Below are 57,128 nucleotides of genomic sequence, written 5' to 3'. Positions count from 1 at the left end.
CGATCTTCGTGCTGTCCGTCGCCGCGCAGCGTGGGGTGCGGGCTGGGTACCGTGCCGCCTTCGGGGTCTTTGTCGGTGACACGGTTCTGATGGTGCTGGCCGCCGCCGGGGTGGCTTCACTGCTGCGGGCCTATCCGCCGATCTTCATGGTCATCAAGTACGCGGGTGGCGCCTATCTGGCCTGGGTCGGGCTGGGCATCATCCGGAGTGCCTGGCGCAAGCGGCGGGAGCGCGGAGGGGTGGTCGATCGCCGGCCGACCGGCGCGGCGGGCGCGGATGCCTCGGGGGCCATCGCCGTTCACGAAGTCGCTGCGGGTGATGATCTCGCTCCGAGCGCCGTTCCGTCGGCGGGGCAGTCCCCACCAGAGGGGACGCCCGTCGGGATGCGGCGGCCGTTCCGGCGGGCCCTCATCGTCAGCCTGCTCAACCCCAAGGCCATCCTGTTCATCGTGTCGTTCCTCATCCAGTTCGTCGAGCCGGGCTATGCGCATCCGGCGCTGTCGTTCCTGGTGCTCGGGGCGGTCCTTCAACTCTTCAGCGCGCTGTACCTCAGCGGTTTGATCTTCGGAGGACAGTTCCTGGCCGGGCAGTTCCGACGACGCCGGCGGCTGTCGGCTGCCGCCTCGACCGGCATCGGAGTGTTGTTCGTCGGATTCGGCATCAAGCTGGCGACCGCCAGCGCGGGATAGCCGCCCGGCCCCGCCACCACCTCCGCAGACGGGGACAGCACGAAACCCAGGTTCCCGAGGAAAGCACGGGAGGCGCCACCGACACTGCCTCATGGAAGGCGCGCAGGCACGGGGCAGCAGGAGAAGGCCCGCCACAGGCAGCGGCGGCACGACATCGGCTCAGGAAGCGTGGAGTCCACCCGCGCCCGGAAACTCCGGCGGCGGGTTCTCCTCCAGTGCCTCCCGGACGACCTTCTCCACCGCCGCTGTCCAGTCCCGCGGCCCGGCCTCCGCCTCCGCGTGCGTGAGCCGCAGTCGCGCGTACCTGTCCCGGGGCCGGCGCAGGAGTCCTCCGTGCTTCTCCATCTCCAGGATCACCTCCACTCCTTCGACATCCGCGACGAAGGTGACCTCCAGTTCGTCCATCTCCCGGGAGTACGCCATCGGCGGCGTGAACTGGATTTCCTGGTAGAACGGCAGGTCCTGACTCACCCCGTAGATCGCTCCTCGTTCGACGTCGGCGTGCCGGAACTGGAAGCCGAGCTGCACGACCGCCTCCAGCACCGCTTCCTGCGCCGGCAGGGGATGCACGGCGATGATGTCCACGTCGCCGTTGTCGACCGCCTCCTCCAGGGTCACCTCCGTGCGGAGGCCGAGGGACATTCCGCTGAGCTTCCTTCCGTACGCGTGGGTCAGCGGCGTCTCCCACGGCAACGTGATCGCGAACGGCAGGTCCTGGTGCTCCCCGGCCGCGAGGGTGAAGCCCGCCGCCACCCAGGCCCGGTGGAACTCGACGAGCGCGTCGCCGTCCTCCGCCTCCACCCGGCTCACCAACCCCACCGCGACGGTCGCCACGTCGACGTCGTAGTCGCCGCCGGTGAGGCGGACGGCCCCGACGAGTTCGCTTCCCGGGTGCGTGTCGGGGCTGGACAGGACGGTGTCGACGGCCGGGCCTCCCACGCCGAACGCCCGCAGTACCTTCTCGAAGACCATCCCGCACCCCTCTCAGCGCCGAGCGGGCCGCCACATCCCTCAGCGCATCCGCCGACCCACCGGTATGGGATCAGTCTCGTCGTCGAACTCGCCGATGACCTGCTCCAACAGGTCTTCCAGTGCCACGAAGCCCACTCTTTCCCCGGCTCGGGTGACCATCGCCAACTGGGCCCGGGCCGCGCGCATCTCGGTCACCGCGTCCGTGAGCGTCACCGCGCAGTCCAGGGTGAACGGACGGTCCATCAGGTCCTCGGCCGTCGCGGCCACCCCGGCGGTCGTCGCCCGCACCGCCTCCCGCACATGAACAACCCCGACGACCGTCCCGGCCGGCAAGGCCGCCGCCGGGACGGACAAGGCCGCCGAGGCCGGCGAGGAGGCGGCCGGAGAGACGGGCACAGCCGCCGAGACCGGCGAGGAAGCGGCCGAGACGGATGACGAAGCGCCCGGCGAAGAGGGGCCAGGCGGAGAGGCCACCACCGCGAGCCGCGAGCGCCCGCTCCGCAGCGAAGCCTCCTCCACGTCCCGGGCCGACGAACCCGCCGCCACCGTGACCAACTGATCGTCCGGGATGAGCAGGTCGCCCACCGTCATCTCCTGCAGCTTGAGCATGCTGGTCAGCAGCTCGGTCTGCTCGGCCCCGATCAGCCCTTCCGCCCGCGACCGCTCCAGCAGGATGTGCATCTCCTCCGGCCCGTGCGCCTGGGCGAGCTGATCCTGCGGGTGCACCCCGAACGGCTTCAGCGCCACGTTGGCCAGGCCGTTGAGGCCGACCAGCGCCGGCCGCGCCAGCCGGACGAAGCCTCGGAACGGCAGCGCCAGCAGGGTTGCCGAGCGTTCCGGGTCGGTGATCGCCCAGGATTTCGGCATCATCTCGCCGATCACCAGATGCAGGAACGTCACGATGACCAGCGCCACCAGCAGGGCGATGATCGAGCTGGGGACGTCCGGGAGGCCCGCCGCGTGCAGCAGCGGGTGGAGCAGGTGCTCGATGGCCGGCTCCGCGAGGGCGCCGAGGCCGAGCGAGCACAGGGTGATGCCGAGCTGGGCGCCCGCCAGCATCAGCGACAGCTCGCGGCTGCCCTCGAGCGCGGCGCGGGCGGCCCGGCTGCCGTCGGCGGCGGCGTGTTCGAGGCGGTAGCGCTTGCTCGCCACGAGAGCGAACTCCGCCGCGACGAAGAACCCGTTGCCGATGAGCAGCAGCACCGAGACGATGCCGGCCCAGGTGGGGCTCATCGGGAATCCTCCGGCGAGGAGGGCGATGAGGCGGAGACCCGGACCGATTCCGGCACGTGCCGGTCCACGGAGAGGACGGCCAGCTCCGCCCCGGACGCCAGCGACACCTCGTCGCCCACTTCCGGCACCCGGCCGAGATGGGCCATCACCAGGCCGGACACGGTGTCGTAGTCCTCGCCCTCGGGCAGTGGGACGCCCGTCGCGTCGGTCACCTCGTCGATGCGCCAGCGGGCCGGGACGATCCAGGAGCCGTCGGTCTGGCGGGCCGGGGCCGGCTCGGGCAGGTCGTCCTCGTCACGGATCGGGCCCACCAGCTCCTCGGCGATGTCCTCGAGGGTGATGATGCCGGCGAAGCCGCCGTACTCGTCGGCGACGCAGGCCAGTTGGCGGTGCCCGGCGCGGAGCCGGTCCAGCACGGCCGGCAGGCGCAGGGAGGCGGGCACGAACAGCGGTGCCACGGCGATCTCGGAGATCCGTACGGTGGCCCGCGAAGCCGGCGGCACGGCGAGCAGGTCCGCGATGCCGACGACGCCGACGATCTCGTCCACCCCGGTGCCCGAGCGGACCGGAAAGCGGGACCGGCCCGTCTCGAGCAGCTCGACCACCTGCGCGGCCGGGCCTGACGCCTGCACGGTGTGCACGTCCACCCGCGGCACCATGACCTCCGAGGCCGTCCGGCGACGGAAGTCGAGGCCGCGGTCGAGCAGGGCGGAGAGCTCCGGGTCGAGGTGACCCTCGGCGCGCGACTCCGCGATGATCTGCTCCAGGTCCTCCTCGGTGGCGCCCTCGGGCAGCTCCTCGATCGGCTCGATGCCGACGCGGCGCAGCAGCTTGGCGGCGGCCACGTCGAAGAGCTTGATGACCGGGCCGAAGACGGTCAGATAGATCAGCGTGGAGCGGCCCAGCGCCTTGGCGACCGGCTCGGCGCGGGCGATCGCGAGGTTCTTCGGGGCCAGCTCGCCGAGGACCATCTGCACCACGGTCGCGATGAGCAGGGCCAGCACGAGCGACACCGGCACGCTGACCGCGGCGGGTACGCCGGCGACGCCGAGCAGCTCCGCCAGCCCCTCGCCGAGGAAGGGCTCGGCGACGTACCCGACGATCAGTGCGGTGACGGTGATGCCGAGCTGCGCGCCGGAGAGCACGAACGAGAGGCGTTCGGTGACGGCGAGGGCGCGCTCGGCGGACTTGTCTCCCTGCTCCGCCTCCTGACGCAGGCGTTTGCGGTCGACCGCGACGTAGCCGAACTCCTGGGCGACGAAGTAGCCGGTCACCGCGGTGACCACGATGACGAGGAGAAGGCCTACCAAGATCAACACAGCCGGGCCAAGCCCGGCCGGATACTGCCACTCATCTCACGAAGGGTATCAGCGGGGCCGTACCCGGGGCGGAGCGGATTGTCCCGCCCGGGTCGCGGGCTCAGGACCTCGTGACGACGACGTCGTCCACGGCCGCCTCGACCAGGCTGGCCGTGCTCGCGTCGGCCGCCTCGACCTGCAGCCGGACGGTCTGACCGGCGTACGCGGAGAGGTTGACCGTGGCCTTCTGCCAGGAGGCCGCGCGATTGGTGGCCGCACCCGCCTGGTTGAACACCGTGGTGACGGTGGTGCCGGAGATCACGCGGACCCGGAAGTAGTCCGCGCTGCTGGAATTGTTCAGGTGCGACAGGTACCAGGAGAACGACAGCGAAAGCGTGCCGCTGGGCAGCGCGATCGCGGGCGACTGGATCGTCGTGGCGCCGCCGTCGACGTCGTACGTGCCCGCGCTGGTGCCCGCCGCGGCGCCCGTGACCAGGTCGTTGCTGCCGCTGACCGCGGTGCCGAGCTGGGTCGCGACGCCCGAGGAGGTCGCGGCCGGGTCACCGCGCTGCCACGCGCCGGCGGTGGCCGTGTCGCCGCCCGCCGCGTTCGCGGCCCAGCCCCTGGCCGTTTCGAAGTCGTCGCCGAACACCGTCTCGCCCGGCGTCCCGGTGTCGTCGGCCAGCGTCCAGACCGCGTACGCGATCGCGTCCGAGTTGCGGTCCAGCGCGGTGTCGCTGACGTTCGTGACGGTGTCGCAGGCGCGGTGGTAGCAGGGGTCGAACGCGCCCGTCGTGCCGCCCCAGAGCTCCACCTGCGCGGCGGTCTTGCGGCCCTCGGCGCCGGTGAAGATGCCGCCCGCGGGGATGCCGTTGGCGATGAACGGGCCGTAGTCGCTGCGGCCGTCGAAGTCGGTGCCGCGGGTCGGCACGTTGATCGACGTGAAGTAGGCCTCCAGCGTGTCCTCGATCTCGGCGGAGCCGGCCGGGCCGGGACCCGAGCCGGTGCCGTCGGAGTCGTCGCCGTCGTAGAGGAAATAGCCGGGGTTGGGCGAGCCGACCATGTCGAAGTTCAGGTAGCCGCCGATCGCCGCCTTCTGGGCCGCGCTCAGCGAGTTCACATAGAAGGTCGAGCCGCGCAGCCCCAGTTCCTCGGCGCCCCACCAGGCGAACCGTAGATGCCGGGTCGGCTGGAAGCCGGTGCGGGCCACGGCGAGCGCGACCTCCAGGCTCGCCGCCGAGCCGGTGCCGTTGTCGTTGATGCCGGGCCCCGCCGTGACGCTGTCCAGGTGCGCACCGACCATCAGGGTGTCGTTGGTGTTGCCGCCCGGCCAGTCCGCGATGAGGTTGTAACCGGTCGCTCCGCCGTACGTGAAGGACTGCTGCTGGGTCTGGAAGCCGGCGGCGTCGAGCAGGCCCTTCACATAGGTGACCGAGGCCAGGTAGCCGGGCCGGCCGTGCGCACGGTTGCCGCCGTTGGCGGTGGCGATCGACTGGAACTGGGAGAGGTGGTTCTTGACGTTGGCGAGCGGAATGTCGGGCGGCGCCACGGCGGCAGCCTGCGCCGGGGCCGCGGCGGCGACGCTGAGCAGCAGCGCCGTCGCTCCGATCAGGGGCATTGCTCTCACGGGAGTCCTCCGCGGGGCTCGGGTCCGCCGTCGCCGGGGGTATAGCGGCGGCCACGCCGAGCATTACAGAGTTAGACGTCCGTCTATCCATACCGACTGACCCATACCGCTAACCGTCGGTATAGAAGGTGCTGACGATCATTCCCCAGGTGGCGAAGTTCGCCGGCCAGTCCAGTTCCCGGGTCATCAAGCCGAACGCGTAGCCCTTGCCGCCGGAGGCGATCCAGCGGGTCATCGCGTGCATGCGGACGCCGGAAGGGCCGTCGTAGGCGTACTCCCAGTCCGCGGCCCGGGCCAGCGCGGGGATCCGGTTCATGGCGTACTGCTGGTAGCCCGGCAGGTTGCCCGCGACCCGCAGCCGGGCCGCCTCGTCCCGGCAGGCCTTCACCGGGTCGCCCTTGGCGTTGCGCGCCGGGTCGATGCTGAGCACCCGCAGGTTGCTCGGGTCGCGGAAGCAGAGCGTCGTACCGATCCGTTCGTACGTCCACCCGTCGGGCACCGCGATGTGGAAGCCGCGCTCGGTGTAATAGGACCAGCCCTCGTAGAGCGCCCAGCCGTCGCGCAGCTTCTCCGCCCCCGGCTGAGGGGTCCGGCGCTGCACCGACGAGGCGCCGCCGAGGCAGCCGACCGGGCTGAAACCGCCCGTACCGCCTGCGGTGCCGGACGTGGAGGTGGGCACCGGAGGCGGCGAGACCGTGCCGGACGCGCCGTTCGGTGCCGCGCCGTCATTGTCCCGCAACGCCAGGCCGGCGGCGACGCTCCCGGCACCGAGCAACGCCACCGCGGTCACTCCCGCGACCAAGCGCCGTGAGCGCGACCGCACCGGCGTGCCCCGCCGGGCCGGGACCGCCCGCGCCCGCGGGACGGCGGCGCCGCCGCCGCGGACCTGACGCTTCGGCATGTGCGGCGCGAGCTCGTCGTCCAGGGCTCTGCGCTGCGACGGTACGACCGGACGGGGACCACCGTCACCCCCGGCGAGGACCGCGCGCAGCCGCCGGGCCGCCTCCACGCCGGTGAGGCGCTCGGCCGGCTCGCGCCGCAGCAGTCCCAGCAGGACGGGCCTCAGCGGCCCGGCCCGGGTGGGCGGGTCGGGTTCTTCGGTCGCGAGCGCCAGCAGGGTCGCCATCGCGCTCTCCCGCGCGTACGGCGAGCGGCCCTCGACGGCGGCGTACAGGGTCGCGCCGAACGACCACAGGTCGGACTCCACGGTGGACGCGCCGTCGCGGGCGCGCTCGGGCGACACGTACTGCGGGGAGCCGACGACCATCCCCGGCCCGGTCACCGAGCCGTCGTCGACGAACGTGGCGAGGCCGAAGTCGGTGAGCACCACCCGGCCGTCGGTGCCGATGAGGACGTTGTGCGGCTTGACGTCGCGGTGCAGCACGCCCGCGCGGTGGGCGGCGGTGATGGCCTCCAGCACGTCGAGGCCGATGCGGGCGGCACCCCTGGGGGAATACGGGCCGTCCTCGCGGAGCACCTGGTGCAGCGAGCGCGACGGCACGTACTCCATGACGATCCACGGCTGGTCCACGGCGTGCACGACGTCGTAGATCTTCACCACGTGCGGATGGTTGAGCCGGGCCGCGCTGCGCGCCTCGCGCAGCGTCCGGTTGCGCAGCCGGGCCTTCTCGCCGTCGGTCATCCACTCCGGCAGGACGAACTCCTTGACCGCCACGTCACGGTCGAGCATCTCGTCGCGAGCCAGCCAGACGCGCCCCATCCCGCCGACGCCGACCGGTTCGCGCAGGCGATACCGACCGGCGATGAGCATCCGCCTGACCGCCATCGGCCCCCACCCGTCTCTTCCTACTAAGAGTAGTCGCGCCTGACGCGAGCGCACATCGACGTCACCCGGCCACCGCATAAACCACCAGGTTGTCCCGGTAGGACCGCAGACTCCGGTCGAAGACGCCGCCACAGGTGATCAGGCGAAGCTGGCGGTCCGGTGTGGGCCCGTAGACCCGCTCGGTCGGGAACGCGTTCTTCGGATACCAGGCCGTCGCGGTGACGGTGAAGGTGAGCGTCGCGCCGCCGCGGATCACCTCGATCCGGTCGCCGACGCCGACCTCGCGCAGCCGGTAGAAGACCGCCGGGCCGTTCTTCGAGTCGACGTGGCCGGCGAGGACGGCCGGGCCCACGTCGCCGGGTGCGGTGCCGTCCGCGTACCAGCCGGCGTGGTCGTCGCCCTCGGGCGGCACAAGCTCGCCGTCCGCGCCGAGCCGCAGAGCCTCCAGCACGGTGTCGATGCCGACGGCCTCGACCCGGAGGCGGGTCGGCGGCCCGCTCGCCGCCGGCTTCGCGGTGCCGAACGGGTCCGGCAGGCCGTCCGGCTCCGGCCAGTCCGACGGTACGGGCACAGCCGACCGGGCGGCATCAGGAGCGGCGCCGGGGCCCCGGCCCACCTGACCGGCGGGACGGGGCTCGCGCAGCACCAGGTAGCCGGTGGCGACGACGACGGCGGTCAGCAATGCGGCCGCGACCGGCAGGAACGCGCGCCGGGCGGTGTCGCGTACGGTCATCCGGCGGTCTGCGGACGCCGCCTGAGCGCGACCGCGACGCCCGCGCCGACGGCGGCCGCGAGCCCCGCCAGCAGCAGTGCCGCCGGTAACGGATCCGCCGGGGCGGTGCCTCCGCCGCCGGTGGCCACGCCACCCTGGGGTACGCCGCCCTGGCGGGCCGCGTCGATGTGCAGCTCCGGCTTGAGGCCACCGTCGCGATCGTCGAGCACGAGCAGCGAGTAGACGTTGCCGGCCCCGAGAGTGCACGGCAGATCACTGGTCCTGCCGCCGCCGGCCGGTTTCACCTTGACCGTCCACCTGCCCGGGTCGACCGCGCGGTAGTCGGTGGTGGTGGCGAACGCGACCCCGTCGGCGATGGTCTGGCCGTCGGCGCCGCCCACGTCGAGCACGGGTGCGCGTACGGAAGCCTGAATGATCCTGATCTTCGACTCGTCCCGGCCGGGAAGCCGCAGATCGTCCTTGAGCACGCGCAGGCCCAGGTCGGCGTAGCGGCCCACGCCCGCGACCGTGTAGGCGGCGCCGTCGTCGACGGTGACCTGCGTGGTCAGCACGGGCGGCGCGCTCGCGGCCGCGCCCGCCTTGCGCATGGCCACCGAGTAGGTGCCCGCGGGTAGACGCAGGTAGTCGGACATGGCGCCGTACGCGACGCCGTCGAACCTGTGGTCCTCGGCCGCGCCGCTGGTGGACTTGAGATAGACGTCGACGGCCGGGGTGTCGGGCGAGAGATGGGCGAGGCGGACGTAACCTGCGCCGACGGCTCGGGCCGGCGACGCGGTGAGCGTCAGGGCGGCCAGCACGGCGGCTGCCGCGGCGATACGAGTCAGCACGGTGCCTCCTGTTCGGCGAACATCGGTGGCAGGCCTCAATGTGCCCTACGTCACTACGCCGCGAAATGGCCCGTCCGGTTCGGCCTCGCCGCTGACCCGTCGTCCCGCCTGGGACCCGACGTCTGATTGATGCCTTCCTGGCAGGTCCCGGATTTCTGTCAGACCCCCGGGGCACCATGGTGACTGTGCCTGACGTCCTGGAGCAGTTCGGCCTCGCTACCCGTGAGTGGTTCAAGGCGGCCTTCGCTGCGCCCACGGCCGCCCAGGCCGGCGCCTGGCGTGCCATCGGCGCCGGGCGCCACGCGCTCGTGGTGGCGCCCACCGGCTCCGGCAAGACCCTGGCGGCGTTCCTGTGGTCCCTCGACCGGCTCGCCCACGAGCCCGTCCCCGAGGACCCGAAGCACCGCTGCCGGGTCCTCTACGTCAGCCCGCTGAAGGCGCTCGCGGTCGACGTCGAGCGCAACCTGCGTGCCCCGCTGACCGGCATCCGGCAGGCCTCGGGCCGCCTCGGCGTACCGCCACCCGACATCACGGTCGGCATGCGCACCGGCGACACCCCGGCCGACGAGCGCCGCGCCTTCGCGCGCACTCCGCCCGACATCCTCATCACCACGCCCGAGTCGCTCTTCCTCCTGCTGACCTCCGCCGCCCGCGAGTCTCTGCGCGGCGTGGAGACGGTCATCGTCGATGAGGTCCACGCCGTGGCGGCCACCAAGCGCGGCGCCCACCTGGCCCTCTCGCTGGAGCGCCTCGACGCCCTGCTCGGCCGTCCCGCCCAGCGGGTCGGCCTCTCCGCGACCGTGCGGCCGATCGAGGACACCGCCCGCTTCCTCGGCGGCGCGCAGGACGTCGAGATCGTCCAGCCGCGCAGCGCCAAGACCATCGAGGTCTCCGTCCAGGTGCCGGTCGAGGACATGACCCGCCTCGACGAGGTGCCCCACACCGATGCGGACGATCCGGGCGCGGGCCGCCACTCCCCCTCCATCTGGCCGGCGGTCGAGGAGCGGGTGCTCGACCTGATCCAGGCGCACCGGTCGACGATCGTCTTCACCAACTCCCGGCGCGGGGCCGAGCGGCTCTGCGCGCGCATCAACGAGCTGGCCCTCGAGCGCGCCGGCGGCGAGCTCACCCCGGCGCCGCGGCCGCCGGCGCAGATCATGGCCCAGTCCGGCGAGGCGGGCGGGGCGCCGCCGGTGGTCGCCCGGGCCCACCACGGCAGCGTGTCGCGCGAGGAGCGCAAGCAGATCGAGGAAGCGCTGAAATCGGGGCAGTTGCCCGCCGTGGTCGCCACCTCCAGCCTCGAGCTCGGCATCGACATGGGCGCCGTCGACCTCGTCGTGCAGATCGAGGCGCCGCCGTCGGTCTCCGCCGGCCTGCAGCGCATCGGCCGCGCCGGTCACCAGGTCGGCGCCGTCTCCCGCGGCGTCGTCTTCCCGAAGCATCGCGGCGACCTCGTCTCCTGCGCCGTCGTCGCCGAGCGCATGGGCGAGGGTGCCATCGAGGAGCTGCGTTATCCCCGCAACCCGCTCGATGTCCTGGCCCAGCAGATCGTGGCCATGGTCTCGCTCGACCCGTGGCACGCCGACGACCTCGCCGCCCTCGTGCGCCGGGCCGCGCCCTATGCGGAGCTGCCCGACTCGGCCCTGCACGCGGTGCTCGACATGCTCTCCGGCCGCTATCCCTCCACCGCGTTCGCCGAGCTGCGCCCGCGGCTGGTCTGGGACCGGACGACCGACCAGCTCACCGGCCGGCCCGGCGCCCAGCGGCTCGCCGTCACCAGCGGCGGCACCATCCCCGACCGGGGCATGTTCGGCGTCTTCCTGGCCGGGTCGGAGCGCGCCTCCCGGGTCGGCGAGCTCGACGAGGAGATGGTCTACGAGTCGCGCGTCGGCGACGTCTTCCTCCTCGGCTCCACCTCGTGGCGCATCGAGGACATCACGCCCGACCGCGTCCTCGTCTCCCCCGCGCCGGGCGCGCCCGCGCGCATGCCGTTCTGGAAGGGCGACACCCTGGGCCGGCCGGTCGAGCTGGGCCGGGCGATCGGCGCCCGGCTGCGCGGGCTCACCCGTGCCGACGACGAGACCGCCACCGCGTCGCTGCGCGACTCCGGCCTGGACGAGTGGGCCGCCGACAACCTCGTCGCCTACCTGCGGGAGCAACGCGAGTCGACCCGTAACCTGCCCGACGACCGGACGGTCGTGGTCGAGCGGTTCCGCGACGAGCTCGGCGACTGGCGGATGACCGTCCACTGCGTCCTCGGCGCCCGGGTCAACGCGCCCTGGGCCCTGGCCATCGCCCGCCGGCTCTCCGAGCGGTACGGCGTGGACGGCCAGGTCATGCCCTCCGACGACGGCATCGTGGTGCGGCTGCCGGACACGGCGGAGGAGCCGCCCGGCGCCGACCTCGTCGCGTTCGACCCCGAGGAGATCGCGCAGCTCGTCGAGGAGTCGGTCGGCACGTCGGCGCTGTTCGCCTCGCGCTTCCGCGAGTGTGCCGCCCGGTCGCTGCTGCTGCCGCGCCGCGACCCGCGCCGGCGTCAGCCGCTGTGGCAGCAGCGACAGCGCTCGGCCCAGCTTCTCGACGTGGCGCGCGAGTTCGCCGACTTCCCGGTGACGCTGGAGGCGGCCCGCGAGTGCCTCCAGGACGTCTTCGACGTGCCCGGGCTGGTCGGCCTGATGCGCGAGATCGCCGGCCGCAAGGTGCGCCTCGTCGAGGCGGAGACGCCGCGCCCGTCGCCGTTCGCCCGCTCACTGCTCTTCGGATACGTGGGCGCCTTCCTCTACGAGGGCGACGCGCCCCTGGCCGAGCGCCGCGCCGCCGCCCTGGCACTGGATTCCACCCTGCTCGGCGAGTTGCTCGGCCGGGTCGACCTGCGCGAACTGCTCGATCCGGCGGTCGTCGCCGAGAGCGAGAGCCAGTTGCAGTGGCTGACCGCGCAGCGCTCGCCACGCGACGCCGAGGACGCCGCGGAGCTGCTGCGCCTGCTGGGCGACCTGTCGCCGCAGGAACTCGTCGCACGCTCGGTCGACCCGGCGTGGGCGGAGCAGCTCGCGGCGTCCCGCCGGGCCATCCGCGTACGCATCGCCGGCGAGGAGCGCTGGATCGGCGTCGAGGACGCCGGCCGCTACCGCGACGCCCTCGGTGTCGCCCTGCCGGTCGGAGTGGCCGAGGCCTACCTGGAGCCGGTCACCGACCCCCTCGGCGACCTCGTCGCCCGGTATGCCCGCACCCATGGCCCGTTCGCGGCCGCCACCTGCGCCGCCCGCTTCGGCCTCGGCGTCTTCGTCGTCGAACAGGCCCTCAAGCGGCTCAGCGCCACCGGCCGTGTGGTCTCGGGCGAGTTCTCCCCGGGCGGCGCCGGCAGCGAATGGTGCGACGCCGAGGTGCTGCGGCTGCTGCGCCGCCGGTCGCTGGCCGCCCTGCGCCGCGAGATCGAGCCCGTGCCGCCCCGGGTGCTGGCCGCCTTCCTGCCCCGCTGGCACCAGATCGGCGGCAATGCCCGCGGCGTCGACGCGCTCGCCGCCGCCATCGAGCAGCTCCAGGGCGTGGCGGTCCCGGCCTCGGCCTGGGAGCGTCTGATCCTGCCGGCCCGGGTCGCCGACTACGCGCCGCCGCAGCTCGACGAGCTGTGCGCCGGCGGCGAGGTGCTCTGGGCCGGCGCGGGCAGCATCGCCGGCGGCGACGGCTGGGTCACCCTCGCCTATGCGGACAGCGCCCCGCTGCTGCTGCCACCGCCGGACGACGAGCCGGCCACGACGCCGTTGCACCGGTCGATCCTCGACGCCCTCGCGGACGGGCAGGCGCTGTTCTTCCGCATGCTCTCCGACCGGGTCGGCTCCACCGACGACACCGCCCTGGCCGCCGCCGTCTGGGACCTGGTCTGGGCGGGCCACCTCACCAACGACACCTTGGCGCCGCTGCGGGCCCTGCTCGGAGGCAGCGGCGCCCACCGCGCCAAGGCGGCGCCGGCCCGCACCCGCTACCGGCGCCCCGGGCGCCCGGTCATGCCCGCGCGGGGCGGCCCGCCGTCGATGGCGGGCCGCTGGTCCCGCCTGCCCGACCGCGACCTCGACCCGACCCGCCGTGCCGCGGCCCTGGCCGACCTCCTGCTCGAACGCCACGGGGTCGTCACCCGCGGCGCGGTGATGGCCGAGGGCGTCACCGGCGGCTTCGCGGCGGTGTATCCCGTCCTCGGCGCCCTGGAGGAACGCGGGGCCGCCCGGCGCGGCTACTTCGTCGAGGGCCTCGGCGCGGCCCAGTTCGCGGTCCCGGGCGCGGTCGACCGCCTCCGCGCCCTCGCCGAACCGGCCGAACTCACCCGGCGCGCCGGCGCCACGGCCGTCGTCCTCGCCGCCACCGACCCGGCCAACCCGTACGGCGCCGCGCTGCCCTGGCCGGAAAGGGTCGTCGACAGCGGCAACGGCGAGACGACCCCGGCCACCGGCCACCGCGCGGGCCGCAAGGCCGGCGCCCTCGTCGTCCTCGTCGGCGGCGACCTCATCCTGTATGTCGAACGAGGCGGCCGCACCCTGCTGTCCTTCGTGGACGACCCGGAAGCCTTGGTCGCGGCAGGCCAGGCCCTGGCCGGCGCGGTCCGATCCGGAGCCCTGGGAGCCATGTCGGTCGAACGAGCCGACGGCGAGTCGGTGCACTCGTCGCCGCTTCGAGACGCACTGACGGCCGCGGGCTTCCGGGCCACACCCCGGGGCCTACGCCTCCGCGGCTGACCGCCGGGCCGCGACCTTCGCGGCCTGCTTGTCGAAGACCTACGCTTCGGCCGGTTCCCGCTCGTCGGCGCGCAGCCACGTGCCCACATACATGGGGTCCGGCACATAGCGGGCCTGCGGAATCTCGTCGTCGCGGGGCGGCCAGTCCCGGTGGGGCAGATAGGCCAGGCGCCACGCGATGACGAGGAACAGCCACGGGTCCCGGCGTCATCCGGTTGCCCGGTGCCCTGCGATCGGATGATCGGTCTCCGGTGCGACGGCCGGCCAGCGGATGGTGTACATCCAGTCGGGGCCGTCCTCGCCCGGCTCGTCGAGCGACGCCGAGCGGGTCAGGCCCGCCCGCTGCGCCACCTTCTGGGAGGCGACGTTGCCGGGGCGTACGCGGGCGAGGATCGGCCAGTCCGGAAGATGCTCGCCCGCCCACCGCACGACGGCGGTCGCGGCCTCGGTGCCCACGCCGGTGCCCCAGGCCGCCGGCGCGAGGCGGTAGAAGAGGTTGAGCACCTCCCGGTCGCGGAACCGCACGAACTTGAGGCCGCAGAAACCCAGCGTCGTACCGTCCTCGCGGGCCGACACCACCCAGTAGCCGAAGCCGTGCCGGCGCCAGTGCCCGTCCCAGCGGGCGAACACGTCCTCGGCGTCCGTACGCGTGGCGAGTAGGTCCGACGGATTGTGGTGACACGCCTCGGCATCGTGGTGGACGTCGAAGATCGCGTCGACGTCGGCGGCGACCGGCCGGCGCAGAGCCAGCCGTGCGGTGACAATCTCCACGGTTGGCGACTTTACGATCTAGGGCCGTAGCCCCGCCAACCCGGTACATACCGGCCCGCGCGAACCGTGCCGGCTCTCACCCGTCCGGGCATTTGAAGCGCGGCTCAGGGCAGTTGCGGCGCGGCTCAGGGCAGTTGCGGCGCGGCTCAGGGCAGTTGCGGCGCGGCTCAGGGCAGTTGCGGCGCGACGGCCGTCGCCACCAGGTCGAGGTGATGCAGGTCGCTGAGGTCCAGGAGCTGCAGGTACATCCGGGAGGCGCCCGCCTCGGCGTACCGGCCGAGGATGTCCACCGCCTGATCGGGCGTGCCGACGATGCCGCCGTGGCCGCGCATCTCCTCGACCTCGCGCCCGATCGCCGCCGCCCGACGGGCGACCTCCGCGTCGTCGCGGCCGACGCAGAGCACCGCCGTCGACGAGAACGCCGGTGGGGTGGCGCGGCCGATCTCCTGCGACGCGGCCCGGACCCGGTCGTACATGGCGGGCAGGTCCTCGATCATGGCGAACGGGGTGTTGAACTCGTCCGCGTACCTGGCGGCGAGGGCCGGGGTGCGCTTCTTGCCCGTACCGCCCACGATGATCGGCGGGCGCGGGGACTGCACCGGCTTCGGCAGCGCCGGCGAGTCCAGCACCTGGTAGTGCTTGCCGTCGAAGCTGAACTTCTGTCCCTGCGGGGTGGTCCAGAGGCCGGACACGATCTCGAGCTGCTCCTCGAGGCGGTCGAAGCGCTGGCCGAGCGGCGGGAACGGGATGCCGTACCCGGTGTGCTCGGCCTCGAACCAGCCGCCGCCGAGCCCGAGCTCGACCCGCCCGCCGCTCATCGCGTCGACCTGGGCGACGCTGATCGCCAGCGGGCCGGGCAGCCGGAACGTCGCCGAGGTGACCAGCGTGCCGAGCCGGATGCGGGACGTCTGCACGGCGAGCCCGGCGAGCGTCACCCACGCGTCGGTCGGGCCGGGCAGGCCGTCGCCACCCATCGCGAGGTAGTGATCGGAGCGGAAGAAGCCGTCGTATCCGGACTCCTCGGCGAACTGGGCGACGCGGCGCAGGTCGTCGTAGGAGGCACCCTGCTGCGGTTCGGTGAAGATGACGAGACGCATTGCCCCACCCTGCCACGCGAAGCGGCGCGCCGCCGGGCCTGTCGCACACAGAGCGTGCCGGGGCAGTAACGTAACTCCCCATGGGCACCTATGGATGGATCAGCCTCACCACCGATTACGGCACCTTCGACGGTTTCGCCGCCGCCTGCCACGGGGTGATCGCGCGGTTCGCTCCCGCCGTACGTGTCATCGACGTCACCCACCACGTGCCGCCGGCCGACGTGGCCCGCGGAGCGGCGGTGCTGGCGCAGACGGCGTCGCACCTGCCGCCATCCGTCCACGTCGCCGTGGTCGACCCGGGAGTAGGCACCGAGCGTCGCGGCATCGCCGTCGGCACCCCGAACGGCCTGCTCGTCGGCCCGGACAACGGCCTGCTGGTCTGGGCGGCGGAGGCCCTGGGCGGCCTCGACACCGTGGTGGAACTGACCAATGCGGACTGGTTCCTCGGCGACGTCTCGCGCACCTTCCACGGCCGCGACATCTTCTCCCCGGTGGCCGCGCGTCTCGCGCTCGGCGCACCGCTGGCCGACGCCGGAACGCCGGTCGACCCCAAGTCGGTGGTGCGCCTGCCCGACCCCATCGTCGCCCTCGGCGACGGCTGGATCGAGGCCGAGGTCGTCACGGTCGACCGCTTCGGCAACGTGCAGCTCGCGGCCGGCGGCGCGATGCTCACCGGTCTCGGTCCCGACCTCGTCGTCGGCGGGGTCAAGGCCAGGCGCGCCCAGACGTTCGGGGACGCGGGCAAGGGCGAGCTCATCGTGTACGAGGACTCCGCCGGCCGGGTAGCGATCGCGGTCAACGGCGGCCGCGCGGTCGTGGTCCTGTCGGTCCGTCCCGGCGACGTGCTGCGGGTAGCGGAACGCTGATCCCATCGGTGTCCTGGGGCAGGATGGGAAGCATGCCCGAGGGTGACACCGTCTGGAACACCGCCCGCGTCCTGGAACGCGCGCTGACCGGCGACGTCCTCACCGGATCGGACTTCCGGGTGCCTCGGCTGGCGGCCACCGACCTGACCGGCTGGACGGTCACGGAATCGGCCAGCCGCGGCAAGCATCTGCTGCTCCGGCTCACCCGCGACGACCGCGCCATGACGCTGCACTCACACCTGCGCATGGACGGCGCGTGGCGCGCGTACGCCCCGGGCGAGCGCTGGACCGGCCGACCGGCTCATCTCATCCGCGTGGTGTTGCGGACGAAGCGCTCCGCCGCGGTCGGTTACCACCTCCACGAGGTCACGCTCGTACCGACCGCGCAGGAAGACACCCTCGTGGGTCACCTCGGCCCTGACCTGCTGGGCGCGGACTGGGACCCGGCCGAGGCGGTGCGCCGCATCGCCGCGAAGCCGCAGGCCAGCATCGCGGAGGCGCTCCTCGACCAGCGCAACCTCGCCGGAGTGGGCAACCTCTACAAGGCGGAGACCCTGTTCCTGCGCGGCCTGTGGCCGTGGACCCCCGTCGCCGACGTCCCGGACCTGACCGCGACGGTCACCCTCGCCCAGAAGCTCGTGGCGTCGAACCGCGGCCGCTGGACGCAGACGACGACGGGCTCACTACACAAAGGCCAGACCAGCTATGTGTACGGCCGCAGGGCGCAGCCGTGCCGCCGCTGCGGCACGGCTATCCAGAAGGCGGAACAGGACGACCGGGTGACCTACTGGTGCCCCCGCTGCCAGCCGAAGCCCTGACAGCACCCGAGCCGCCGCGGGCTCCGGCCCGGACGCCCGGGCGGACATGCCGGCCGCCGTGTGCGGCCGGGCCGGCGGCGTCCCGGGCGGGCGGTCAGGCGGCGGGGGCGGAGGGGCGCTTCAGCTCCGAGAGGCCCTCGGCGAGGCCGCGTAGCCGGTCGGTCGCGTCGATCAGGCTGGTCAGGGCCGGGTGCTGCCCAGTGACCGGGTGACCGTCCTCGGCGACGTAGCTCGCCGCCGCCGCGACCAGCCGTTCGTAGGCGGTCACGCCCTCAGTGAACTGGTTCGCCAGGCTTTCGTGGGACTGTTCCAGGGCCGCGCGGCCGTCTTCCGAGGTCAGCGGGAACGCTCGTTCGACGCTGGCCACGCGCTGACCGAGGTCGCGGAGCCACTGCTCGGCCACGGCCGCCTCCAGCGCCGCGCCCTCGCCCGGGCCGGTCAGGCGGCCGGTGAGGCCGGTGAGCGCGGTGGACGCGCGATCCAGGCGGTCCCAGGCCTGTGCCACGGCGGAACCTCGGACGGCGTAACGGTTGCGGTGACGGCGTACTTCCTGGAGCACCTGACGGCCCGCCGGGAAGCGTTCCACCGCGGCGACCAGACGCTGGCCCGGCAGGGCAGGCGGAGGGGCCGGCGGCGCCGGGGTCGCCGCGAGCTGCCGGTGGTCACTCCAGCGCCACCAGGCGAGGGCCACGGAGGCCCCGGCGGACGCGGCCCAGGCGGCATCCGCGACCCCGATCCCCGCGTACGGGGTGAGCACCGCGGTGGCGGCGGTCAGACCACCTCCGATGACGCTCCACCGCCGCGTCGCACCGCGCAGGCGCTTGAGCCGCCGGAAGTATCTGGTCCTCTCGTCCACCGTCCGCTCCCCTCTCCGCTCCTCCGGCCGGACTTGCGACCGGCCGGTCTTCGGTGTCCCGTCCTCGACGGCCCCGACCGGGCCGCCGCGGACCGGGTCGAGCCCCGGCCTAGCTGAGCGATCCCGTCCGGCCCGCCGAACTGACCAACCGCTCCTCGGCCCGGCCGAACTGAGCGCCCGCGGGCCGGGTCGGTGCGGGGGTCAACCCCGCGGCGCTCAACCCGCGGCCGTCGTGTCTCCGCGCTTGTTCATGCTGGCCCGGATCTCGTCCAGGCGGGCGACGCCGGCCGGGTCCGCCGCCGGGGCCTTCTCCACCGCCGGCTGGGCCGGGGTGCCGCCGAGCTTCTCGCCCGCCATGCTGGCCCGGATCTGCTCGAGGCGCGACGAGCCGGCCAGGTCGAGGCTCGACTTCTGCACCTCGAGCATGCGTCCCTCGACCGAGTTGGAGGCGAGTTCGGCGCGGCCCATGGCGTTGGCGTAGCGCTGCTCGATCTTGTCGCGGACCTCGTCCAGGGACGGGGTGTTGCCCGGCGCGGCCAGCGAGGACATCGACTCGAGCGACTTCGCGACGGTTTCCTGCATCTTGGCCTGCTCGAGCTGGCTGAGCAGGCGGGAACGCTCGGCGATGCGCTGCTGGAGCACCATCGCGTTGTTCTCGACCGCCTTGCGGGCCTGACCGGCCGCGCCGAGCGCCTGGTCGTGCAGGGTCTTCAGGTCTTCCATCGACTGCTCGCCGGAGACGAGCTGGGTGGCGAGCGTCTGCGCCGTCGACTCGTACTTCTGGGCCTCGGCCTCGTCGCCGGCGGCGCGGGCGCGGTCGGCCAGGACCAGCGCCTGGCGGGCCATGCCCTGCAGCTTCTCGACCTCGGACATCTGCCGCGACAGCTTCATCTCGAGCTGACGCTGGTTGCCGATCACGGCCGCGGCCTGCTGCACGAGCGCCTGGTGCTGCCGCTGGGCATCCTCGATGGCCTGCTGGATCTGCACCTTGGGATCGGCGTACTCGTCGATCTTCGCGCCGAAGAGCGCCATCACGTAATGCCAGCCCTTGACGAACGGGTTCGCCATATCCGCGGTATCCCCTCAATGTCGCTGCATCGGACGCGCCACCGACGCGGGCCCGAGGGGTCTTCACGATGGCGCGGGCTCCATCGTGTCAGCTCTTCGCCACCGGCGTCACGTGACCTCGGGGGGATCTCAGGGTGTTCCAGGGGGATCCCCCACGTTCGAGGCTACGCGCCGATCGACGTTCCGGCGACGCCGTGGCGCCGCCGGTTGATCACGGTTCGCCACGGCGAGAATCGCCGGCGGGGCTGCCCGGCAATCCCGGAAAGCAAGGGCCGGACCGGCAGAAACGTGGATCGGGATAGGCGAGGTCTCAGGCGATCAGGCCGCGCACACCACGTCGCGCTCGCGCTTGCGGCGGGTGCGGAGCGTGGCCTTGAGCGGGTTGTCCTGGCGGACGGAGACCGAGACGCCGCCGCCGGTCGTGACCTGGCGCACCGGCGCCGCTTCCTTGGCCTGCTGCTTCACCCTCGTGCCGGCCGCGACGGTCTGCGCAGCCTGCGCTGAGGCGGCGGCCTGGGTATCCGGAGCGGCGGTGGAACCGGCCGTCTGGGCCGGTGTGTGCTCCACCGGCACGAGCACGCCCGACATGCCCTCCGCGAGCGCGAGTGTGCCGCTCACCTCGCCGAGCACCTCGGAGAGGCGGGCGCCGAGGGCCTCGCAGATGGCGGCCAGCAGCTCGCTGGAAGCTTCCTTCTGGCCGCGTTCGATCTCGGAGAGGTATCCGAGGCTCACGTTGGCGGCGGTCGACACCTCACGCAGCGTGCGGTGCTGTCCCTGCCTGCGCGCCCGAAGTGCGTCACCGATTACCCGGCGTAGCAGGACCATGGCACCTCCTCCTGCGGCGGGGCCACCGGCAGCCGCCGGAGGCTTCCCGCAACCGTACCCGGTGCGCGCGACGCCGACATCCCGCCCCGCCGAATTCCGGGACGGGTGGGCACTCCCGGGACGCGCGCGGGACTCTTGAGACGATCATGACGAATACGTGACGGCATGGTCAGGCCGGGGTCGCCGCCTCGGAATCCCGGAGTTCCTCGACGAGGAGCGTGAGGGCGGAGGTCATCGTCTCGCGCCGGATGTCGGCCCTCGAGCCGTCGAGCTTGAGCTCCTGGACCTGCGTCCGGACCGGCCCCGCCACCGCCACGAACACCAGGCCGACGGGCTTGCCGTCCTGCGGTTCGGGCCCCGCCACGCCGGTGGTGGCCAGCCCCCAGTCGGCGCCGCAGCGGCCCCGGACGCCCTCGGCCATCGCTTGCGCCACGTCCGGGTCCACCGGGCCGCGGTCGGCCAGCAGATCCTCGGGTACGCCCGCCAGCGCATGCTTGAGATCTGTCGCATACACGACCACGCCGCCCCGGAACACCGCGCTGACCCCGGGGATCTCGACGACGGTGGCCGCCAGCAGCCCGCCGGTCAGCGATTCCGCCACCGCCAGCGTCTGACGGCGATCCACGAGAGCGTGTACGACCGCCGCCGCGGCTACTCCGGTGTCCATGTCCCCCCACTCGATCCGGCGGGCCTGCGCCGAGACCCCGTCGTACCCCCCGGAGGCCCGGGTTAGTCCCCCGGCCGGGAGAGCGCCTCCCGGCGGATCCGTAACGCCTGCAGGACGTAGTCCGCGCCGGTGACCATGGTGATCAGCAGGGCCGCCACCATCAGCCAGGTCCCCACCGCGTCGAAGGGCGCCGGCACCGGCCAGAGCAGCCAGGCGATGGCCAGGATCTGCAGGGCGGTCTTGAGCTTGCCGCCGCGGCTGGCCGGGATGATGCCGTAGCGGATCACCCAGAACCGCAGCGCGGTGACGCCCCACTCACGGAGCAGGATCAGCCCCGTCACCCACCACGACAGCCGGTCGTACGCCGACAGCAGGATCAGCGCGCTGCCGGTCAGGGCCTTGTCGGCGATCGGGTCCGCCACCTTGCCGAACGAGGTGACTAGCTGGTAGCGGCGGGCGATCCAGCCGTCCGCGAAGTCCGTCGCCGACGCCACGCAGAAGGTCAGGCAGGCCGCGATGCGCCAGCCGGTTCCGGCCGTCTCCGAGATCGCGGTGAAGACCACGAAGACCGGGACGAGCACGATCCGGACGGCCGTCAGCATGTTCGCCGGGTTGTTGAGCGGGACGCGCCGGGGGGCGGCGACCGGCACCGGCTCCTCGGTCATGGCGCGGTCGCCACCGTCGGCAGGGAGGTGGCCGGCCGCGCCGCGGAAGCCGCGGAGATCATCTCGATGGGTACGGCGATCAGGTCGACGCCCTCGGTGCCCGTGACCCGGGCTCGGACGAGGTCGCCGGGGCGCAGCGCCGCCAGGTCGACCTGGGCGTCGCCCGCGACCAGCGTGGTCGAGCCGTCCACCTCCGGGGCCTGGTGCTCGGCGCGGCCCTCGATCTCGCCCGCCTCCACGGTGTCGACCATCACCTCGACCACCGAGCCGAGACGGTCCTCCGCGCGCTGGGCGCACAGCTCGTCGGCGAGGTCGCTGATCCGGGCGTACCGGCGCTTGAGGGTGTCCTCGCGCACCTTGCCGGAGAGACCGGCGGCCTCCGTGCCGTCCTCGTCGCTGTAGTCGAAGACGCCGATGGCGTCGAGGCGCGCCTCCGTGAGAAAGCGGACCAGCTCGTCGACGTCCTGCCGGGTCTCGCCGGGGAAGCCGACGATGAAGTTGCTGCGGGCGCCGGCCTCGGGCGCCAGGGCCCGCGCGGAGGCGAGCAGGTCGAGGAAGCGCTCGGTCGACCCGAAGCGCCGCATTCGGCGCAGCACCGGCTCGCTCGAGTGCTGGAACGACAGGTCGTAGTAGGCGGCGACCCCCGGGGTCGTGGCGATGACCTCGACCAGGCCGGGCCGGGTCTCGGCGGGCTGCAGGTAGCTCGCGCGCACCCGCACGATCCCCTCGACGGCCGCGAGCTGCGGGAGCAGCTTCTCCAGGGCCCTCGGGTCGCCGAGGTCCTTGCCGTACGACGTGCTGTTCTCGCTGACCAGCACCAGCTCACGCACGCCCGTGCCGGCCAGCCACTCCGCCTCGGCGAGAAGCTCCTGCGGGTCACGGGAGACGAACGCGCCCCGGAACGCCGGGATCGCGCAGAACGAGCACCGGCGGTCGCATCCACTGGCGAGCTTCAGGCTGGCGACCGGCCCGGTGTCGAGCCGGCGGCGCAGCACCGTGCGCAGGTGGGCGGGGGTGTGCTCGTCGACGGTGGCGTGGCCGGGCACGACCACCTTCGCGGCCTGGCGGTGCACCGGGGTCAGCGGCAGCAGCTCACGCCGGTCCCGGGGAGTGTGCGCGTCGAACTTCTCGCCTGCCAGCACGCCATCGAGCCGGGCGGCGATGTCGGTGTAGTCGTCGAAGCCCAGCACCGCCTGCGCCTCGGGCAGGCTGTCGGCCAGCTCCCGCCCGTACCGTTCGGCCATGCAGCCGGCGGCGACGACCTTGGCCCCGGTGTCCGCGGCGGCGAGCAGCGTCTCGATCGAGTCCTGCTTGGCCTTCTCGACGAAACCGCAGGTGTTGACGACCACCACGTCGGCGCCCTCGGCGTCCGTGCTGACCTGCCACCCCCCGGCGTCGAGGCGCGCGGCGAGCTCCTCGGAGTCGACTTCGTTGCGGGCGCAGCCGAGGGTGAGCAGAGCGACGCGGCGGGGCGGGGGAGTCACGGACACCCGCCAAGGTTACCGGCTGTCCCGGCCCGGTCGTCCAGGCGGAGTGGCTCGATCGTCCGGGCGGAAAGGCTCAGTCGTCCAAGCGGAGGGTGGCGAGAGTTGCTTCCAGTTCGTCCGGTTTGACGAGCACCTCGCGCGCCTTGGAGCCCTCGGAGGGTCCGACGATGCCGCGGGTCTCCATCAGGTCCATCAGGCGGCCCGCCTTGGCGAACCCGACGCGCAGCTTGCGCTGCAGCATCGAGGTCGAGCCGAACTGCGAGGTGACGACGAGCTCGATCGCCTGGAGCAGGACCTCGAGGTCCTCGCCGATCTCCTCGTCGATCTCCTTCTTCTTGTTCGCCACCGGGGCGGTGACGTCCTCGCGGAACTGCGGCTCCCGCTGGTCCTTGCAGAACTTGACGACCTGGGCGATCTCCTTCTCGTCCACCCAGGCGCCCTGGATGCGGATCGGCTTGGAGGCGCCCATCGGCAGGAAGAGGCCGTCGCCGCGGCCCAGGAGCTTCTCCGCGCCCGGCTGGTCGAGGATGACCCGCGAGTCGGCCAGCGAGCTGGTGGCGAACGCCAGCCGGGACGGGACGTTGGCCTTGATGAGGCCGGTCACCACGTCCACCGAGGGCCGCTGGGTGGCCAGGACCAGGTGGATGCCGGCGGCGCGGGCGAGCTGGGTGATGCGGACGACCGAGTCCTCCACGTCGCGCGGCGCGACCATCATCAGGTCGGCCAGCTCGTCGACGATCACCAACAGGTACGGGTACGGCTTCATGACCCGCTCGCTGCCCGGCGGCGCCGTGATCTCGCCGTTGCGGACCTTGCGGTTGAAGTCGTCGATGTGGCGTACCCCGTTGGCGGCGAGGTCGTCGTAGCGCATGTCCATCTCGCGGACGACCCACTCGAGGGCGTCGGCCGCCTTCTTCGGGTTGGTGACGATCGGCGTGACGAGGTGCGGGATGCCCTCGTACGCGGTCATCTCCACCCGCTTGGGGTCGACGAGTAGCAGCCGGACCTCGTCCGGGGTGGCCCGGGTCAGCAGCGACACCAGCAGCGAGTTCAGGCAGGAGGACTTGCCGGCGCCGGTGGCGCCCGCGATGAGGATGTGCGGCATCTTCGCCAGGTTGGCGACGACGAACCCGCCCTCGATGTCCTTGCCGAGGGCGACCAGCATCGGGTGGTGGTCGGCCGTCGCGGCGCGCGATCGCAGGACGTCGCCGAGGGAGACGTTCTCCGGATCCGTGTTGGGAATCTCGACGCCGACCGCGCTCTTGCCCGGGATCGGCGACAGGATGCGCACGTCGGGCGACTTCACCGCGTACGCGATGTTGCGCGAGAGCTGGGTGATCCGCTCGACCTTGACGCCCGAGCCGACCTCGACCTCGTAGCGGGTGACCGTCGGTCCGCGGGTGAAGCCGGTGACCTGGGCGTCGACGTTGAACTGGTCGAAGACGCCGGTGAGCGCCGCCATGATCTCGTCGTTGGCGCGGCTGCGCGTCTTCGGGGCGGCCCCCTTGCCGAGCAGGTTCGGCGGCGGCAGGCGGTAGTCTCCCGGCACCGAGGCGATCTCCAACTGCTCGGCGCGGGTAGGCAGCGGTGAGTGCTCCGGCGGATCGGGGGCGCGGCTCGCCGGAAGCTTGGCGCCGCGCGGCAGGGCGACCGTGTCGTGCAGGATCTCGTCGCCGGCCCCCTCGTCCTGCGGGCCCAGACCGATGTCGGCGAGCGACCCCTGGCGGCGGCGCGCCGGACGGCGGGTCCTGGGCTCCTCCGACGGCTCCTCCGGCTCCTCGTCGTCGAGGTCGGGCGGCTCGGGGGCCGGCATCGGCGCCCGGGCGGTCGACCGGCCGAGCAGCACGTCGGCGAGGAGCAGCAACCGCTCGGGGATCCGGTTGATCGGCGTCGCGGTGATGACGAGCAGACCGAAGACGAAGAGCAGGATCAGCAACGGTACGGCGACCCACGCGGTCACCGCACGTTCGAGCAGCGCGCCCACCCCGTACCCGAGGAGGCCTCCGGAGTTGGTGAGCTCGACGTCGTCGGCGGGGCGCTGGGCGATGTGCAGCAGGCTCGCCGAGGCGATGAGCAGGGCGCTCCAGCCGACCACGGACCGGCCCCGATGCTCCGGGTCGGCGGGCTTGCGCATGAAGCGGATGGCGCCGTACAGCAGGAGAAGCGGGAGCAGGACGCCCAGGCCGCCGAGGAACAGCCGCACCGCGTCGGCGAGCCATTCGCCGACCGGCCCGGCCGAGCCGGCCCAGACCGCGACCCCGACGAGGATGGCCAGGCCGAGCATGAGCAGGCCGGCGCCGTCGCGGCGGTGCTCCGGATCGATCTCCTTGGCGGTGGCCGCCTGCCGTCCGACGCCGCGGGCGACCCAGCCGACGCTGTGCGCCAACCCCATCCAGAGGGCGCCGGCACCGCGGCCGATGCCGCCGGCGACGGCCGCGCCGACGCTGGGACGCGCCCGGGTGGCGCTACGGGCCCGGCTTCGTGCCGGGGTCGTCTTGCGCGCCGGGGTGGACTTGCGGGCCGGGGCGGCGGCGGCCTTGCGGACGGGCTGGCGCACCGGCTGACGGGTACGCGCCGACGCGGCGCCGCCCTTGGACGCGGCACGGCCCCGGCTCGCCGGAGGAGTTCGGCCCGCCATGTCCATTACCGTAGCCTCGACGCGCCCGCGGCCCCGCGCGCCGCACCGTGACCAGATTTCGCTTTTTCCGCGGATTAAGATCAGGACATGCCCGCGTCCCTGCAGCCGTTGAGCAACGAGCTGATCATCTCGGCGTTGAACGCCCGCGACTTCGCCCACTTCCTCGACGAGGACGGCGACGTCGGCGGCAACTGGCAGGGCTGCCTGATCTACTTCTTCCGGCTCGGTAAGAACCACGAGATCTTCCAGGTCAGGTCGCTGACCCAGGTCGAGTTCAGCACCGACGACGTGCCGCAGCTCTACGCGTTCTGCAACGCCTGGAACCACGACCGGCTCTGGCCGAAGGCGTACGTGCACACCGGCGACGACGGCGTGGTGCGGGTGGTGGGCGAGGTCGGCGCCGACTTCGAGCACGGCGTGACGCCCGCGCAGCTAGACCAGGTGATGATCTGCGGCATCGCCACGGGCATCGAGCTGGCGGAGGCGGTTGCGGCGCTGAAGTAGCCAGAAGCCGGTCCACGAGGTCAGCACCAGCACCGCCACCACGATCTGGGCGACCCGCTCGTAGCCGGACGGATAGAAGATCCCGGCGACGTGGTTGTCGAGGAAGCCGCCCTCGAGCGGTGGCTCGCCGAGGCGCTCCCGGGCCCGGTCCTCGAGCCAGGTGAGCGGGCAGTAGAGGTTCGTCAGGACGATGATCAGCAGCCAGAGCGCGGCGGCGACCTGGGTCCAGATCAGCCGGGGCCAGCGCCAGGCGAGGAAGCCGCCGAGGACACCGAACGCCAGGAACGCGTAGTGCGCGCTCACAGCGGCCACGATCAGGAGCGAATACCCCACGCTTGCACGCTATAAGAAACAGTGCTGCCCGCGCAGGACGGAGGATGGCCTACGCGGGCAGCACGTCTGGGGAAGGGCTCAGCCGTGCAGGCCCACCAGGCCCCGGCCGCGGTTCTGCCCGTTGCCGTTGCCCCTGCCGTTGCCGTTGCCCGGCTGGTCGTCGGCCTGCTCGTCGCCGTTCTCGCCCTGCTCGCCGCCGCCCTGCTCGCCGCCGCCCTGCTGACCGCCGCCCTGCTGGTCACCGCCGCCGGCGCCGCCGGTGGTGAGCAGCGTCAGGTTGTTGCGCTCCAGGATCTCGTCGAGCGGCTGGAAGAACGTCTCGCCGCCGACCGTGCAGTCGCCGGACCCGCCCGAGGTGACACCCTGCGCCTGGTCGCCCGACAGCCACGGGCCGCCGGAGTCGCCGCCCTCGGCGCAGACGTCCGTACGGGTGAGACCGGTGACGGCGCCCTCCGGGTAGTTGACCGTCTGGTTCTTGGCCAGGATCGTCCCGCAGAACGTGCCGGTGGTGGAGCCGGAGCGGCAGACGGCCGCGCCGACGGGCGCCTCGGTGGAGCCGCCGACCGGCAGCGCGTTGCCGTCGAAGTCGTCCACGAACGGCTGGAGCTGCACGTCGGCGTTGGTCTGCACGAAACCGAGGTCGGCGTTACCTGGGAAGACCGAGTCGGCGACCTCGCCCTGCGGCAGGCCCTCGAGGTCGGTGGTCTGCGTGCCCTCGGCGCCGCAGTGCCCGGCGGTGACGAAGCCGCCCTGGACCGCGAAGCCGATCGAGCAGCGCGCCTGGCCGATGAAGTAGGCCTGGGCACCGATCACGTCGGCCAGCGGCTTCGGCGCCGCCTTGACCGTGGCGACCCGCACCGCGGAGGCCGGGATGCCCGCCTCCTCGGCGAGCGCCCAGGCCCGGTCGGCGTCGCCGCGCAGCGCCTGCAGCACGACCTGGTTCGCCGCCACGTCCACGTACCAGCCGGGGAGGGCGCGGTCGGACTTCGACGCGGTCTCGTCCAGCGCCCGCTTGGCGGCGTCGAGCTGCGCCACGCTGCGCTTCACCAGCTTGGGCTGGGCGCCGGCGGCGCGGACCTCGTCGGCCAGGCCGGCGTCGGTGATCGCGATGTTCAGCGTGGTGCCGTCCTTGCCCAGCCAGGCACCGCCGTACGAGTCACCGGAGGCGCCACGCAGCTGGGCGCTCACGCCGCTGGCCCACTTCGCCCGCTGCACCCGGGCGGTGGCCTCGTCGGCGCTGAGGCCGAGGTCGCGCTTCATCGCGGCGAGCAACTGGGGCGCCACCTGGTCCGCGGATTGCGCGGTGGCGCGCCGCGTCGGTTCCGTACCGGCCATCGACGGCAGGGTGAAAGCCACCGCCGCTCCCGCCGCCGTCACCGTCGCCGCGATTGCCACGACCGTTCTGCGCTGCATTCGGTACTCCCCTCGCATCGCGGTGCCGTGGGGGCGGCACCGTGCCCATCGATACGAAAGAGAGACCTGAACGGTTCAATGAGATTGTCAGACCTCGACGACGGTCGGGACGATCATCGGGCGACGGCGGTACGCGTCGTTGACCCAGCGGCCGACCGTACGGCGGACGACCTGCTGCAACTGGTGGGTGTCGGTGATGCCCTCCTCGGCCGAGCGGTCCAGCGCGGCGGTGAGCAAGGGCAGCACCGGGCTGAACGCCTCCGGGTCTTCGGAGAAGCCCTTGGCCATGACGCTGGGCTCGCCGACGACCTTGCCGGTGACCGAGTCGATCACCACGGTGGCGGAGATGAAGCCACCGTCGCCGAGGATGCGGCGCTCGGTCAGCAGGGACTCGCTCACGTCGCCGACGGCGAGGCCGTCCACGTACACGTAGCGGCTCTTGACCCGGCCGACGTGCCGGGCGTGCCCCTCGACCAGGTCGACGACGTCGCCGTCCTCACAGAGCACCACCCGGTCGGGCGCCACTCCGGACTCGATGCCGAGCCGCGCGTGGGCGCGCAGGTGGCGCCACTCGCCGTGCACCGGCATCAGGTTGCTCGGGCGTACGACGTTGAGCAGGTAGAGCAGCTCCCCCGCCGGGGCGTGCCCGGAGACGTGCACCTTGGCGGTGTCCTTGTGCACCACGGTGGCGCCCGCGCGGGCGAGCTGGTTGATGACCCGGTAGACCGAGGTCTCGTTCCCGGGGACCAGCGAGCTGGCCAGCACCACGGTGTCGCCGGGCGCGATGGTGATGTGCCGGTGGTCGCCGGTCGACATGCGGCCCAGCGCGCTCATCGGCTCGCCCTGCGAACCCGTCGACATGAAGACGATCTCGTCCGGCGGCAGGTTCGTCGCCTCGTCCAGGCCGACCAGCAGTCCCTCGGGGATCCGCAGCAGGCCGAGGTCGCGGGCGATGCCCATGTTGCGGACCATCGAGCGGCCGATCAGGGCCACCTTGCGGTCGTACTCGTAGGCGGCGTCCATGACCTGCTGCACGCGGTGCACGTGCGAGGCGAAGCTCGCCACGATGACCCGCCCGCGGGCCTTGCCGAAGATCGAGTTGAGGACCGGGCCGATGTCGCGCTCGGGCGTGACGAAGCCGGGGATCTCCGCGTTGGTGGAGTCGGACAGCAGCAGGTCGACGCCCTCGGCGCCGAGCCGCGCGAACCCCGCCAGGTCGGTGATCCGGCCGTCGAGCGGCACCTGGTCCATCTTGAAGTCGCCGGTGTGCAGGATCAGGCCGGCCGGCGTCCGCACGGCCACGGCCAGCGCGTCCGGGATGGAGTGGTTGACCGCGAAGAACTCACACTCGAACGGTCCGAGCCGTTCCTTGCCACCCTCGCGGACGGTCAGCGTGTACGGGTCCAGCCGGCGCTCGGCCAGCTTCGCCTCGACGAGCGCGAGCGTGAACTCGGACCCGACCAGCGGGATGTCCGGCTTGTGCGCGAGCAGGTAGGGCACCGCGCCGATGTGGTCCTCGTGCCCGTGGGTGAGCACGATGGCCTGCACGTCGTCGAGCCGGTCCAGGATCGGGGCGAAGTCGGGCAGGATCAGGTCGACACCCGGCTGCTCCACGTCCGGGAACAGCACACCGCAGTCGATGATCAGCAGCTTGCCGTCGTACTCGAAGACCGTCATGTTGCGGCCGATGGCGCCGAGACCACCGAGCGGTATGACGCGCAGGGCGCCCTCCGGAAGCGGCGGGGGCGGATCCAGCTCAGCGTGCGCTTGACTCATGGGTGTCTTTCCGGTTGTCAGAGGTCCACGCCGGCCGCCGTGGCGTCCTGGCGTAGCTGGTTCAGTTCCGCGTCGGTGGCCTCGACCAGCGGCGGTCGCACCGGGCCGGCGGGAAGGCCCTGGGCCCGCAGGCCGGCCTTCACGAGAATGGTGCCCTGGGTGCGGAAGATCCCGGTGAGCATCGGCAGCAGTTGCCGGTGCAGGGCGAGTGCGCCGGCGACGTCGCCGCGCTCGTACGCCTCGATCATGTCCTTGAGCCGCGCCCCGACGAAGTGGGTGGAGGTGCCGACGACACCGACCGCACCGATCGCGAGCCACGGAAGAACGCCCGCGTCGTCACCGCCGTAGTACGCGAGGTCGGTCCGCCGTAGCACGTCGGAAGTGGCGACGATGTCGCCCTTGGCGTCCTTCACGGCGACGATGCGAGGGTGCTCGGCGAGCCGGACCATCGTCTCGGTCTCGATCGGCACCCCGGTGCGGTGCGGGACGTCGTAGGCCATCACGGGCAGCCCGGTGGCGTCGGCGACGCCGAGGAAGTGCTTCAGCACCCCGGCCTGCGGCGGCTTGTTGTAATACGGGGTCACGACCAGCAGACCGTGGGCGCCGGCCTTCTCGGCGGCGCGGGCCAGCTCGACCGTGTGGGCGGTGTTGTTGGTGCCGACGCCCGCGATGATCCGCACCCGGTCGCCGACCGCCTCGGCGACGGCCCGGATGAGCGTCTCCTTCTCGGCGTCGGTGGTCGTGGGCGACTCGCCGGTGGTGCCGCTGAGGATGAGGGAGTCGTGACGCTGCTCGTCGACCAGGTGGGTGGCGAGAGCGGCGGCGCCTTCGGTGTCGAGCGAGCCGTCGGCGGAGAAGGGGGTCACCATGGCCGTGATCAACCGGCCGAAAGGCCGCGCGGGGTCGGGCGTCATACCGAACAACTTATCGGACGGCGCTTCGCGGCGCCCTCGGGCTTCGGTTCGCCGTGGCGGCCGGTGACCGGCTCCGCGGTCGTCGTCGGCGGGGCCGGCCGGTCAGACGTAGAAGGCGGTGAACGGCGCCCAGGGCAGGTTGCGCAGGAGGCTCCAGACGCCCCACACGGCGATGAAGGCCCCGATGACGCCCGGCGACAGCCTGAGCTGCGGGAGCCGCCAGTCGAAGAGCCGTTGGCCGGCCCAGGCCACGTACATGTACAGCAGGAACGGGACGACGAAGACGAAGAGCGCGTGGTGACGGGCCGCCGCCGGGATGTCGCCGTGGAACAGGAACCAGGCCGCGCGGGTGCCGCCGCAGCCGGGGCAGATGAACCCGGTCGCATACTTCAGCAGGCAGCTCGGCGCCGCACCGGCATTCGCCTCGGTGGGATGGGTGGCGAAGGTGTAGCCGACCGCGCCCGCCATGCAGACCAGCATGGCGGTGGGGGCGACCCACAGCGGCGACGAGCGCCACTTGCGCTGGAGGAAACGGGAGAGGCGATCCTGCTGCGGCTCCTGGTAGGCGGGATGACCCACCCACGGCTGCGTGCCCTGCTGCGGGACCGGGTGCGACGCGTCCGGCTGCCAGGGAGCCACCGGCTCGGTCGCGCTGCTCATGGCCGCCACGGTACACCGGTCAGGACACCGGCCGCCGCCCCCGCGAAGGCCGCCGATCTCACAAACCCTCCGGCTTCAGGGCATCGGTCAGCGCCCCCGCGAGATCCCCCCGCTCCGGCGCCGCGATCGTCTCCAGCCCCAGCCACGCGGCCAGCCGGCGCAGCTCCACCGCCAGAGCCTCCGCCGTCTCGTCCGGGTCGGCGGACGGCTCGAGCCACGCCGCCGGCACCCGCAGAACCCCCGCCTTCCGGTCGGCCTTCAGGTCGACGCGGGCCGCGAACCGGTCGCCGAGCAGGAACGGCAGCACGTAGTAGCCGTAGAGCCGCTGCGCCGCGGGCACGTAGATCTCGATGCGGTAGTTCATGGCGAACAGGCGCTCGGTGCGCCCCCGCTCCCAGACCAGCGGGTCGAAGGGGCTCACCAGCGTCGCCGCGCGTACGCGGCGGGGCAGCTTGGCCTCATGGTGCAGATAGGCCGGGTGCCGCCAGCCCTGGACCGTCACCGGCAGCAGGACCTTGTCCTCCACCAGCTCGGCCAGCGCCTGCTTGAAGCCGGCGACCGGCAGCCGGAAGTAGTCGCGCAGCTCCGGCTCCGCGGCCACGCCGAGCGACCGCGCCGACAACTGCACGAGGGCGCGGAACGCGTCCTGCGGCGCCGGGGTGGCGGTCTGAAGGACGTGGCGGGGCAGCACGCGCTCGGTGATGTCGTAGCGGCGGGCGAACGAGGTCGTGCGCTCGGCGGCGGTCACCTGGCCGGTGTAGAAGAGCCATTCGAGGGCCTGCTTGACGGCCGACCAGTTCCAGCCCCAGTGCTCCTTGCTGCGGGGCACGTCGTGCTCGATCTGCGCGGCGGTGACCGGGCCCCGGTCACGGACCTCGCGCAGGACCCGGTCGACGAGCTCCGGCTGCTGCGTGGCGATGCGGACCATCCCGCCCCAGGCATATTCCTCCGCCCGCTCCATGCGCCACCGGAACAGCGGCTGCAGATCGACCCTGATCAGCGACGCCTCATGACCCCAGAACTCGAAGAGCTCCCGCGGATTGCGGTAGGCGGCCCGCTCCAGCAGACCCGGATCGTACGGCCCCAGGCGGCTGTAGAGCGGCATGAAGTGTGCCCGCTGCAGCACGTTGACCGAATCCATCTGGATGAGATGCAGCCGGCGCAGCACCCGCCGCAGATGCCGCAGATCGGCGGCACCGCCGGGCGCGGGGTCGGTGAAGCCCTGCGCGGCCAGCGCGACGCGGCGGGCCTGCGCGGCGGAGAGACTCTCGGGAATGGCCATCGCCGAGGACGCTAACCCAGGGGTACGACATGAACGGGCGGGGAAGGCGCTCCGCCACGCCTCTGTAGGCTGCCGGGCATGGCACTCGGCTTCGTCCGTCCGGCCCGTCCCGAGGACGCCGGCGAGATCGCCCGCATTCAGCTTTCCACGTGGCGTACCGCGTACCGGAGGATGTTCCCGGCCCACGTGCTGGCGAACCTCGACGAGGGCTACCTGGCCCGCGGCTGGGCCGAGGCGATCGAGGCGGCGCCGTCGCCGCGGCATCGGGTGCTGATCGCCGTGGAGCAGAGCGAGGCGGCCCAGAGCGTGGTCGGTTTCGCGGCCGCCGGGCCGGCCGACGAGCAGGCGCTGGCGCCCGAGGAGCCGCCGCTGGCGCCGGACGTCGCGGCGGTGACCGACCTGCTCATCGAGCCGCGCTGGGGCCGGCGCGGGCACGGCAGCCGGCTGCTCGCGGCCACCGTGGACCTGTGGCGCGAGGACGGCTTCGCGTCCGCGGTCGCCTGGGCCTACGACGCCGACGCGGCGATGCAGAAGTTCCTGACCTCGACCGGATGGGAGCCCGACGGCGCGACGCGCGCCCTGGACGTCGACGACATGCTGGTCAACCAGCTCCGGATGCACGTTTCGCTGCAGACCTGAACCGTGCAGCCGCTGCTGCACGACCTCGTCGTCACGGTCGCGGCCCCGCTGTCGGCGCTGAGCGGGACCGACGGGCAGATCCGCGCGGCGGGTGTGCAGGGTGCCTTCCACGCCGACGTCCGGGTGCTCTCCGAGGCGGTTCTCCGGCTCGACGGCCGGGAGCCCGAGCCGGTCGGCCACGCCGAGACGGACGCCGGCACCGCCCGTTTCGCCGCGCTCGCCCGCCGGCCCGGTGGCACGGATGTCCGGATCCGGCGTACCCGCGTCGTCTCCCCCACCACGGTGACGGAGACGATCACCCTCTCGGGCGGCGCGGCCGGGCGAGCCACGGTGACGCTGGAGCTGGCGGTCGATCTCGCGCCGCTCGAGGTGGTGCGGTCGGGCGGCACCGGCACGCCGGTGCCGCCGCGGCGGGCCGCCGACGGTTCGCTGGTCTGGGCGCGCGACGGCGTCACCGTGACCGCCGCCCACGACGGCATCGCGCAGGGTGGGCGGCTGAGCTGGCCGGTGACGCTCGGGCCCGACGAGACAAGGGATCTGACCGTCACCGTACGGGTGAACGACCCGTCCGCCGCCGTCCGTCCACCCGTCCGCGACCATGACTGGAGCCCCGCGCGCGTGACGTCGGCCGATCGGCGGCTGGACCGGCTCGTCGCCCGCTCGCTCGACGACCTGCGGGCGTTGCGGCTCAGCGACGGCGCCGAGGCGTACCTGGGAGCGGGGGTGCCCTGGTATCTGACGCTTTTCGGCCGCGACAGCATCTGGGCCGCTCGGATGCTGCTGCCGCTCGGCACCGGCCCGGCGCTGGGCACGCTGCGGGTGCTCGCCCGGCGCCAGGGTGTCCGGGTGGACGCGGTCTCCGGCGAGGCGCCCGGCAAGATCATGCACGAGCTGCGGCGGCAGAAGTTCCGGCCGGCCGGGGCGGGCCCCAGCCTGCCGGCGGCGTACTACGGGACGATCGACGCGACGCCGCTATGGATCAGCCTGCTGCACGACGCCTGGCGCTGGGGCCTGCCCGCCGCCTCCGTCGCGGAGCTGGTGCCCGCCCTCGAGGCGGCGCTGGGCTGGCTCGCCGACCACGCCGACCCGGACGGCGACGGCTTCGTCGAGTATCTCGATGCCGGCGGTCACGGCCTGGCGAACCAGGGCTGGAAGGACTCGGGCGACGCCGTGCGCTTCGCCGACGGCCGCCTGGCCGAGCCGCCGATCGCGCTGGCCGAGGTACAGGGGTACGCCTACCGCGCGGCCCTGGACGGCGCGGCCCTGCTCGACGCGTTCGGCAGGCCGGGCGGCGACCGGTGGCGCGCCCACGCGGCGGCGCTGGCCGCCGGGTTCCGCGCCCGGTTCTGGGTCGACGGCGGCTACCCGGCCCTGGCCCTGGACCGCGACAAGCGCCCGGTGGACGCCCTGACCAGCAACATCGGCCACCTGCTCGGCACCGGCATGCTGACCGCGGGCGAGGAGCGGGCCGTGGTCGCCGCCCTGTCCACGGAGGCGATGTCGGGCGCATACGGCCTGCGCACGATGTCCGCCCAGGACCGGGGTTTCGACCCGCTGTCGTACCACTGCGGCTCGGTATGGGCGCACGACACCGCGATCGTGGCGGCCGGCATGGCACGGGCGGGCTTCGGGACGGCCGCGGCGGCGCTTCTCGACGGCCTGCTCTCGGCGGCCGAGGCGTTCGGCTACCGGATGCCGGAGCTGCACTCCGGAGATGCCCGCGGGGAGTACGGCCGGCCCCTGCCGTACCCGACGGCCTGCCGCCCGCAGGCGTGGTCCGCGGCGGCATCGGTGCTCATGCTCCAGACCGTCCTGGGGCTGGACCCCGACGTGCCCGGCGGGCGGGTGCGGCTGGATCCGCTCCCCGGGCTGCCGTTCGGCCCGCTGGAGGTCACCGGGCTGGTGGTCGCCGGAGCACCGGTCGGCGCCTCGGTGGACGGGAGCGGCGCGACGCTCGAGGGCCTGCCGCCGGGGCTCTCAGTCCAGTAGCGCGTCGAGGCCCAGCGTCAGGCCGGGGCGGCTCTGGATGGTGCGCACGGCCAGCAGCACGCCGGGCATGAAGGAGGCGCGGTCCAGGCTGTCGTGGCGGATGGTGAGCGTTTCGCCCTTCGTACCGAAGAGCACCTCCTGGTGGGCCACCAGGCCCGCCGCCCGGATCGAGTGGATGCGCACTCCCTCGATCTCCGCGCCCCGGGCGCCGGACGTCTCCTCCTTGGTCGCGTCGGGCATCGCCCCGAGGCCCGCCTCGGCGCGGGCCGCGCCGATCAGCTTCGCGGTGTGCACGGCGGTGCCGCTCGGGGCGTCGAGCTTGCGCGGGTGGTGCTGCTCGATGATCTCCACCGACTCGAAGTAGCGGGCCGCGCGCGCCGCGAACTGCATCATCAGCACCGCGCCGAGGCCGAAGTTGGGGGCGATCAGCACGCCGACGCCGGGCTTGTGCGACAGCCAGGAGCGGACCCGGTCGAGGCGCTGGTTGGTGAAGCCGCTGGTGCCGACGACCACGCTGATGCCCTGGTCGACCGCCCAGTGCAGGTTGTCCATCACCACGTCGGGCGTGGTGAAGTCGACGAGCACCTGGGCCCCGGCGTCGGAGGCGTTGAAGAGCCAGTCGCCCTGGTCGACCATCGCCACGAGTTCGAGGTCGTCGGCGGCGTCGACCGCCTTGCACACCTCGAGGCCCATGCGGCCGCGGGCACCGAGGACGCCGACCCGGATCGGTTCACGCTCGTCAGTCACGCGGACAATTTATCCCACGTGCTCCGCCGGCCCGACGGAAGCACTCTCCCGGGACCTGACCGCCGCGCGCCGGCGGCGCCACCATCGCTCGGCCGCGCCGACGGCCACGAACACCGCGCCCACGTACGCCCAGCCGACCAGCACGTCGATGATGTAGTGCTCGCCGGAGTAGACCAGGGTGAACGTCATCGCCAGCGGGTACGCGATCAGCACCGGCCACCACCGCTTCGCCACCATCGGCAGGAAGAAGACCACGGCCATGAGCGCGTACGCGGTGTGCAGCGACGGCATGGCCGCGACCGGGTTGGACGCCTCGACCTGCAGGGCGTTGAGGGAGTTGCCCGCACTGTGCAACCCGATCGCGTTCCACCCGTTCGTGGAGATCCGGACGACGTGCTCGTCGAGCTGTCCGTGGACCGACGCCCACCACGGCGGCGCAGCCGGGTAGAGGAAGTAGGTGATCAGACCGGCGACGCTCAGCGTGAACCAGCGGCGCATGAAACGCCCCCACTGCTCCCGCCACCGCAGCCAGAGGATCACGCCGATGGTCGGCACGGCGAGGAAGTGCGAAACGTACACCAGGGAGACCGCGACCTCCCACCACTGCACCGCGCCGGGCTGGTAGAGATGCTGCTGGAGCCAGACGGTGGGAACCTCGCCGCCGGTGGCCCAGCCGAACATCGCCTCGTCGGCGCGGATCAGCTCGGTGACGTGGGTGTCGAGCAGTCCGTCGGCGTAGCCGCGGGAGATGTTGTAGATGAACAGCAGCAGGACGATCGGCAGCCAGTCGCGCAGGAACAACAGGTGCCGCCGCCAGGGCAGGTCGCTGCGCCAGGCGATGGTGGCCAGCCAGAGCCAGCCGAACGCGATCAGCGGATCGCTGGTCGGCACGCCGATGAAGTACGTGCCGACCGCGAACAGCACGGCCCACACGAGCATGCCGATGACACGGCGTTTGCGGCGGTCGGCGGGGACCGACTCGGCGACGGGGGGAGGGGGGCTCAGGGTGGTCACGGCGTCCCAGGCTAGCGGGCGGACGGAAATGCGCCGTCGTCGAACGGGCCGACCACGGCCAGCGACATCGGGCGGGTGAGCAGCTCGGCGGCGAGCGCGTTGACCTCGTCGAGCCGGACCGCGTCGACCCGGGCCAGCAACTCGTCGACGCCCATCATGTCGCCGTAGAGCAGCTCGGACTTGGCCAGCCGGCTCATCCGCGAGCCGGTGTCCTCGAGGCCCAGCACGTACGTGCCCTTGGCCATGCCCTTGCCGCGGGCGAGCTCGCCGGCGCTGATGCCCTCCGCGGCCACGACGGCCAGCTCGGCGCGGATCAGCGCGAGGACCTCCTCGGCCTTGCCCGGGGCGCACCCGGCGTAGACCGCGAAGACGCCCGCGTCGGCGTACTGGCTGCCGTACGAGTAGACGGAGTAGGCCAGGCCGCGCTTCTCGCGGATCTCCTGGAACAGCCGGCTCGACATGCCGCCGCCCAGGACGTTGTTGAGCACGCCGAGGGCGAAGCGGCGGTCGTCGTCGCGACCGAGCCCCTCGCAGCCGAGCACCAGATGCGCCTGCTCGGTGTCCCGGTGGCGGACGGCCGTCGTGGGCGGCTTGACCTTCTGCTTCTTCGCCGCGCTGCGGGCACCGGCCGGGCTGCCCGGGGTGTCGAGCGGGGTGCCGGCCAGGGCGGCGCGGATCAGGCGGACGACCTTGCCGTGGTCGAGGTTGCCGGCCGCGGTGACGACGATCTCCGGCGCCCGGTAGCGGGTCCGGTAGAAGCGGTTGATCTGGGCACGGCTCATCGGCGCGATGGTCGCCTCGGTGCCGGAGATCAGCCGGCCGAGCGGCGTGCCGGCGCCGAAGAGGGCCTCGGTGAAGACGTCGTGCACCTCGTCGCCGGGCTCGTCGTCGTGCATGGCGATCTCCTCGAGGATCACGCCACGCTCGGTCTCCACGTCGGCCGGGGCGAGCACCGAGTTGGCGACGGCGTCACAGAGCACGTCCACGGCCAGCGGCAGGTCGGCGTCGAGCACCCGCGCGTAGTAGCAGGTGTACTCCTTCGTGGTGAAGGCGTTGGTCTCGCCGCCGACGGCCTCGATCTGCGAGGAGATGTCGAGGGCCGTCCGCTTCTCGGTGCCCTTGAAGAGCAGGTGCTCGAGGAAATGGGAGGCGCCCGACAGCGCGGGCGTCTCGTCGCGGGAGCCGACCCCGACCCACACGCCAAGCGCGGCACTGCGGGTCGTCGGGATCGCCTCGGTGAGGATGCGCAGGCCGCTCGGCAGCACCGTGCGGCGTACGCCGTCTTGAAGGGTCCGGGTGACGACGCGGGCCGGCCTTTCGGCCGGCCCGCGGTTACTTGCGGTCATGTGGTGACTTAGCCGCGGTCGCCACCGCGGTCGCCACCGCGGTCACCGCTCGGCCGCGACCGGCGCCGGCGCGGCTGGTCGCCGCCCTCGCCCCGGTCGCCGCGGGGGGCACGCTCCTCGCGGGGCTTGTCGGACGACGCGGCCGGAGCCGCGGCCGGGGCCTCCTCGCCCTCGGGGCGCACCTTGTCGAGGTAGATCTTGCCGCGGTTGTCGATGTCCGCGATCGAGACCTCGACCTTGTCGCCGACGTTGAGGAAGTCCTCGACCTTCTCGACGCGCTTGCCGTCGCCCACCTTGGAGATGTGCAGCAGGCCGTCGCGGCCGGGCAGCAGCGAGATGAACGCGCCGAACGCGGCCGTCTTCACCACCGTGCCGAGGAACTTGTCGCCGACCTTCGGCAGCGTCGGGTTGGCGATGGCGTTGATCCGCTCCACCGCCGCCTCGGCCGACGGGCCGTTGGTCGCGCCGACGTAGATCGTGCCGTCGTCCTCGATCGAGATGTCGGCGCCGGTCTCGTCCTGGATGGCGTTGATCGTCTGGCCCTTGGGGCCGATGACCATGCCGATCTTGTCGACCGGGATCTTCACGCTGGTGACCCGCGGTGCGTACTCGCTCATCTCGGCCGGGCTGTTGATGGCCTGGTCCATGACCTCGAGGATGGTGGCCCGCGCGTCGTGCGCCTGCTGCAGGGCCGAGGCCAGCACGTCGGACGGGATGCCGTCGAGCTTGGTGTCGAGCTGCAGCGCGGTGACGAACTCGCTGGTGCCGGCGACCTTGAAGTCCATGTCGCCGAACGCGTCCTCGGCGCCGAGGATGTCGGTCAGCGCCACGTACTGCGTCTTGCCGTCGACCTCGTCCGAGATGAGGCCCATGGCGATGCCGGCGACCGGCGCCTTCAGCGGCACACCCGCGCTCAGCAGGGCGAGCGTCGAGGCGCAGACCGAGCCCATCGAGGTCGAGCCGTTCGAGCCCAGCGCCTCGGAGACCTGGCGGATCGCGTACGGGAACTCCTCGCGCGACGGCAGCACCGGCACCAGGGCCCGCTCGGCCAGCGCGCCGTGGCCGATCTCGCGGCGCTTCGGCGAGCCCACCCGGCCGGTCTCACCGGTCGAGTACGGCGGGAAGTTGTAGTTGTGCATGTAGCGCTTGGACTTCTCGGGTGCGAGGGTGTCCAGCGCCTGCTCCATGCGCAGCATGTTCAGCGTGGTGACGCCCATGATCTGGGTCTCGCCGCGCTCGAACAGCGCCGAGCCGTGCACCCGCGGGAGGACGCCGACCTCGGCGGTCAGCGGCCGGATGTCACGCGGGCCGCGGCCGTCGATGCGGATCTGCTCGCGCAGCACCCGCTGGCGGACCTCGGACTTGGTGACCGAGCGGAACGCCGCGCTGATCTCCTTCTCCCGGCCCTCGAACCGCTCGTCGAGCAGCTCGTGCGCCTTGGCCTTGACCCGGTCGAGGGCCTCCTCGCGCTCCTGCTTGGCAGCGATCTTGAGGGCCTCGGCGACCTCCTCGCGGACGGCCTCGGTGACCGCGGCGTAGACGTCGTCCTGGTAGTCGAGGAAGACCGGGAACTCCTGGACCGGCTTCGCGGCGACCTCGGCCAGCTCGCTCTGCGCGCGGCAGAGCTCACGGATGGCCGGCTTGGCGGCCTCGAGCCCGCTGGCGACGACCTCCTCGGTCGGCGCGGTGGCGCCGGCCTGGATCAGCTTGACCGCCTGCGGGGTGGCCTCGGCCTCGACCATCATGATCGCGACGTCGCCGTCGCCGACCACGCGGCCGGCCACGACCATGTCGAAGGTGGCCCGCTCGAGCTCCTCGAGGGTCGGGAAGGCGACCCACTGGCCGTCGATGTGCGCGACGCGGGTCGAGCCCACCGGGCCGCTGAACGGCAGGCCGGAGAGCTTGGTGGACATCGAGGCGCCGTTCATGGCGACGACGTCGTACGGGTGCTGCGGGTCGAGCGCGAGGATGGTCTCGACGACCTGGACCTCGTTGCGCAGGCCCTTGGTGAACGACGGGCGCAGCGGCCGGTCGATCAGGCGGCAGGTGAGGATCGCGTCCTCGCTCGGGCGTCCCTCGCGGCGGAAGAACGAGCCGGGGATACGGCCGACCGCGTACATCCGCTCCTCGACGTCGACCGTGAGCGGGAAGAAGTCGAAGTGCTCCTTGGGAGCCTTGCTGGCCGTGGTGGCCGACAGGACGGTGGTCTCGCCGAGCTGGACGATGACCGAGCCGGCGGCCTGCTTGGCGAGGCGGCCGGTGGAGAAGACAACCTCGCGGGTGCCGAACGACCCGTTGTCGATGACGGCGGTACGAGTTTCGGTGCCGAGAGCTTTCTGCTCTGTCATGTGGTGCGGTACTCCTTCGTCGAGGACCCGGCGGTCTCTACAGCGCGGTTACAGCGTGGCCGGTCTTCGATCGAAGTGCCCGGGAAATCGCCCGGGAACCACTACCGAGGACCGGTGCCGTCTTGACTGCGGCCGCGCGGGTCCGTGGGTGTAACTCGGGGGAGCGGCCACCTCGGCCACTCCCCCGTCAGATCAGCGGCGCAGGCCGAGACGCTCGATGAGCGTCCGGTAGCGCGCGATGTCCTTCTTCTGCACGTAGTTGAGCAGACGGCGGCGGCGACCCACCAGCAGCAGCAGACCACGACGGCTGTGGTGGTCGTGCTTGTGCACCTTCAGGTGCTCGGTGAGGTCGGCGATCCGCTTGGTGAGCATCGCGACCTGAACCTCGGGAGAGCCGGTGTCGCCCTCCACGGTCGCGTACTCGCCCATGATCTTGTTCTTGGTCTCTTGATCGAGCGCCATGTTCTCCGTGATTCTGTGTTGCCGGTGAGTCGGTATCCCCGCGGCCCGCGGCGTCGGGCAGGCAGGCGGGACCGTGGATCGGATAAGCCGATCCGGTGTCAACCCTACCAGCAGCTCAACTCAGCAGCGCGCGGGTCTGTTCGACGTCCTGCCGGATCTGCGCCACCAGCGGTTCGATTCCGGTGTATACGCGCTGCTCACGCAGGTGGGCGACGAAGTCGAGGCTCACCCGCTCGCCGTACAGGTCGCCGTCGAAGTCGAGGACGAACGCCTCGACCCGGCGCTCCCGGCCGGAGAACGTCGGGTTGGTGCCGATCGAGACCGCCGCGCTGAGCGGGCCGCCCTGGTCGCCGCCGCGGATCAGCCGGGCGGCGTAGACGCCGTCGGCCGGGATGGCCGCGTACCGGTGGCACATCAGGTTGGCGGTGGGGAAGCCCAGCTCGCGGCCGCGTTGGTCGCCGCGGACCACCACGCCGCCGAGGCGATGCGGGCGGCCGAGCGCCTCGGCCGCGGCCCGGACGTCCCCGGCGTCGACACAACTGCGGATGTACGTGGACGAGAACACCAGCCCGTCCTCGGTGACCAGCGGCGCCTCCTCGACCGTGAAGCCGAACGTGCGCCCGAGCCGGGCAAGCAGGGCCATGTCGCCGGCGGCCCGGTGCCCGAAGCGGAAGTTGTCGCCCTCCACGACCACCGCGGCGTGCAGCGCGTCCACGAGCACGTCGTGCACGAACTCCTCGGGCCCGAGCTGCGAGAACGCCGGCGTGAACGGCACCACGCAGAGCGCGTCCACGCCGAGCCGCTCGATCAGCTCGGCCTTGCGGACCGGCTCGGTCAGCACGGCCGGGTGCGAACCTGGGCGCACGACCTCGGCCGGGTGCGGGTCGAAGGTCACCACCACCGACTGCAGCCCCTGGTCCCGGGCCCGCTTCACCGCGTAACCGATGATCGCCTGGTGTCCGCGGTGCACGCCGTCGAAGACGCCGATGGTCACCACCGAACGGCCGAACCCGCCGGGCACCGCCTCGTACCCGCGCCACCGCTGCATCTTCCGTGCCTCCCCTGTGCGTTCCCGGGCGTAAGAGTATCGGTCTCCACGAGTGCCTGAAACGGTACAGTTGATCCCGATATGCGCATCGACTGGAGTGCCCTGATCCTGCTGACGACGGAGTTCACCTTTGTCGTCCTGTTCGTCCGCGCACTCCATGGTTATCTCCGGGGACGCGATCCCCTGCAGCGCGACGTCACGCTGGTCTTCGCGCCCTGCACGGTGCTGTTCTGCGTCGATGTGGCCCGCCGGCTGCACGACGGCACGCTGCCGGTGTGGGTGAACTCCGTCTCGCTGGCCTTCCTGCTGGCCCAGCCCTACCTGACGGTCCGGCTGGCCGGCCGGCTGCGCCCGGTGCCGCGCTGGCTGCACCTCGTGCTGCCGGTGGCCTACACGGCGACCGCCGCGCCGCTGTTCTTCCTTCCCCGCCCGCTGCCGTCGGGCTGGGTGCTCTCCGCGGTGACCTACTTCCTGGTCACCGAGGTCATCGCGGCCGGCCTGCTCTACGGCAAGGCCCGGATCCGGACCGGGGCGAACCGGGCCCGGCTCACCATCGCCGCCGGCGCGACACTCGCCTTCGGCCTCATGATCGTGCTCATCGGCGTCGCGTCGCTGCCCGGCGCGGATCCCGCGTTCGGCGCCGTCAACCGGGTGCTCGCCCTGGCCTCCGGCATCGGCTACCTCATCGCGTTCGTCCCGCCGCGTTGGCTGCGCCGGGCCTTCTCGGCCACCGCCGCCCAGTCGGTCACCGAACGCATGCTGCGGGCCCAGGTCAGCAGTCCGGCGCAGGTCTGGCAGACGTACGCCGAGATCATGCGGGTCCAGACGGGCGCGGACGCCGTGGCCGTCCTCATGCCGCGCAGCGACGGGCTCCTCTCGCCCACGGCCTACTCCGGCCCGCCGATCACCACCCCCGAGGACCTCAGCTTCACCGACCTCACCGCGCTGATCCGCTCCGGCCATCCGGCCCGGCTCCGCGAGGGCGACCCGGCGCTGGTCCAGCACTTCGGCGACCTCGGCGACGACTTCGTGACCATGCTGAGCATGCCGGTGCCGCCCGAGGCCGAAGGCGCGGTGCTGCTCTTCAACCGCCACCGCGGCCTGTTCAGCGACGACGACCTGCGACTGCTGGCCCTGCTCGGCGGGCACGCCGGCGTCCTCGCCGAACGGCAGGCGGTCCTCGACGCGCACCGCCGGATGGCCGACGAGCTCAGCGCGTCGGTGGATGCGCTGACCCGGGCCAGCCAGGCGAAGAGCGCCTTCCTCGCGAACATGAGCCACGAGCTGCGCACGCCGCTCAACGCGATCATCGGTTTCAGCGACCTGATGCGGATGGAGGAGCCCGACGGCGACCGGCGGCGGGTCCCCGCGGAGTGGGTGGACCACATCCACACCAGCGGCCGGCACCTGCTCGGCCTGATCAACGACATCCTCGACCTGGCCAAGGTCGAGGCCGGGCGGCTGGAGCTGCGGCTCGCCCCGCTGCGGATCGACACCGCGGTCGAGGAGCTGCTGACCGGACTCTCCCCGCTGATCACGACCAAGGAACTGACCGTCAGCACGGCGCTGGCCCCGGCCACCGCCAACGCCGACCGGGTGCGCTTCCGGCAGATCGTCGAGAACCTGCTCTCCAACGCGATCAAGTTCACCCCGGAGGGCGGCCGGATCACCGTCACGACGACGGACACCGGTGACGCCGTGACGGTCACCGTCTCGGACACCGGGATCGGGATCGCCCCCGCCGACCAGAAGAAGGTTTTCGAGGAGTTCCAGCAGGTCGGCGACCTCGACCGGCAGCGCGCCGGCACCGGCCTCGGGCTCGCCCTGACCAAGCGGCTGGTCGAGGCGCACGAGGGGGAGATCTCGCTGCTCTCGGCGCCGGGCGAAGGCAGTTCGTTCACCGTACGGCTGCCCGCCCCGCCCGTGGTCAATTCGCAGACGCCGAGCGTGCCCGGCGAGGGCGCGCGGGTCCTGCTGGTCGAGGACGACCCGCAGGCCGCCGAGCTGTTGAAGACGCAGATGGAGAACGCGGGCTACCACGTCGACGTGGCCGGCACGGGCGAGGCGGGCCTCACCGCCGCCGGGGCACATCCGCCCGACGCGATCGTGCTGGACGTGGCGCTGCCCGGCATCGACGGCTTCGAGGTGCTGCGGCGGCTCAAGGCCGACGCCCGGCTCTCCGGCATCCCGGTCTTCTTCGCCACGATCATCGACGAGCGGCAGGCCGGGCTGGCCCTCGGCGCCGACGACTACTTCGTCAAGCCGGTCGACCAACCCGCCCTGCTCGGGGCGCTGGCCCGCACGGTCGCCAACCGGCCCGCGCCCCGCGTGCTCGTGGTCGACCACGACGACGCGATCCGCCAGGCGATCGAGGACGGCCTGCGCGCCGGCGGCGCCGACGTGGTCGCCGTCGCCGACGGCCGCGACGGGCTGGCGAAGAGCCGCGAGAGCCACTTCGACCTGATCGTCTGCGACATGCAGGCGCGCGAGGTCGACGGCTTCAGCATGCTGGCCGCGATCGAGCAGGACCCGGCGACCCGGCACACGCCGGTGCTCGGCCTGGCCCCGGCCGCGGGCGACGCTTCCCTGGTGGCGACGGCGATGGCGGGCGGCGTGGTGGCCACCGCGATGGCCGGCGGCGCCGGCTCGGACAGGCTCGCGCCGCTGTTGGGCGTGCGCAACGACGTGGACAAGGAGAAGCCGTGACTGCCGACAACCCGCGGATCCTGCTGGTCGAGGACGAGGAGCTGAACCGCTCCCTGGTCAAGGCGGTCCTGGCCCGGGCGGACGTGGAGGCCGTACGCGACGCCGAGATCCTGGACGCGCCAAGCCTGGCCGCCGCCCGCACACAGCTCGGCCGCGAGGACGTCGACCTGGTGCTGCTCGACATGAACCTGCCGGACGGCAACGGGCTGACGCTGGCCGGCGAGCTGGTCGCCGGCACGGCCACCGCGGGCCGCCCGCGTCCGTCGGTGGTGGCGGTGACCGCGAGCGTGCTGCCGCAGGACCGGGCGGCGGCGCTGGAGGCGGGCTGCGACGGCTTCCTCGACAAGCCGTACGCGGCGGCCGATCTGGTCGCCGTCGTTGCCGAACACCTGTCCCGGCGCCCCTAGCGCTCCTAGGCGGGTGCCAGCACGATCTCCGCGCGCGCCTTTCCGCCCCGCTCGGAGACCACGGCCAGCAGCTCACCGGCCGGGCCGAAGACCGCGTACGGCCCCTCGATGCCCACCGGCTCGAGCGGCCCGCCGTGGCTGAGCACCCGCGCCTCCTCCACCGACGCTTCGCGCTGCGGGAAGGCCCGGCGCGCCGCCTCGGCCATCGGCAGCGAGACCACGTCGGGAGCGCGCTCCTCCAACTGCTCGAGCGTCGCCGCCTCGCCCAGCGACAGGCCGCCGACGGCCGTACGCCGCAGCGCGGTGAGGTGACCGCCGACGCCGAGCGTGCGGCCCAGGTCACGAGCGATGGCCCGGATGTACGTGCCGCTGGAGCAGTCGACGTCGACGTCGACGTCGACGACCTCGCCCCGGCGGCGGATCTCCCCCACGTCGAGGCGGTGGACGGTGACCCGGCGGGCGGCCAGCTCGACCTGCTCGCCGTCGCGCACCCGCTTGTACGCCCGCTGCCCGTTCACCTTGATCGCGCTCACCGCGCTCGGCACCTGGTCGATCTCGCCGGCCTGCGCGGCGAGCCCCGACCGGATGCCCTCGTCGGTGACCTCCGCGGCGGAGACGCTGCCGGTCACCTCGCCCTCGGCGTCGTCGGTGACCGTGGTCTGCCCGAGCCGGATCGTGGCGCGGTAGCTCTTGCGCGAGCCGATCACGTACGTCAGCAGCCGCGTCGCCCGGTTGACCCCGATCACCAGGACCCCGGTGGCCATCGGGTCGAGGGTGCCGCCATGGCCGACCCGCCGGGTCCTGGCGAGCCGCCGGATCCGGGCGACGACGTCATGGGACGTCATCCCGCCCGGCTTGTCCACAACGATGAGACCGTCCGCGTTCACGGCCTCCACCCAACCAGACCGCCGTCAACGGCTCGCGCCCAGGACCACCCACCGGGGACCACGCCAGCGGATCAGCAGGGCCACCAGGCGGACCAGCGTGAACAACGCGAGACCCGCCCAGATCCCGGGAAGGCCCCAGTCGAACGCGTACGCGAGCCAGATGAGCGGCAGGAATCCACCCACCGCGCCGACCAGGGTCATCGTGCGCAGGTAGCCGACGTCACCGGCCCCGATCATCACGCCGTCGAGGGCGTAGACGACGCCGGCGAACGGGAGCATGCCCACGAACCACGGCCACACCACCGCCGCCTGGTCGTGCACCGACCGGTCGCCGGTGAAGATCCCGGGAATCACGCCCGCGCCCGCCGCGGCGAGCACCGCGAAGGCCACCCCGGCGACCCCGCCGACGACCGTGACCCGGCGGGCCACCGCGCGGGCGGCCCGTTCGTCGCCGGCGCCGAGCGCCGCGCCCACCAGCGACTGGGCGGCGATCGCCACCGCGTCCAGGGCCAGCGCGGCGAAGAACCAGAGCTGCAGCGCGATCTGGTGTGCGCCGACCGCGGCCACCCCGAAGCGGGCTGCCACCGCGGTTGCCGAGAACCAGCAGGCCTGGAACGCCGCGCCGCGCAACAGCAGGTCGCGGCCGAGGAGAAGCTGGTTGCCGATGACCGCCGGCACCGGCCGCAGCGGCGCCCGTTCCCGCGCGATCGCCCACAGGAAGAGGGCGCCGGAGACGGACTGGGCGGCGACGTTGGCGGCCGCGGAACCCGTGAGTCCCCAGCCCGCCGGATAGACCAGCAGCGGGCAGAGCGCCGCGGACAGCACGTTCGCGCCGAGGACGAACCAGAGCGGGCGGCGGGTGTCCTGCACCCCACGCATCCAGCCGTTACCGGCCGCGGCGAGCAGCAGGCCCGGGGCGCCCAGCACGGCGATGCGCAGCCAGTCCGCGGCGGCACCGGCGGCCTGCGGATCGCTCGCCAGGGCGCGGCACAGCGGGTCGGCGAAGATCTGGACGAACACGATCAGCAGGACGCCGGTCGTCAGCGCCAGCCAGGACGCCTGCACGCCCTCGGCGACGGCGGCGGTGCGGTCACCGGCGCCGAACCGGCGGGCGGCGCGGCCCGTCGTCCCGTACGCCATGAGCGTGCCGAACCAGACGGCCAGCGACATCACCGTGCCACCGACGGCGACCGCGGCGAGCGGAACCCGGCCGAGGTGACCCACCACGGCGGTGTCGACCAGGACGTAGAGCGGCTCGGCCGCGAGCACCACCAGAGCCGGCAGGGCCAGGCCGGCGATCCGCCGGTTGAGAGTGCGGTCGACGACGGCGGGCGGGCTCATGAACAGTCATGATGCCCGCCGTGCCGTAAGGATCAATGCGGGTACGCCAGTTACCCGCGGGGTTGTCTACTGGCGCGTGTCCATGGACGTCTGCAGGGCCCGGCGGGCCTGTTCGCGGGTGTCTTCGGACGACTGGGGCTTCGGCTTGGCGGCCATGAGCGTGGACCTCCCACAGAATCGGGTCGAGCGGGGCGCCGCTGAAGCCGGCCCGGGATCACCGGGCGATGGCGGACGACGCGACCCGGATGGGTGCATCCGAGTGGCTCGAGGTCATCGCGACGGCACAGGATCGGGACCGCGCGAAAACCAAATCACCGTTAACCCAAGCTATCGTTCAGTCCCGCTCTGTGCCGCATCCTTCCCGCGCAGCGGGACAACTATCTCGACGTTCGCCCTGCTAGACGATCAGATGAGCGTCGAGGTGCTCGCGGATCGCGACCACGACCTCGCCCGGTGCGCCGTAGCCGGTGAACCCGGCGGCGAGCCGGTGACCGCCCCCGCCCAGCGCGACCGCCACGGCGCTCACATCGACCGCGCCCTTGCTGCGCAGGGACACCGCCCACTCGCCCTCGGCGATCTCCTTGACCACCACGGACACGTCCACCTCGGCCACGCACCGGACGGGGTCGATGAGGGCGTCCAGCACGTACGGGCGCTGCTCGTGGCGGGCCAGGTCGTCCAGGGTCGCGTACGTCCAGACCATCCCGTGCCCGGCCGCCGCCGTGGGATCGAGCTGCGCGCGGCCCAGCACGTCGGCGAAGAGCTTCATCGCCCCGAACGGCCGGCTGTCGAAGATGCGCCGGGAGATCTCCCCGGGACGCAGCCCGGTCGCGATCAGCCGGGCCGCCATCTCGTGCACCCGCGGCGTGGTCATGTCGAAGCGGAACGACCCGGTGTCGGTCGCCAGGGCGACGTACAGGCACTCGGCGATCTCCACGTCGAGCGGCACGTCGAGCCGGTCGAGCAACTGCTCGGCCACCACGGCGGTCGCGGCCGCGGTGGCGTCGACCAGATGCACACCGCCGAAGCGGGTGTTGGAGGCGTGGTGGTCGAGCACCACCGTGGCCCGGGCGGTCGCCAGCCGGTCCACGAGGCCGCCGAGCCGGGACTCGGAGGCCACGTCGAAGACCAGGACCAGGTCGGGGTCCGGGTAGGCCTGCGACTCCGGCACGAGCAGATCCAGGCCGGGCAGGTCGACGAACGGCTCCGGGATCTCGAACGGGTCCGGGAAGGTGGCCTGCAGGTCCCGTACGCCCAGACGACGCAGGCCCAGCGCGAAACCGAGCATGCTGCCGAGCGCGTCACCGTCCGGGCTGACGTGACAGATCAACAGCACCCGCCCGGCCGGGGCGAACTCCCGGACCGTCCGTACGGCGTCGGCCCACTCCCTCTCGGAAACGCTGACCGGCACGGTCGTGGCGACCGTCTCCGTCACCGTTTCTCCTCGGCGCCCACTCGCTCGTCGACCGCCTCGCCGTCCTCGTCGTCCTCGTCATCGGACTTGTAGGGGTCCGGATCGCCCGCGTACTTCTTGCCGGCGGCCAGCCGCTGCACCTCGGCGTCCCGGTGCCGCGCCGCGGCGAGCAGGTCGTCGATCTCCTTGGCGTGGTCCAGCACGTTGTCCAGCACGAAGGTGAGGCTGGGCGAGTGCCGCAGCCCGAGCGCGTGCCCGACCCGGCTGCGCAGCATGCCCTTGGCACTCTCCAGCGCGGCGGCGGTCGAGGCCTGCTCGGTCTGGTCGCCCAGCACGGTGTAGTACACGTGGGCGTCGCGCAGGTCACCCGTGATCCGGGCGTCGGTCACGGTCACCATGCCGAGCCGGGGATCCTTGATCTCGCGCACCAGCGAAGCCACCAGCTCCCGCACCCGCTCCGCGTGCCGTCGCGTCTTGGCCGGGTCCGACATATCGCCCACCTCCGACAACCGTGCCTCCGGGGTAAGACCAACCCCCGCCCAACGCTGAGAGCCTACCCATGACCGCCCCACCCCGAACGTCCCGCCGGTGCGTCGAGCGGCCTGCACCACCCTGTATGTCCCACTCGACACATCAAGACGCCATCCCCTCACCCGCCGAGCGGACCCACCGAGCCGCACCGACCGCTCAGCGCCCAGGAAGAACCGAACACGACCCGACCGGGCCGCGGCGACCGCACAACGCCCCACGACAACCGAACGCGACCTCCGGACCGACCGACAGCGAGGCACGCCCGCGGCCACCGACACGCTCGGCGGCGCGGCGCGGCGCGGTGCGGTGCGGTGCGGCGCGGTGCGGTGCGGTGCGGCGCGGCGCGGGGCGGGCAGCGCGCGGCGCAGGACGCGGACGGCACGGGCAGCACAGCGCTGGACAGGGCGCGGGGCAGCGCAGCGCGGACGCGCGGGTAGCGCACGGGGCGGGCGGGCGGCGCAGCGCAGGCGCGGGCAGCGCACAGGACGCGCGGGCAGCGCACGGGGCGGGCGGCGCACGGGGCGGGCGGGCGGCGCAGCGCAATCGCGCAGGCAGCGCAGCGCGGACGCACAGACAGCGCACCCGCGCGCGGCACAGCGCAGCGCGGACGCGCAGGCAGCGCACCGGGCGAGGGACAGCGCAGCGCGGGCGTAGGGGCCGCGCTGCGCGGCGCAGCCCACGCGCGGCAGCGTGGGCGGGACGGCGCGGGCAGCCCCGGGCGGCTCAGTCGTCGTCGCCGTAGAGGCGGCGGCGGACCGACAGCAGCTCGATCTCGGGGCGTCCCGCCACCTGGTGCTCGCACGTGTCGATCACGGCCCGGGCCTGACCGGGCTCGGCCGCCACTACGGCGACACCGAGCTGAGCTCGGCCGTGCAGGTCGTGCATCCCGACTTCGGCGACGCTGACCTCGAATTTGCGCAGCATCGCGATGATCGGCCGCACGTAGGAACGCTTCTGTTTGAGCGACCGCGAGTCGCCGGGCAGGAGCAGGTCAAAGAGCGCAGTCTCCGTGTACATCAGCCAGCAGACTACGCCCACCCACCGACAAGATCATCCGACTTTCCGGGCGACCACCACGTCGCGCTCGATGCCCTGGTCGACGCGGTGGCTCAGATCGTCGTGGGGGACGATCTCCAGGCCGTTGGCGATCAGGATGTCCTCGGCGAGTTCTCGCTTGGCCACCTTGGTGTTCCAGGACAGTCCGATCGCTCCACCCGTGCGCAGCAGCGTCCGCCATACCGGTACGGCGCGTTCGAGCAGGTCCAGCGGCCGCCGCGACATGCCGCCCTCGTCGTCGTGGCTGCCGTGCGCGACGCCGTACGGGAGGTCGGCGACCAGGACGTCCGCGCAGCCGGCGCGCAGCAGGCCGTCGATCTGCGTGGTGTCGGCGTGCAGCACCGTCACCTTGCGCACGTCACCCGCCTTGTGGTCCTCCTTGCTCGCCGCGAGCGTGATCTCGAGGCGGCGGGCGGCGCGGCGGCCCTGGCGGCGTACGGGAATCAGGTCCGCGGTGTGCTTGAGCCGTTTGCGCTTGAGCCAGGTCTGCAGGAAGAGCTTGTACGCCTCCACGTCCTTGCCGTCGATCTCGATGCCGAGGGCGTCGTAGCCGTACATGAGGGCCTGGTTGAGGGTGGTGCCGCGGCCCGCGAGCGGGTCGCAGACCGTGAGCCGGCCGTCGAGCATCCTCGGCGCCGACGCCGAGGCGAGCAGGGTCAGGTTGAGCAGCAGCTTGGTGAACTGCTCGTTGGTCTTGCCGGCGTACTTCGGGATGGTGATGAGGTCGCTGTCGAAGCTCGCCAGCGGGCTGAGGGTGAGCGGGCGCAACAGCTCGTCCTCCACCTGCAGGAAGAGAGCGTAGGCGGCCGACAGGTTCGACAGGTACGCGATGTCTCGCGCCTCGAGTTCGCCTGCGAAGGTGAGGTAGCCGACGCCGCCGATGGTGGTTTCCGCGACGTCCGTGAGCGGGCCGGAGAGCACCGGGGAGAACGCCGCCAGTTCCGCTCGGGAGAGGCGGCCGGCCTGGTCGGCGTAGACGCGGTTGGCGGAGGGGGCGAGCAGCAGGGCGTAGCGGGACATCCCAGTAGTAAAGACAACGGCCCCCGGTGCTCCAGCACCGGGGGCCGTTGTCATGCCGTGGCCGTTACGACCGCGGCTTTTCGCGCATCTCGAAGGTCTCGATCACGTCGCCGACCTGCGGCGTGCCGAAGCCCTGCAGCGTCAGACCACACTCGAAGCCCTCGCGGACCTCGGTGGCGTCGTCCTTGAACCGCTTCAGCGAGCTGATCGTGACGCTGTCCGCCACCACGACGCCCTCGCGCAGGACGCGCGCCTTGGCGTTGCGGCGCAGGAGACCCGACCGGACCATACAACCCGCGATGAGACCGATCTTGGACGAGCGGAAGACCTCGCGGATCTCCGCCGTGCCCAGCTCGACCTCTTCGTACTCGGGCTTGAGCAGGCCCTTCAGCGCCGCCTCGATCTCCTCGATGGCCTGGTAGATCACGCTGTAGTAGCGGATCTCCACGCCGGCGCGGTCGGCCATCTCCTTGACCTTGTTCGAGGCCCGGACGTTGAAGCCGATGATCGTCGCGGTCTGTTCCGACGAGGCCGACGCCAGGTTGACGTCGCTCTCGGTGATCGCACCGACGCCGCGGTGGATGACCTTGAGCTGGATCTCGTCCGGAATCTCGATCTTGAACAGCGCGTCCTCGAGGGCCTCGACCGAACCCGAGCCGTCGCCCTTGAGCACCAGGGTGAGCGAGGTCTTCTCGCCCTCCTTGAGCTGCTCCATGAGCGTCTCGAGCGTGGCGCGGCCGCGCGAGTTGGCGAAGCTCGCGGCACGGCGGCGAGCCTGCCGCTGCTCCGCGATCTGCCGCACCGTGCGGTCGTCCTCGGCCGCCAGGAACGTGTCGCCCGCGCTGGGCACCGAGGTCAGACCGAGCACCAGGACCGGACGCGCCGGACCCGCCTCGGGCACCTGGTTGCCGTTCTCGTCGAGCATGGCGCGGACGCGGCCGTGCGCGCCGCCCGCCACGATCGAGTCGCCGGCCCGCAGCGTGCCCTTCTGGACCAGGACCGTGGCAACCGCGCCGCGGCCCTTGTCGAGGTGGGCCTCGACCGCGACACCCTGCGCCGGCCCGTCGATCGGAGCGGTGAGCTCCAGCGACGCGTCGGCGGTCAGCAGGACGGCCTCGAGCAGGTCGTCGATGCCGATGCCCGGCTTGGCGGCCACGTTGACGAACATCGTCTCGCCGCCGTACTCCTCGGCGAGCAGCCCGTAGTCGGCCAGTTGCTGGCGGACCTTCTCCGGGTTGGCGTCCGGCTTGTCGACCTTGTTGACCGCGACCACGATCGGCACCTCGGCGGCCTTGGCGTGGTTCAGCGCCTCGACCGTCTGGGGCATGACGCCGTCGTCGGCCGCGACCACGAGGATCACGATGTCGGTCACCTGGGCACCGCGGGCACGCATGGCGGTGAACGCCTCGTGGCCCGGGGTGTCGATGAAGGTGAGCGCGCGGTCCTCGCCGTTGTGCTCGTACTGCACCTGGTAGGCGCCGATGTGCTGGGTGATGCCACCCGCCTCGCCGGCGACCACGTTGGTCTTGCGGATCGCGTCGAGCAGCTTCGTCTTACCGTGGTCGACGTGACCCATGACGGTCACCACCGGCGGCCGGGTGACGAGGCGGTCCTCGGCGATCTCGGCGTCGAGGTCGATGTTGAACTGCGCGAGCAGCTCGCGGTCCTCGTCCTCGGGGCTGACGATCTGCACGTCGAAGCCCAGGTGCTCGCCGAGCAGCAGCAGCGTGTCGTCGGAGCACGACTGCGTCGCCGTCACCATCTCGCCCAGGTTGAACATCTCCTGGACCAGCGAGCCGGGGTTGGCGTTGATCTTGTCGGCGAAGTCGGAGAGCGACGCGCCGCGCGACAGCCTGATCTCCTGGCCGTTGCCGCGGGGCGCGCCCGACGACATGGCCGGAGCCGACAGGTTGTCGAACTCTTGACGCCGCTGCTTCTTCGACTTGCGACCGCGGGTCGGCCGGCCGCCCGGACGCCCGAAGGCGCCTGCGGCACCGCCGCCACGGCCACGGCCGCCACCACCGGGACGACCCGGGGCACCGGCACCGACCGGTCCGCCGCCACCACCGCCGGGACCGCCGCGGTAGCCACCGCCACCGCCGCCACCACCGCCGGGGCCGCCGCGGTAGCCACCGCCACCGGCGCCACCACCGCCGCCGGGGCGGAAGCCGCCACCGGCGCCGCCGCCACCGCCGCCGGGGCGGAAGCCGCCACCACCGGGGCCGCCACGGCCGCCGCCACCGCCCGGACCGCCGGGACGGCCCGCACCGGGACCGCCCGGACGACCGGGACGCTGCGCGGGCATGGATGCCGGGCTGGGCCGCGGCGGCATCGAGGCAGGGCTCGGCCGCGGCGGCATGCCGGGCTGGTTGGGACGCGGCATCGCCGAGGGGGTCGGGCGCGGTGCGCCGCCGCCGGAGACGCCGAACGGGTTGTTACCGGGACCGCGCGCCGGCGGACGCGGCGAGCCACCCGGACCGGGGCGACCCGGCGTGGGCGTGCCCGGCGCGCCGGGACGTGCGGCCGCGGGCGAGCCGGGACGCGGCGGAACCGTGCCCGGCCCCGGAGGGCGCGGGCGCGAGGCGCCGTCGGCCGGGGGCTGCTGCGCCCGGCGCTCGGCGTCACGGGTGCGGGCGGCCTGAGCCGCCTTCACCGCGGCTTCCTGCTCGGCCTTGAGTGCCGAGGCGCGCGCCTCGGCGGCCGCCACCTCGATGTCGTGGGCACTCGCCGGCTTGGCGACCGGGCCGGGCGTGGGGCCCGGACGGCCGGGAACCGGCGGCTTGGGCCGGGCCATCGCGCCGGGGCTCGGCGCCGGGGACGTGGGCGCACTGGGTGCACCCGCGGCCGGGGCGGCGGGCCGGCGGGGCGGCTGCGGCCGTGCGGTGGACGGGGTGGGACGGGGCGCGCTGGGCGCGGGGGCACTCGAAGCCGCCGCGGCGGGGGCCGCCGGAGCGGCACCGCCCTGGGCATCGAGGGCACCACGCAGCCGCCGGGCCACCGGGGCCTCGACCGTGCTCGATGCGGATTTGACGAACTCGCCCATCTCCTTGAGCTTGGCGAGAACGGTCTTGCTGTCGACCCCGAGCTCCTTCGCGAGCTCGTGTACGCGGGCCTTACCTGGCACTGCACTCCTCACTTCGAGGTCGTGCGAGCCAAACCCGCAGCGACCTCACTCCTGCACTTGAAGCCTGGTCATTTCAGGGACTTCATCGTGTGCTCATGTCGGTCGTCCTACCTTGCTGGGTCGTGACGGGACTCTGACGCCTCGTCATCGGTCGTTCCGGGCGGCGTGGCCGCGCGGATGTGCTCGGCAAGCAAGCCGGTGTCAGCAACACCGGTGAGACGCAACGCCCGCCCGAAGGCTCGGCGCCGCTCCGCCTGCGCGAAGCAGACCGGATCAGGATGTAGATGCGCTCCCCGACCCGGCAGCCGACGGCCCGGATCGGGCTGCAGCCGGGCGTCAACCCCGGCCTTCACCGCGACGAACCGCAGTAACTCGGAGGTCGGCACGCGTGAGCGACAACCGATGCAGGTGCGCATCGGACCGACCTCCGAAAAGTCTACCCCTCGCACGCGGGATCCGCGTATCCGGTCAGCTTCCGGTCTCGGCGGCATCCCGCTCCGCAGCCGTTGCCGGCTCGTTGTCGGGACGGATGTCGATGCGCCACCCGGTCAGCCGCGCTGCGAGACGGGCGTTCTGCCCCTCGCGGCCGATCGCCAGCGAGAGCTGGAAGTCGGGAACGATCACCCGGGCGGTCCGCGCCCCGGCGTCCACGACCTCCACACGCAGGGCTTTTGCCGGCGAGAGAGCGTTGCCGACGAACTGCGCGGGATCCTCCGACCAGTCAATGATGTCGATCTTCTCGCCGTGCAGCTCGCTCATGACGGCGCGGACGCGCTGACCCATCGGCCCGATGCAGGCGCCCTTGGCGTTGACCCCGGCGACCGTCGAGCGGACCGCAATCTTCGTACGGTGACCTGCCTCACGTGCAATGGCGGCGATCTCGACCGTACCGTCGGCGATCTCCGGCACCTCGAGCGCGAAGAGCTTCTTCACCAGGGCAGGATGCGACCGCGACAGGGTGATCTGCGGCCCGCGGAAGCCCTTGGCCACGTGCACGACGATCGCGCGGATCCGCGACCCGTGATCGTACGTCTCCCCCGGCACCTGCTCGGCCTGCGGCAGCACCGCCTCGAGCTTGCCGAGGTCGACGATGACGATGCCCTTCTCGGCCCGGGCGGCGTCGGCCTGCACGATGCCGGTCACCAGGTCACCGTCGCGGCCGGCGTACTCGCCGAAGTGCGCCTCGTCGGTGGCCTCGCGCAGGCGCTGCAGGATGACCTGCTTGGCCGTCATGGCCGCGATACGCCCGAAGTCGTGCGGGGTGTCGTCCCACTCCCGGACGATCGTCCCCTCGGGGTCGAGCTCCTGCGCGAACACCATCGCCGCGCCCGTCTTGCGGTCGATCTCCACCCGGGCGTGGCTCTCCGCCCCGTCCGTGTGCCGGTACGCCGTCAGCAGCGCCGTCTCGATCGCCGCGAGGATCGTCTCGAACGGGATCTCCCGCTCGCGCTCCAGGGCGCGCAGCGCCGCGAGGTCGATGTTCATCTGTCCTCGCCCTCCCCATCCTCGTCGTCTACATCCACGTCGTCATCGTCTTGCTCGTCGTCCAGGTCGTCCTCGTCGGCGAAGACGGCCTCGTCGAGCCGCTTGAACTCGATCTGCACCCGCCCCGGGCCCAGGTCGGCGTAGGCGACCTCACTCGTCGTGCCGCCCGAGTCCAGCACGATGCCGGCGTCGTCGGCCGCCACGACGCGGCCGGTCGACGACCGTCCCGCGACGGTGACCGCCACCAGCCGGCCGACGTTGCGCCGCCAGTGCCGCGGCAGGGTCAGCGGCCGGTCCACACCGGGCGAGCCGACCTCGAGCTGGTACTCGCCGGCGAGCAGCTCGCCCCCGGCCTCCTCGGCCGCGTCCAGCGCCGCCGAGATCTCCCGGGACACCACCGCGACGTCGTCCAGGCTGATCCCGCCGTCCGCGTCCACCAGTACCCGGACCACGTGGCGCCGGCCCGCGCGGGACAGATTCACCTCTTCGAGGTCGTACCCGGCCGCCACGACGACCGGCTCGATCACCGACCGGACCCGGGCACGGGCCGCCACCAGGTCGATCCGGGGAGCAGCCGGCGAGCGATTCTCGTCGGAGGCGTCCCGGCCGCGGCTCCCGGAGCGGCGGTTCGCCGGCCGGGCGCCGGCGCGACCACGCTGCGTCATCGGGCCCAACCCTTCTGCTCGAGTACGGCGGTAACCTGCCGTCCGCCGTCCGATCGCCGGAAACACCGGCACGCCACCGGGGCCATGTCCCCGGAGGCTGACGCAGAGCGTAACGCGCCGGGCCCGTGACCCGGCCGCCGCCGCACCGATTCCGCGCCATGCGCAGGTCAGCGGCACACCCGGATGCGGCGCTCCACCGGCCGAGGCCCGGATGAGCGGCCATGGTGTTGACTGGCGGCGTGAAAAGACGTCAGCTCCTGGGTGCGGCCGCGGGTACGGCCGTGGGAGTGTCCACGGTCGCGGGATGCGGGCTGTTCGACGACGACTCGAAGCCGGCGCCGCAGCCGGACGCGCTGCAACCCCTGCT

The 57,128-nt window shown here is 72.7% G+C and carries 48 protein-coding genes (2 of these 48 cut by a window edge); 10 read left to right on the top strand and 38 right to left on the bottom strand.

What is annotated here, in order from left to right:
* Positions 1-689, top strand: the 3' portion of a protein-coding gene (gene leuE / locus EDD30_RS27370) for a leucine efflux protein LeuE (RefSeq protein WP_084556181.1). 73 nt of this gene lie to the left of the window's left edge; 689 of the gene's 762 nt are visible here — the last part of the coding sequence; the start codon falls outside the window, past its left edge; it ends in the stop codon at positions 687-689.
* Between the two features lie 159 nt (positions 690-848).
* On the opposite strand, the gene EDD30_RS27365 is transcribed toward leuE, so the two are convergent.
* The 7 genes from EDD30_RS27365 to EDD30_RS27335 all read right to left on the bottom strand — a co-directional run bounded on the left by EDD30_RS27365 (position 849) and on the right by EDD30_RS27335 (position 9,165).
* Positions 849-1,661 carry a sporulation protein gene (locus EDD30_RS27365; RefSeq protein ID WP_071803749.1) on the bottom strand — a complete coding sequence of 271 codons (813 nt, stop codon included), beginning with the start codon at positions 1,659-1,661 and terminating at the stop codon, positions 849-851.
* Between the two features lie 39 nt (positions 1,662-1,700).
* Entirely contained in the window at positions 1,701-2,894 is a 1,194-nt protein-coding gene (locus EDD30_RS27360; protein ID WP_071803750.1) for a hemolysin family protein, read from the bottom strand.
* On the bottom strand, positions 2,891-4,213 hold the full coding sequence (locus EDD30_RS27355; RefSeq protein WP_071803751.1) for a hemolysin family protein: 1,323 nt from the start codon (positions 4,211-4,213) through the stop codon (positions 2,891-2,893). The genes EDD30_RS27360 and EDD30_RS27355 overlap by 4 nt, the downstream gene beginning before the upstream one ends.
* A 100-nt stretch (positions 4,214-4,313) precedes the next feature.
* A complete protein-coding gene (locus tag EDD30_RS27350) occupies positions 4,314-5,810 on the bottom strand; it encodes a M28 family peptidase (RefSeq protein ID WP_071803752.1) in 1,497 nt (498 codons plus the stop codon).
* Between the two features lie 118 nt (positions 5,811-5,928).
* On the bottom strand, positions 5,929-7,605 hold the full coding sequence (locus EDD30_RS27345) for a serine/threonine-protein kinase (RefSeq protein ID WP_071803754.1): 1,677 nt from the start codon (positions 7,603-7,605) through the stop codon (positions 5,929-5,931).
* Positions 7,606-7,666: 61 nt separating this feature from the next.
* Positions 7,667-8,338 (bottom strand): class F sortase, encoded by a 672-nt coding sequence (locus tag EDD30_RS27340; RefSeq protein WP_071803756.1) that lies wholly within the window; start codon positions 8,336-8,338, stop codon positions 7,667-7,669.
* Positions 8,335-9,165: a DUF4397 domain-containing protein gene (locus EDD30_RS27335; protein ID WP_071803757.1), complete on the bottom strand. Its 831-nt coding sequence runs from the start codon at positions 9,163-9,165 to the stop codon at positions 8,335-8,337. Before EDD30_RS27335 ends, EDD30_RS27340 begins: the two co-directional genes overlap by 4 nt.
* 176 nt (positions 9,166-9,341) lie before the next feature.
* Between EDD30_RS27335 and EDD30_RS27330 the strand changes: the two genes are divergently transcribed.
* Positions 9,342-13,892, top strand: coding sequence for an ATP-dependent helicase (locus EDD30_RS27330; RefSeq protein ID WP_123678532.1), 4,551 nt, complete (start codon positions 9,342-9,344; stop codon positions 13,890-13,892).
* A 207-nt stretch (positions 13,893-14,099) separates the two neighbouring features.
* Here the strand turns inward: EDD30_RS27330 and EDD30_RS27325 are convergent, their stop codons facing one another.
* Both EDD30_RS27325 and EDD30_RS27320 read right to left on the bottom strand, forming a co-directional pair.
* On the bottom strand, positions 14,100-14,663 hold the full coding sequence (locus EDD30_RS27325; protein WP_084556182.1) for a GNAT family N-acetyltransferase: 564 nt from the start codon (positions 14,661-14,663) through the stop codon (positions 14,100-14,102).
* Positions 14,664-14,830: 167 nt separating this feature from the next.
* Positions 14,831-15,760: an LLM class F420-dependent oxidoreductase gene (locus tag EDD30_RS27320; RefSeq protein WP_071803763.1), complete on the bottom strand. Its 930-nt coding sequence runs from the start codon at positions 15,758-15,760 to the stop codon at positions 14,831-14,833.
* An 80-nt stretch (positions 15,761-15,840) separates the two neighbouring features.
* On the opposite strand from EDD30_RS27320, the gene EDD30_RS27315 reads away from it, so the two are divergent.
* Positions 15,841-16,626, top strand: coding sequence for an SAM hydrolase/SAM-dependent halogenase family protein (locus EDD30_RS27315; protein ID WP_071803766.1), 786 nt, complete (start codon positions 15,841-15,843; stop codon positions 16,624-16,626).
* Between the two features lie 32 nt (positions 16,627-16,658).
* Complete coding sequence (locus tag EDD30_RS27310; protein WP_071803767.1) at positions 16,659-17,444, top strand: DNA-formamidopyrimidine glycosylase family protein; 786 nt, start codon at positions 16,659-16,661, stop codon at positions 17,442-17,444.
* A 94-nt stretch (positions 17,445-17,538) separates the two neighbouring features.
* Here EDD30_RS27310 and pspM read toward each other — a convergent pair whose 3' ends face one another.
* From pspM to EDD30_RS27275, 7 genes are all read right to left on the bottom strand, one after another.
* Positions 17,539-18,300 (bottom strand): phage shock envelope stress response protein PspM, encoded by a 762-nt coding sequence (gene pspM / locus EDD30_RS27305; protein WP_071803769.1) that lies wholly within the window; start codon positions 18,298-18,300, stop codon positions 17,539-17,541.
* A gap of 216 nt (positions 18,301-18,516) precedes the next feature.
* Complete coding sequence (locus EDD30_RS27300) at positions 18,517-19,368, bottom strand: PspA/IM30 family protein (protein ID WP_071803771.1); 852 nt, start codon at positions 19,366-19,368, stop codon at positions 18,517-18,519.
* 318 nt (positions 19,369-19,686) lie between these two features.
* Positions 19,687-20,193, bottom strand: coding sequence for a helix-turn-helix domain-containing protein (locus EDD30_RS27295; protein WP_071803773.1), 507 nt, complete (start codon positions 20,191-20,193; stop codon positions 19,687-19,689).
* A 169-nt stretch (positions 20,194-20,362) separates the two neighbouring features.
* A complete protein-coding gene (locus EDD30_RS27290) occupies positions 20,363-20,860 on the bottom strand; it encodes a CinA family protein (protein ID WP_071803774.1) in 498 nt (165 codons plus the stop codon).
* Between the two features lie 62 nt (positions 20,861-20,922).
* Complete coding sequence (gene pgsA / locus EDD30_RS27285; protein WP_071803775.1) at positions 20,923-21,525, bottom strand: CDP-diacylglycerol--glycerol-3-phosphate 3-phosphatidyltransferase; 603 nt, start codon at positions 21,523-21,525, stop codon at positions 20,923-20,925.
* A complete protein-coding gene (gene rimO, locus EDD30_RS27280) occupies positions 21,522-23,015 on the bottom strand; it encodes a 30S ribosomal protein S12 methylthiotransferase RimO (RefSeq protein ID WP_071803776.1) in 1,494 nt (497 codons plus the stop codon). The genes pgsA and rimO overlap by 4 nt, the downstream gene beginning before the upstream one ends.
* A gap of 70 nt (positions 23,016-23,085) precedes the next feature.
* Entirely contained in the window at positions 23,086-25,650 is a 2,565-nt protein-coding gene (locus tag EDD30_RS27275) for an FtsK/SpoIIIE family DNA translocase (protein ID WP_071803786.1), read from the bottom strand.
* An 87-nt stretch (positions 25,651-25,737) separates the two neighbouring features.
* Between EDD30_RS27275 and EDD30_RS27270 the strand changes: the two genes are divergently transcribed.
* Positions 25,738-26,154 carry a type III secretion system chaperone family protein gene (locus EDD30_RS27270; protein ID WP_071803777.1) on the top strand — a complete coding sequence of 139 codons (417 nt, stop codon included), beginning with the start codon at positions 25,738-25,740 and terminating at the stop codon, positions 26,152-26,154.
* On the opposite strand, the gene EDD30_RS27265 is transcribed toward EDD30_RS27270, so the two are convergent.
* From EDD30_RS27265 to EDD30_RS27240, 6 genes are all read right to left on the bottom strand, one after another.
* On the bottom strand, positions 26,083-26,487 hold the full coding sequence (locus EDD30_RS27265; RefSeq protein WP_071803778.1) for a DUF2784 domain-containing protein: 405 nt from the start codon (positions 26,485-26,487) through the stop codon (positions 26,083-26,085). The two genes, EDD30_RS27270 and EDD30_RS27265, sit on opposite strands and share 72 nt — an antisense overlap.
* 78 nt (positions 26,488-26,565) lie before the next feature.
* Complete coding sequence (locus EDD30_RS27260) at positions 26,566-27,900, bottom strand: S1 family peptidase (RefSeq protein WP_084556183.1); 1,335 nt, start codon at positions 27,898-27,900, stop codon at positions 26,566-26,568.
* 87 nt (positions 27,901-27,987) lie between these two features.
* Entirely contained in the window at positions 27,988-29,676 is a 1,689-nt protein-coding gene (locus tag EDD30_RS27255) for a ribonuclease J (RefSeq protein WP_071803779.1), read from the bottom strand.
* 17 nt (positions 29,677-29,693) lie between these two features.
* The gene (gene dapA, locus EDD30_RS27250) at positions 29,694-30,590 is read right to left on the bottom strand and encodes a 4-hydroxy-tetrahydrodipicolinate synthase (RefSeq protein ID WP_071803780.1); all 897 of its coding nucleotides are present in this window, start codon (positions 30,588-30,590) and stop codon (positions 29,694-29,696) included.
* A gap of 102 nt (positions 30,591-30,692) precedes the next feature.
* Positions 30,693-31,250, bottom strand: coding sequence for a DUF2752 domain-containing protein (locus tag EDD30_RS27245; protein ID WP_071803787.1), 558 nt, complete (start codon positions 31,248-31,250; stop codon positions 30,693-30,695).
* Between the two features lie 58 nt (positions 31,251-31,308).
* On the bottom strand, positions 31,309-32,532 hold the full coding sequence (locus EDD30_RS27240; protein ID WP_071803781.1) for a winged helix-turn-helix domain-containing protein: 1,224 nt from the start codon (positions 32,530-32,532) through the stop codon (positions 31,309-31,311).
* Positions 32,533-32,610: 78 nt separating this feature from the next.
* Between EDD30_RS27240 and EDD30_RS27235 the strand changes: the two genes are divergently transcribed.
* Entirely contained in the window at positions 32,611-33,171 is a 561-nt protein-coding gene (locus EDD30_RS27235) for a GNAT family N-acetyltransferase (RefSeq protein ID WP_071803782.1), read from the top strand.
* A gap of 3 nt (positions 33,172-33,174) precedes the next feature.
* Positions 33,175-35,160 carry an amylo-alpha-1,6-glucosidase gene (locus EDD30_RS27230; RefSeq protein ID WP_123678531.1) on the top strand — a complete coding sequence of 662 codons (1,986 nt, stop codon included), beginning with the start codon at positions 33,175-33,177 and terminating at the stop codon, positions 35,158-35,160.
* Here the strand turns inward: EDD30_RS27230 and dapB are convergent.
* The 6 genes from dapB to EDD30_RS27200 form a co-directional block, all read right to left on the bottom strand.
* Positions 35,149-35,907 carry a 4-hydroxy-tetrahydrodipicolinate reductase gene (gene dapB, locus EDD30_RS27225; RefSeq protein ID WP_071809701.1) on the bottom strand — a complete coding sequence of 253 codons (759 nt, stop codon included), beginning with the start codon at positions 35,905-35,907 and terminating at the stop codon, positions 35,149-35,151. The genes EDD30_RS27230 and dapB overlap by 12 nt on opposite strands.
* 9 nt (positions 35,908-35,916) lie before the next feature.
* Entirely contained in the window at positions 35,917-36,846 is a 930-nt protein-coding gene (locus tag EDD30_RS27220; protein WP_071809705.1) for a phosphatase PAP2 family protein, read from the bottom strand.
* 86 nt (positions 36,847-36,932) lie between these two features.
* On the bottom strand, positions 36,933-38,267 hold the full coding sequence (locus EDD30_RS27215; protein WP_071809700.1) for a M16 family metallopeptidase: 1,335 nt from the start codon (positions 38,265-38,267) through the stop codon (positions 36,933-36,935).
* Between the two features lie 8 nt (positions 38,268-38,275).
* Complete coding sequence (locus EDD30_RS27210) at positions 38,276-40,615, bottom strand: polyribonucleotide nucleotidyltransferase (protein WP_071809699.1); 2,340 nt, start codon at positions 40,613-40,615, stop codon at positions 38,276-38,278.
* A 192-nt stretch (positions 40,616-40,807) separates the two neighbouring features.
* Entirely contained in the window at positions 40,808-41,077 is a 270-nt protein-coding gene (gene rpsO / locus EDD30_RS27205; RefSeq protein WP_071809698.1) for a 30S ribosomal protein S15, read from the bottom strand.
* 115 nt (positions 41,078-41,192) lie between these two features.
* Positions 41,193-42,125 (bottom strand): bifunctional riboflavin kinase/FAD synthetase, encoded by a 933-nt coding sequence (locus tag EDD30_RS27200; protein WP_071809697.1) that lies wholly within the window; start codon positions 42,123-42,125, stop codon positions 41,193-41,195.
* An 81-nt stretch (positions 42,126-42,206) separates the two neighbouring features.
* Between EDD30_RS27200 and EDD30_RS27195 the strand changes: the two genes are divergently transcribed.
* Positions 42,207-44,831 (top strand): response regulator, encoded by a 2,625-nt coding sequence (locus tag EDD30_RS27195; RefSeq protein ID WP_071809696.1) that lies wholly within the window; start codon positions 42,207-42,209, stop codon positions 44,829-44,831.
* A complete protein-coding gene (locus tag EDD30_RS27190) occupies positions 44,828-45,238 on the top strand; it encodes a response regulator (protein ID WP_071809695.1) in 411 nt (136 codons plus the stop codon). Before EDD30_RS27195 ends, EDD30_RS27190 begins: the two co-directional genes overlap by 4 nt.
* A gap of 5 nt (positions 45,239-45,243) precedes the next feature.
* Here the strand turns inward: EDD30_RS27190 and truB are convergent, their stop codons facing one another.
* The 10 genes from truB to rimP all read right to left on the bottom strand — a co-directional run bounded on the left by truB (position 45,244) and on the right by rimP (position 56,761).
* Positions 45,244-46,125 (bottom strand): tRNA pseudouridine(55) synthase TruB, encoded by an 882-nt coding sequence (gene truB, locus EDD30_RS27185; protein WP_071809704.1) that lies wholly within the window; start codon positions 46,123-46,125, stop codon positions 45,244-45,246.
* A 24-nt stretch (positions 46,126-46,149) separates the two neighbouring features.
* On the bottom strand, positions 46,150-47,466 hold the full coding sequence (locus tag EDD30_RS27180) for an MATE family efflux transporter (RefSeq protein WP_123678530.1): 1,317 nt from the start codon (positions 47,464-47,466) through the stop codon (positions 46,150-46,152).
* 397 nt (positions 47,467-47,863) lie between these two features.
* Positions 47,864-48,901, bottom strand: coding sequence for a DHH family phosphoesterase (locus EDD30_RS27175; protein ID WP_071809693.1), 1,038 nt, complete (start codon positions 48,899-48,901; stop codon positions 47,864-47,866).
* The gene (gene rbfA / locus EDD30_RS27170) at positions 48,898-49,371 is read right to left on the bottom strand and encodes a 30S ribosome-binding factor RbfA (protein WP_071809692.1); all 474 of its coding nucleotides are present in this window, start codon (positions 49,369-49,371) and stop codon (positions 48,898-48,900) included. The genes EDD30_RS27175 and rbfA overlap by 4 nt, the downstream gene beginning before the upstream one ends.
* Before the next feature lie 763 nt (positions 49,372-50,134).
* Positions 50,135-50,428: a DUF503 domain-containing protein gene (locus EDD30_RS27165; RefSeq protein ID WP_071809691.1), complete on the bottom strand. Its 294-nt coding sequence runs from the start codon at positions 50,426-50,428 to the stop codon at positions 50,135-50,137.
* Positions 50,429-50,461: 33 nt separating this feature from the next.
* On the bottom strand, positions 50,462-51,487 hold the full coding sequence (locus EDD30_RS27160) for a TRM11 family SAM-dependent methyltransferase (RefSeq protein ID WP_071809690.1): 1,026 nt from the start codon (positions 51,485-51,487) through the stop codon (positions 50,462-50,464).
* A gap of 64 nt (positions 51,488-51,551) precedes the next feature.
* Positions 51,552-54,611, bottom strand: a complete 3,060-nt coding sequence (gene infB / locus EDD30_RS27155) for a translation initiation factor IF-2 (RefSeq protein ID WP_123678529.1) — start codon at positions 54,609-54,611, stop codon at positions 51,552-51,554.
* A 107-nt stretch (positions 54,612-54,718) separates the two neighbouring features.
* Positions 54,719-55,027 (bottom strand): YlxR family protein, encoded by a 309-nt coding sequence (locus EDD30_RS27150; RefSeq protein WP_071809069.1) that lies wholly within the window; start codon positions 55,025-55,027, stop codon positions 54,719-54,721.
* 52 nt (positions 55,028-55,079) lie between these two features.
* Positions 55,080-56,096 (bottom strand): transcription termination factor NusA, encoded by a 1,017-nt coding sequence (gene nusA / locus EDD30_RS27145; RefSeq protein WP_071809067.1) that lies wholly within the window; start codon positions 56,094-56,096, stop codon positions 55,080-55,082.
* A complete protein-coding gene (gene rimP / locus EDD30_RS27140; protein WP_071809066.1) occupies positions 56,093-56,761 on the bottom strand; it encodes a ribosome maturation factor RimP in 669 nt (222 codons plus the stop codon). The genes nusA and rimP overlap by 4 nt, the downstream gene beginning before the upstream one ends.
* A 221-nt stretch (positions 56,762-56,982) precedes the next feature.
* On the opposite strand from rimP, the gene EDD30_RS27135 reads away from it, so the two are divergent.
* Positions 56,983-57,128 carry the start of a hypothetical protein gene (locus EDD30_RS27135; protein WP_071809065.1) on the top strand. Its footprint extends 319 nt past the window's final position, so only the first 146 of its 465 coding nucleotides appear in the window; the start codon lies at positions 56,983-56,985; its stop codon lies off the right edge, out of view.

The organism is Couchioplanes caeruleus (assembly GCF_003751945.1).
Taxonomy (GTDB): domain Bacteria; phylum Actinomycetota; class Actinomycetes; order Mycobacteriales; family Micromonosporaceae; genus Actinoplanes; species Actinoplanes caeruleus.
This window is presented reverse-complemented; position numbering and strand designations above follow the sequence as displayed.

What these genes read in the sequence shown, in the direction of transcription:
- EDD30_RS27365 (WP_071803749.1), bottom strand. Translation starts at nt 1,661, where the DNA reads ATGGTCTTCGAGAAGGTACTGCGGGCGTTCGGCGTGGGAGGCCCGGCC.
- EDD30_RS27360 (WP_071803750.1), bottom strand. Translation starts at nt 2,894, where the DNA reads ATGAGCCCCACCTGGGCCGGCATCGTCTCGGTGCTGCTGCTCATCGGC.
- EDD30_RS27350 (WP_071803752.1), bottom strand. Translation starts at nt 5,810, where the DNA reads ATGCCCCTGATCGGAGCGACGGCGCTGCTGCTCAGCGTCGCCGCCGCG.
- EDD30_RS27345 (WP_071803754.1), bottom strand. Translation starts at nt 7,605, where the DNA reads ATGGCGGTCAGGCGGATGCTCATCGCCGGTCGGTATCGCCTGCGCGAA.
- EDD30_RS27340 (WP_071803756.1), bottom strand. Translation starts at nt 8,338, where the DNA reads ATGACCGTACGCGACACCGCCCGGCGCGCGTTCCTGCCGGTCGCGGCC.
- EDD30_RS27330 (WP_123678532.1), top strand. Translation starts at nt 9,342, where the DNA reads ATGGTGACTGTGCCTGACGTCCTGGAGCAGTTCGGCCTCGCTACCCGT.
- EDD30_RS27320 (WP_071803763.1), bottom strand. Translation starts at nt 15,760, where the DNA reads ATGCGTCTCGTCATCTTCACCGAACCGCAGCAGGGTGCCTCCTACGAC.
- EDD30_RS27315 (WP_071803766.1), top strand. Translation starts at nt 15,841, where the DNA reads ATGGGCACCTATGGATGGATCAGCCTCACCACCGATTACGGCACCTTC.
- EDD30_RS27310 (WP_071803767.1), top strand. Translation starts at nt 16,659, where the DNA reads ATGCCCGAGGGTGACACCGTCTGGAACACCGCCCGCGTCCTGGAACGC.
- EDD30_RS27300 (WP_071803771.1), bottom strand. Translation starts at nt 19,368, where the DNA reads ATGGCGAACCCGTTCGTCAAGGGCTGGCATTACGTGATGGCGCTCTTC.
- EDD30_RS27295 (WP_071803773.1), bottom strand. Translation starts at nt 20,193, where the DNA reads ATGGTCCTGCTACGCCGGGTAATCGGTGACGCACTTCGGGCGCGCAGG.
- EDD30_RS27290 (WP_071803774.1), bottom strand. Translation starts at nt 20,860, where the DNA reads ATGGACACCGGAGTAGCCGCGGCGGCGGTCGTACACGCTCTCGTGGAT.
- pgsA (WP_071803775.1), bottom strand. Translation starts at nt 21,525, where the DNA reads ATGACCGAGGAGCCGGTGCCGGTCGCCGCCCCCCGGCGCGTCCCGCTC.
- EDD30_RS27275 (WP_071803786.1), bottom strand. Translation starts at nt 25,650, where the DNA reads ATGGCGGGCCGAACTCCTCCGGCGAGCCGGGGCCGTGCCGCGTCCAAG.
- EDD30_RS27270 (WP_071803777.1), top strand. Translation starts at nt 25,738, where the DNA reads ATGCCCGCGTCCCTGCAGCCGTTGAGCAACGAGCTGATCATCTCGGCG.
- EDD30_RS27260 (WP_084556183.1), bottom strand. Translation starts at nt 27,900, where the DNA reads ATGCAGCGCAGAACGGTCGTGGCAATCGCGGCGACGGTGACGGCGGCG.
- EDD30_RS27255 (WP_071803779.1), bottom strand. Translation starts at nt 29,676, where the DNA reads ATGAGTCAAGCGCACGCTGAGCTGGATCCGCCCCCGCCGCTTCCGGAG.
- dapA (WP_071803780.1), bottom strand. Translation starts at nt 30,590, where the DNA reads ATGACGCCCGACCCCGCGCGGCCTTTCGGCCGGTTGATCACGGCCATG.
- EDD30_RS27245 (WP_071803787.1), bottom strand. Translation starts at nt 31,250, where the DNA reads ATGAGCAGCGCGACCGAGCCGGTGGCTCCCTGGCAGCCGGACGCGTCG.
- EDD30_RS27240 (WP_071803781.1), bottom strand. Translation starts at nt 32,532, where the DNA reads ATGGCCATTCCCGAGAGTCTCTCCGCCGCGCAGGCCCGCCGCGTCGCG.
- EDD30_RS27235 (WP_071803782.1), top strand. Translation starts at nt 32,611, where the DNA reads ATGGCACTCGGCTTCGTCCGTCCGGCCCGTCCCGAGGACGCCGGCGAG.
- EDD30_RS27220 (WP_071809705.1), bottom strand. Translation starts at nt 36,846, where the DNA reads ATGCTCGTGTGGGCCGTGCTGTTCGCGGTCGGCACGTACTTCATCGGC.
- EDD30_RS27215 (WP_071809700.1), bottom strand. Translation starts at nt 38,267, where the DNA reads ATGACCGCAAGTAACCGCGGGCCGGCCGAAAGGCCGGCCCGCGTCGTC.
- EDD30_RS27210 (WP_071809699.1), bottom strand. Translation starts at nt 40,615, where the DNA reads ATGACAGAGCAGAAAGCTCTCGGCACCGAAACTCGTACCGCCGTCATC.
- rpsO (WP_071809698.1), bottom strand. Translation starts at nt 41,077, where the DNA reads ATGGCGCTCGATCAAGAGACCAAGAACAAGATCATGGGCGAGTACGCG.
- EDD30_RS27200 (WP_071809697.1), bottom strand. Translation starts at nt 42,125, where the DNA reads ATGCAGCGGTGGCGCGGGTACGAGGCGGTGCCCGGCGGGTTCGGCCGT.
- EDD30_RS27195 (WP_071809696.1), top strand. Translation starts at nt 42,207, where the DNA reads ATGCGCATCGACTGGAGTGCCCTGATCCTGCTGACGACGGAGTTCACC.
- EDD30_RS27180 (WP_123678530.1), bottom strand. Translation starts at nt 47,466, where the DNA reads ATGAGCCCGCCCGCCGTCGTCGACCGCACTCTCAACCGGCGGATCGCC.
- rbfA (WP_071809692.1), bottom strand. Translation starts at nt 49,371, where the DNA reads ATGTCGGACCCGGCCAAGACGCGACGGCACGCGGAGCGGGTGCGGGAG.
- EDD30_RS27165 (WP_071809691.1), bottom strand. Translation starts at nt 50,428, where the DNA reads ATGTACACGGAGACTGCGCTCTTTGACCTGCTCCTGCCCGGCGACTCG.
- EDD30_RS27160 (WP_071809690.1), bottom strand. Translation starts at nt 51,487, where the DNA reads ATGTCCCGCTACGCCCTGCTGCTCGCCCCCTCCGCCAACCGCGTCTAC.
- EDD30_RS27150 (WP_071809069.1), bottom strand. Translation starts at nt 55,027, where the DNA reads ATGCGCACCTGCATCGGTTGTCGCTCACGCGTGCCGACCTCCGAGTTA.
- nusA (WP_071809067.1), bottom strand. Translation starts at nt 56,096, where the DNA reads ATGAACATCGACCTCGCGGCGCTGCGCGCCCTGGAGCGCGAGCGGGAG.
- rimP (WP_071809066.1), bottom strand. Translation starts at nt 56,761, where the DNA reads ATGACGCAGCGTGGTCGCGCCGGCGCCCGGCCGGCGAACCGCCGCTCC.